The organism is Paenibacillus rhizoryzae (assembly GCF_059686995.1).
On the sequence record NZ_JCAALT010000001.1, the window covers coordinates 979,924 to 1,037,594 of the forward strand.

61 protein-coding genes and 1 pseudogene (1 of these 62 running past the window's edge) are annotated in these 57,671 nt (G+C 47.7%); 57 read left to right on the forward strand and 5 right to left on the reverse strand.

Annotation, left to right across the window (positions count from 1 at the left end; genetic code table 11):
* Positions 1–4 precede the first annotated feature (4 nt).
* From AC6ESO_RS04405 to AC6ESO_RS04415, 3 genes are all read left to right on the forward strand, one after another.
* Entirely contained in the window at positions 5–2,896 is a 2,892-nt protein-coding gene (locus tag AC6ESO_RS04405; RefSeq protein ID WP_497090308.1) for a discoidin domain-containing protein, read from the forward strand.
* 147 nt (positions 2,897–3,043) lie between these two features.
* Complete coding sequence (locus AC6ESO_RS04410) at positions 3,044–3,496, forward strand: MarR family winged helix-turn-helix transcriptional regulator (RefSeq protein WP_497090309.1); 453 nt, start codon at positions 3,044–3,046, stop codon at positions 3,494–3,496.
* A 51-nt stretch (positions 3,497–3,547) separates the two neighbouring features.
* Entirely contained in the window at positions 3,548–4,789 is a 1,242-nt protein-coding gene (locus tag AC6ESO_RS04415) for an MFS transporter (RefSeq protein ID WP_497090310.1), read from the forward strand.
* A gap of 43 nt (positions 4,790–4,832) precedes the next feature.
* On the opposite strand, the gene AC6ESO_RS04420 is transcribed toward AC6ESO_RS04415, so the two are convergent.
* Entirely contained in the window at positions 4,833–5,126 is a 294-nt protein-coding gene (locus AC6ESO_RS04420) for a Dabb family protein (RefSeq protein WP_497090311.1), read from the reverse strand.
* A gap of 483 nt (positions 5,127–5,609) precedes the next feature.
* On the opposite strand from AC6ESO_RS04420, the gene AC6ESO_RS04425 reads away from it, so the two are divergent.
* Positions 5,610–5,927 (forward strand): SRPBCC domain-containing protein, encoded by a 318-nt coding sequence (locus AC6ESO_RS04425; protein WP_497090312.1) that lies wholly within the window; start codon positions 5,610–5,612, stop codon positions 5,925–5,927.
* A gap of 402 nt (positions 5,928–6,329) precedes the next feature.
* On the opposite strand, the gene AC6ESO_RS04430 is transcribed toward AC6ESO_RS04425, so the two are convergent.
* Together AC6ESO_RS04430 and AC6ESO_RS04435 are read right to left on the reverse strand one after the other, a co-directional pair.
* On the reverse strand, positions 6,330–6,797 hold the full coding sequence (locus AC6ESO_RS04430) for a GerAB/ArcD/ProY family transporter (RefSeq protein WP_497090494.1): 468 nt from the start codon (positions 6,795–6,797) through the stop codon (positions 6,330–6,332).
* Positions 6,798–7,149: 352 nt separating this feature from the next.
* Complete coding sequence (locus tag AC6ESO_RS04435; protein ID WP_497090313.1) at positions 7,150–7,725, reverse strand: TetR/AcrR family transcriptional regulator; 576 nt, start codon at positions 7,723–7,725, stop codon at positions 7,150–7,152.
* A gap of 173 nt (positions 7,726–7,898) precedes the next feature.
* Between AC6ESO_RS04435 and AC6ESO_RS04440 the strand changes: the two genes are divergently transcribed.
* The 38 genes and pseudogenes from AC6ESO_RS04440 (at position 7,899) to AC6ESO_RS04625 (ending at position 37,736) form a co-directional block, all read left to right on the forward strand.
* Positions 7,899–8,636, forward strand: coding sequence for an SDR family oxidoreductase (locus AC6ESO_RS04440; RefSeq protein ID WP_497090314.1), 738 nt, complete (start codon positions 7,899–7,901; stop codon positions 8,634–8,636).
* A gap of 180 nt (positions 8,637–8,816) precedes the next feature.
* Positions 8,817–9,845: an ROK family transcriptional regulator gene (locus AC6ESO_RS04445; protein WP_497090315.1), complete on the forward strand. Its 1,029-nt coding sequence runs from the start codon at positions 8,817–8,819 to the stop codon at positions 9,843–9,845.
* Positions 9,846–9,858: 13 nt separating this feature from the next.
* Positions 9,859–11,076 (forward strand): MFS transporter, encoded by a 1,218-nt coding sequence (locus AC6ESO_RS04450; protein ID WP_497090316.1) that lies wholly within the window; start codon positions 9,859–9,861, stop codon positions 11,074–11,076.
* A gap of 45 nt (positions 11,077–11,121) precedes the next feature.
* Entirely contained in the window at positions 11,122–11,307 is a 186-nt protein-coding gene (locus tag AC6ESO_RS04455; RefSeq protein WP_497090317.1) for a hypothetical protein, read from the forward strand.
* Between the two features lie 142 nt (positions 11,308–11,449).
* A complete protein-coding gene (locus AC6ESO_RS04460) occupies positions 11,450–12,529 on the forward strand; it encodes a mandelate racemase/muconate lactonizing enzyme family protein (RefSeq protein WP_497090318.1) in 1,080 nt (359 codons plus the stop codon).
* Between the two features lie 62 nt (positions 12,530–12,591).
* Positions 12,592–12,990: a hypothetical protein gene (locus AC6ESO_RS04465; protein ID WP_497090319.1), complete on the forward strand. Its 399-nt coding sequence runs from the start codon at positions 12,592–12,594 to the stop codon at positions 12,988–12,990.
* A 13-nt stretch (positions 12,991–13,003) separates the two neighbouring features.
* Positions 13,004–13,951 carry a hypothetical protein gene (locus tag AC6ESO_RS04470; protein WP_497090320.1) on the forward strand — a complete coding sequence of 316 codons (948 nt, stop codon included), beginning with the start codon at positions 13,004–13,006 and terminating at the stop codon, positions 13,949–13,951.
* 164 nt (positions 13,952–14,115) lie between these two features.
* Positions 14,116–15,273 carry an enolase C-terminal domain-like protein gene (locus tag AC6ESO_RS04475; RefSeq protein WP_497090321.1) on the forward strand — a complete coding sequence of 386 codons (1,158 nt, stop codon included), beginning with the start codon at positions 14,116–14,118 and terminating at the stop codon, positions 15,271–15,273.
* A 2-nt stretch (positions 15,274–15,275) separates the two neighbouring features.
* Entirely contained in the window at positions 15,276–15,827 is a 552-nt protein-coding gene (locus AC6ESO_RS04480) for a dihydrofolate reductase family protein (protein WP_497090322.1), read from the forward strand.
* A 500-nt stretch (positions 15,828–16,327) separates the two neighbouring features.
* Positions 16,328–16,753: a DMT family transporter gene (locus tag AC6ESO_RS04485; RefSeq protein WP_497090323.1), complete on the forward strand. Its 426-nt coding sequence runs from the start codon at positions 16,328–16,330 to the stop codon at positions 16,751–16,753.
* Between the two features lie 35 nt (positions 16,754–16,788).
* Positions 16,789–17,487, forward strand: a complete 699-nt coding sequence (locus AC6ESO_RS04490; protein WP_497090324.1) for a Crp/Fnr family transcriptional regulator — start codon at positions 16,789–16,791, stop codon at positions 17,485–17,487.
* A gap of 1 nt (position 17,488) precedes the next feature.
* Positions 17,489–17,974 (forward strand): DMT family transporter, encoded by a 486-nt coding sequence (locus AC6ESO_RS04495; RefSeq protein ID WP_497090325.1) that lies wholly within the window; start codon positions 17,489–17,491, stop codon positions 17,972–17,974.
* Between the two features lie 22 nt (positions 17,975–17,996).
* Positions 17,997–19,115, forward strand: coding sequence for a hypothetical protein (locus tag AC6ESO_RS04500; protein ID WP_497090326.1), 1,119 nt, complete (start codon positions 17,997–17,999; stop codon positions 19,113–19,115).
* Positions 19,112–20,065 (forward strand): VanW family protein, encoded by a 954-nt coding sequence (locus tag AC6ESO_RS04505; RefSeq protein WP_497090327.1) that lies wholly within the window; start codon positions 19,112–19,114, stop codon positions 20,063–20,065. Before AC6ESO_RS04500 ends, AC6ESO_RS04505 begins: the two co-directional genes overlap by 4 nt.
* Before the next feature lie 210 nt (positions 20,066–20,275).
* Positions 20,276–21,109 (forward strand): copper amine oxidase N-terminal domain-containing protein, encoded by an 834-nt coding sequence (locus AC6ESO_RS04510; RefSeq protein ID WP_497090328.1) that lies wholly within the window; start codon positions 20,276–20,278, stop codon positions 21,107–21,109.
* Between the two features lie 77 nt (positions 21,110–21,186).
* A complete protein-coding gene (locus AC6ESO_RS04515) occupies positions 21,187–21,987 on the forward strand; it encodes a class I SAM-dependent methyltransferase (protein ID WP_497090329.1) in 801 nt (266 codons plus the stop codon).
* A gap of 117 nt (positions 21,988–22,104) precedes the next feature.
* A complete protein-coding gene (locus AC6ESO_RS04520; RefSeq protein WP_497090495.1) occupies positions 22,105–22,863 on the forward strand; it encodes an SDR family NAD(P)-dependent oxidoreductase in 759 nt (252 codons plus the stop codon).
* A 127-nt stretch (positions 22,864–22,990) separates the two neighbouring features.
* On the forward strand, positions 22,991–23,896 hold the full coding sequence (locus AC6ESO_RS04525; protein WP_497090330.1) for a phosphotransferase family protein: 906 nt from the start codon (positions 22,991–22,993) through the stop codon (positions 23,894–23,896).
* A 38-nt stretch (positions 23,897–23,934) separates the two neighbouring features.
* Positions 23,935–24,583: pseudogene (locus AC6ESO_RS04530) on the forward strand (P-loop NTPase family protein).
* A 248-nt stretch (positions 24,584–24,831) separates the two neighbouring features.
* Positions 24,832–25,758, forward strand: coding sequence for a LysR family transcriptional regulator (locus AC6ESO_RS04535; protein WP_497090331.1), 927 nt, complete (start codon positions 24,832–24,834; stop codon positions 25,756–25,758).
* Between the two features lie 113 nt (positions 25,759–25,871).
* Positions 25,872–26,855: an SLAC1 anion channel family protein gene (locus AC6ESO_RS04540; protein WP_497090332.1), complete on the forward strand. Its 984-nt coding sequence runs from the start codon at positions 25,872–25,874 to the stop codon at positions 26,853–26,855.
* 27 nt (positions 26,856–26,882) lie between these two features.
* A complete protein-coding gene (locus tag AC6ESO_RS04545; protein WP_497090333.1) occupies positions 26,883–27,101 on the forward strand; it encodes a hypothetical protein in 219 nt (72 codons plus the stop codon).
* 52 nt (positions 27,102–27,153) lie between these two features.
* Positions 27,154–28,053 carry a hypothetical protein gene (locus AC6ESO_RS04550; protein WP_497090334.1) on the forward strand — a complete coding sequence of 300 codons (900 nt, stop codon included), beginning with the start codon at positions 27,154–27,156 and terminating at the stop codon, positions 28,051–28,053.
* A gap of 12 nt (positions 28,054–28,065) precedes the next feature.
* Complete coding sequence (locus AC6ESO_RS04555; RefSeq protein WP_497090335.1) at positions 28,066–28,752, forward strand: DUF7002 family protein; 687 nt, start codon at positions 28,066–28,068, stop codon at positions 28,750–28,752.
* Between the two features lie 87 nt (positions 28,753–28,839).
* Entirely contained in the window at positions 28,840–29,496 is a 657-nt protein-coding gene (locus AC6ESO_RS04560; protein WP_497090336.1) for a GNAT family N-acetyltransferase, read from the forward strand.
* A 218-nt stretch (positions 29,497–29,714) separates the two neighbouring features.
* Complete coding sequence (locus AC6ESO_RS04565) at positions 29,715–30,125, forward strand: hypothetical protein (protein WP_497090337.1); 411 nt, start codon at positions 29,715–29,717, stop codon at positions 30,123–30,125.
* On the forward strand, positions 30,122–30,313 hold the full coding sequence (locus tag AC6ESO_RS04570; RefSeq protein ID WP_494817569.1) for a hypothetical protein: 192 nt from the start codon (positions 30,122–30,124) through the stop codon (positions 30,311–30,313). Before AC6ESO_RS04565 ends, AC6ESO_RS04570 begins: the two co-directional genes overlap by 4 nt.
* Before the next feature lie 32 nt (positions 30,314–30,345).
* Complete coding sequence (locus tag AC6ESO_RS04575) at positions 30,346–31,074, forward strand: glycosyltransferase family 2 protein (RefSeq protein WP_497090338.1); 729 nt, start codon at positions 30,346–30,348, stop codon at positions 31,072–31,074.
* Positions 31,064–32,194, forward strand: coding sequence for a glycosyltransferase (locus AC6ESO_RS04580; protein ID WP_497090339.1), 1,131 nt, complete (start codon positions 31,064–31,066; stop codon positions 32,192–32,194). The genes AC6ESO_RS04575 and AC6ESO_RS04580 overlap by 11 nt, the downstream gene beginning before the upstream one ends.
* A 23-nt stretch (positions 32,195–32,217) precedes the next feature.
* A complete protein-coding gene (locus AC6ESO_RS04585; protein ID WP_497090340.1) occupies positions 32,218–33,291 on the forward strand; it encodes a polysaccharide pyruvyl transferase family protein in 1,074 nt (357 codons plus the stop codon).
* Between the two features lie 137 nt (positions 33,292–33,428).
* Positions 33,429–34,016 (forward strand): TetR/AcrR family transcriptional regulator, encoded by a 588-nt coding sequence (locus AC6ESO_RS04590; RefSeq protein WP_497090341.1) that lies wholly within the window; start codon positions 33,429–33,431, stop codon positions 34,014–34,016.
* 140 nt (positions 34,017–34,156) lie between these two features.
* Complete coding sequence (locus AC6ESO_RS04595; RefSeq protein ID WP_497090342.1) at positions 34,157–34,585, forward strand: organic hydroperoxide resistance protein; 429 nt, start codon at positions 34,157–34,159, stop codon at positions 34,583–34,585.
* A 48-nt stretch (positions 34,586–34,633) separates the two neighbouring features.
* Positions 34,634–35,062 (forward strand): Ohr family peroxiredoxin, encoded by a 429-nt coding sequence (locus tag AC6ESO_RS04600; RefSeq protein ID WP_494817575.1) that lies wholly within the window; start codon positions 34,634–34,636, stop codon positions 35,060–35,062.
* Positions 35,063–35,140: 78 nt separating this feature from the next.
* Positions 35,141–35,476, forward strand: coding sequence for a thioredoxin family protein (locus tag AC6ESO_RS04605; RefSeq protein ID WP_497090343.1), 336 nt, complete (start codon positions 35,141–35,143; stop codon positions 35,474–35,476).
* Between the two features lie 186 nt (positions 35,477–35,662).
* Positions 35,663–35,821 (forward strand): hypothetical protein, encoded by a 159-nt coding sequence (locus tag AC6ESO_RS04610; RefSeq protein WP_497090344.1) that lies wholly within the window; start codon positions 35,663–35,665, stop codon positions 35,819–35,821.
* A gap of 143 nt (positions 35,822–35,964) precedes the next feature.
* Entirely contained in the window at positions 35,965–36,450 is a 486-nt protein-coding gene (locus AC6ESO_RS04615; RefSeq protein ID WP_497090345.1) for a GNAT family N-acetyltransferase, read from the forward strand.
* An 11-nt stretch (positions 36,451–36,461) separates the two neighbouring features.
* Entirely contained in the window at positions 36,462–37,124 is a 663-nt protein-coding gene (gene rpiA, locus AC6ESO_RS04620; RefSeq protein WP_497090346.1) for a ribose-5-phosphate isomerase RpiA, read from the forward strand.
* A gap of 36 nt (positions 37,125–37,160) precedes the next feature.
* On the forward strand, positions 37,161–37,736 hold the full coding sequence (locus AC6ESO_RS04625) for a VanZ family protein (RefSeq protein WP_497090347.1): 576 nt from the start codon (positions 37,161–37,163) through the stop codon (positions 37,734–37,736).
* A gap of 118 nt (positions 37,737–37,854) precedes the next feature.
* On the opposite strand, the gene AC6ESO_RS04630 is transcribed toward AC6ESO_RS04625, so the two are convergent.
* The gene (locus AC6ESO_RS04630; RefSeq protein ID WP_497090348.1) at positions 37,855–38,925 is read right to left on the reverse strand and encodes a lactonase family protein; all 1,071 of its coding nucleotides are present in this window, start codon (positions 38,923–38,925) and stop codon (positions 37,855–37,857) included.
* Between the two features lie 192 nt (positions 38,926–39,117).
* Between AC6ESO_RS04630 and AC6ESO_RS04635 the strand changes: the two genes are divergently transcribed.
* The 9 genes from AC6ESO_RS04635 to AC6ESO_RS04675 all read left to right on the forward strand — a co-directional run bounded on the left by AC6ESO_RS04635 (position 39,118) and on the right by AC6ESO_RS04675 (position 48,037).
* Complete coding sequence (locus AC6ESO_RS04635; protein WP_497090349.1) at positions 39,118–39,795, forward strand: response regulator transcription factor; 678 nt, start codon at positions 39,118–39,120, stop codon at positions 39,793–39,795.
* Complete coding sequence (locus AC6ESO_RS04640) at positions 39,792–41,171, forward strand: sensor histidine kinase (RefSeq protein WP_497090350.1); 1,380 nt, start codon at positions 39,792–39,794, stop codon at positions 41,169–41,171. Before AC6ESO_RS04635 ends, AC6ESO_RS04640 begins: the two co-directional genes overlap by 4 nt.
* A 65-nt stretch (positions 41,172–41,236) precedes the next feature.
* Positions 41,237–42,364 carry an ABC transporter permease gene (locus AC6ESO_RS04645; RefSeq protein WP_497090351.1) on the forward strand — a complete coding sequence of 376 codons (1,128 nt, stop codon included), beginning with the start codon at positions 41,237–41,239 and terminating at the stop codon, positions 42,362–42,364.
* Positions 42,361–43,038, forward strand: coding sequence for an ABC transporter ATP-binding protein (locus tag AC6ESO_RS04650; protein ID WP_497090352.1), 678 nt, complete (start codon positions 42,361–42,363; stop codon positions 43,036–43,038). Before AC6ESO_RS04645 ends, AC6ESO_RS04650 begins: the two co-directional genes overlap by 4 nt.
* Before the next feature lie 231 nt (positions 43,039–43,269).
* A complete protein-coding gene (gene ppsA / locus AC6ESO_RS04655) occupies positions 43,270–45,870 on the forward strand; it encodes a phosphoenolpyruvate synthase (protein ID WP_497090496.1) in 2,601 nt (866 codons plus the stop codon).
* An 88-nt stretch (positions 45,871–45,958) separates the two neighbouring features.
* The gene (locus AC6ESO_RS04660) at positions 45,959–46,447 is read left to right on the forward strand and encodes a DUF6376 family protein (RefSeq protein ID WP_497090353.1); all 489 of its coding nucleotides are present in this window, start codon (positions 45,959–45,961) and stop codon (positions 46,445–46,447) included.
* A gap of 566 nt (positions 46,448–47,013) precedes the next feature.
* Positions 47,014–47,292 carry an ArsR/SmtB family transcription factor gene (locus AC6ESO_RS04665; protein ID WP_497090354.1) on the forward strand — a complete coding sequence of 93 codons (279 nt, stop codon included), beginning with the start codon at positions 47,014–47,016 and terminating at the stop codon, positions 47,290–47,292.
* Positions 47,293–47,346: 54 nt separating this feature from the next.
* A complete protein-coding gene (locus tag AC6ESO_RS04670; RefSeq protein WP_497090355.1) occupies positions 47,347–47,730 on the forward strand; it encodes a VOC family protein in 384 nt (127 codons plus the stop codon).
* 145 nt (positions 47,731–47,875) lie between these two features.
* Positions 47,876–48,037: a hypothetical protein gene (locus AC6ESO_RS04675; protein ID WP_497090356.1), complete on the forward strand. Its 162-nt coding sequence runs from the start codon at positions 47,876–47,878 to the stop codon at positions 48,035–48,037.
* 21 nt (positions 48,038–48,058) lie between these two features.
* On the opposite strand, the gene AC6ESO_RS04680 is transcribed toward AC6ESO_RS04675, so the two are convergent.
* The gene (locus AC6ESO_RS04680; protein WP_497090357.1) at positions 48,059–48,874 is read right to left on the reverse strand and encodes a helix-turn-helix domain-containing protein; all 816 of its coding nucleotides are present in this window, start codon (positions 48,872–48,874) and stop codon (positions 48,059–48,061) included.
* A 132-nt stretch (positions 48,875–49,006) separates the two neighbouring features.
* Here AC6ESO_RS04680 and AC6ESO_RS04685 point away from each other — a divergent pair, with 132 nt between their 5' ends.
* The 6 genes from AC6ESO_RS04685 to AC6ESO_RS04710 all read left to right on the forward strand — a co-directional run.
* Positions 49,007–51,256: an FAD-dependent oxidoreductase gene (locus AC6ESO_RS04685; RefSeq protein WP_497090358.1), complete on the forward strand. Its 2,250-nt coding sequence runs from the start codon at positions 49,007–49,009 to the stop codon at positions 51,254–51,256.
* Positions 51,257–51,354: 98 nt separating this feature from the next.
* Positions 51,355–52,914, forward strand: coding sequence for a response regulator transcription factor (locus AC6ESO_RS04690; RefSeq protein ID WP_497090359.1), 1,560 nt, complete (start codon positions 51,355–51,357; stop codon positions 52,912–52,914).
* 6 nt (positions 52,915–52,920) lie between these two features.
* A complete protein-coding gene (locus AC6ESO_RS04695) occupies positions 52,921–54,669 on the forward strand; it encodes a cache domain-containing sensor histidine kinase (protein WP_497090360.1) in 1,749 nt (582 codons plus the stop codon).
* 170 nt (positions 54,670–54,839) lie between these two features.
* Positions 54,840–55,751 (forward strand): ABC transporter permease, encoded by a 912-nt coding sequence (locus tag AC6ESO_RS04700; protein WP_497090497.1) that lies wholly within the window; start codon positions 54,840–54,842, stop codon positions 55,749–55,751.
* Positions 55,745–56,605, forward strand: coding sequence for a carbohydrate ABC transporter permease (locus tag AC6ESO_RS04705; protein WP_497090361.1), 861 nt, complete (start codon positions 55,745–55,747; stop codon positions 56,603–56,605). Before AC6ESO_RS04700 ends, AC6ESO_RS04705 begins: the two co-directional genes overlap by 7 nt.
* Before the next feature lie 82 nt (positions 56,606–56,687).
* On the forward strand, positions 56,688–57,671 hold the 5' portion of the coding sequence (locus AC6ESO_RS04710; protein WP_497090362.1) for an extracellular solute-binding protein. Its footprint extends 576 nt past the window's final position; only the first 984 of its 1,560 coding nucleotides appear in the window; the start codon lies at positions 56,688–56,690; the stop codon falls past the right edge of the window.

Sequence of the window (57,671 nt, forward strand, 5' to 3'; positions counted from 1 at the left end):
GAGGATGAAAAAGGCTGATCGTGTCAGATTGATATGGCTTATCATTGTCGCCATGGCGGTTACGTTAACGGTGACCGTCGTTCCGGCGCAGAGAAGTTACGCCGCCACGCAAGCCACGTATTATGTAAATCCGAACGGTGGCAGCGACAGCAATAACGGGTTGACGACAGGAACGGCGTTTGCAACCATCACGAAGGCAAGAGATGTTATTCGAACCATTAACAGCAGCATGACAGGGGACATTTACGTTTACCTCATGAATGGCACTTATTCTTTGAGTACAACGTTAACGCTCGGTACTTCCGATTCAGGGACCAACGGTTACAAGATTATCTATAAGAACTATACAGGTGCGTCGCCGGTCGTCAGCGGCGGTGTCGATTTGACGACCGGATGGACGCTCCATGATGCAGGTCAGAACATTTACAAGAAAACAGGGGTCAATTGGAATTTCAGGCAGCTTTATGTGAATGACACGCGAGGCATTAAGGCGCGTAAGCCGAATTTGACAGACGAAGCTACGGTCGGACCTTATTTCAACGCTACGAACAGCTCTTATCCCTATACGGTTAACACAGCAGATATCGGTTCATGGGCCAACGGGGGTACAGCCGAAATGGTTATCGTAGGTCATTGGAGCCAGCATCGCGGAAGAATCGCCGGTTATTCGGGGAACACGGTCACGTTCAAATCTCCGGAGAGCGGCTTTGCGTATAACCACCATAACCAAGGATCGTCGCCGTATTACTTCGAAAACGCCTATGAATTACTGGATGCGGCCGGTGAATGGTTCTTGGATACGGCCGCTTCGACACTCTACTATAAGCCTCGCAGCGGCGAGACTATGAATACAACGACGATCATAGCGCCGAAAGTGGAGACGCTGGTTCAATTTCAGGGCAGCGGCGGAACTGGCAAAGTCCACGATATTCAATTCGTCGGCGTTACGTTCAAATACAGCAATTGGTTGGCGCCAAGTTCCTACGGATACGTAGATTCGCAAGCAGGCTTCCGATATCAAACAACCGGAGGCGGCAATAATTCGGAGATTCGGAATACCGCTAGATACGCCTCAGCTTTGGGAATGGTTCAGCTCAAATATGCCAGCACTATCACTTTGGAATCTAACACCTTCCAATTTGCCGGCGGATGGGGCATCATGGGCAACGAGGGAACCGACCATACTTTGATTAAGAGCAATTCATTCTATAAGAATGCCGGGGGAGGTGTGGCGCTTGGCGTCGCCGGCGACCAGTGGGATGAACAATCGGCGATGGATGGACAGAGCGCCTACGATTCTATCCTGGATAATACGGTTGATTCCGTAGGGCTAGATTACGCGGATATGGTAGGCATCGGCGCGATGATTCCGAATAACATGACGATCGGCCGGAACGAAGTCAAGAATCTACCTTATACGGGAATTACGATCGGGTGGAATTGGCAGGATTACGAGCATGGTATGACTGACAATGTAGTGTTTGGTAATAACATCCATCACGTGGTCAGGCTTCTCGATGACGGCGGCGGGATTTATACATTGGGTAAAATGGTCGGGTTCACAAGGTTCGATGCCAACTACATTCACGATCTGTCCGGCTCGGCTTATACCGGCGGCTATCCAATCTCGGCGATCTATTTCGATAACGGGAGTGCGTACAAAACAGCAGAGAAGAACGTCATCAATAACGCGCCTCAAACGATATTTGCCAGCAATCCGCCTAATCACGACAATGTGATTCAGAACAATTTCAGCAACTCGCCCTGGGGAAATTGGAGCGGCGGCAACGTATTTCAGAACAATACAACGGTTAGTAACCAAAGCTGGCCGCAAGGTGCAATCGACATCATGAATGCGGTTGGACCAGGCGGCTCCGCTCAAAAGCCGACACCTCCCACAGCACCGCCGCCAGGTCCGGTCGTATTCAGCGATAACTTCAACGATAATTCAATCGGCTCCTCTTGGACCACATTTGGCGGTACTTGGAGTGAAACCTCACAAACGCTGAAGCAAACGTCCACAGCAAATGGCGATCCGCGTAAAGCGACTATAAGTAACGCCGGTCTCGGTACATCGACCGATTACACGATTACCGCTAAAGTTCGCGTCGATAACTGGACGGACGGCGATTTTGCCCGCGCCGGTGTGGGACTATTCACAGGAACTTCCGATGGCAAAGGCTATAATCTAGTCTTCCATCAGAACCATAACACGATCCAATGGCTGAACGACGAAATCGCATGGGGCACCAGCTATCCATTCACTTGGAGCAACAACACCTGGTATTGGTTCAAAATGAGCGCCTCGAATGGGACCTTGTACGGAAAAGTGTGGCAGGACGGCACGAGTGAGCCGGCATCCTGGATGTATTCGCAATCTTGGAGTGGGCGAACGGGATATCCTTCTCTTAATGGAGGAAGTACGAGCACCGGAGGTTCTACTGCTTCCTTCGATGATGTTACTGTGGAAGGACCAGCGGGCTCGAACAAAGCGTTGAACAAAACGGTGAATGCGTATTACATCGACGGCAGTACAGCAGCACTTCAACCCGGCGATTCTGTCGTTTATGCGACAGACGGCAATACAGCTACGAAAACGCAAGCAACCAATCAATGGCGGTGGATGCTGCGTGTTGATCTAGGCGCGTCCACGAGTATTACTCGCATCAAAGTCACCATGCCGACTACTGCTTACGCGACCGCGTTCGATATTCAAACTTCAACAGATGGTACTTCGTATACGACCGTCAAGTCCGTAACGGGATTCGGAGGCGGAACGAGCGATAACACGATAACAGCCACAACCGCAAGGTATGTACGCATCGTGGCGATTACCCCGGATGGACCAGGTCAGACAGGCGGGCAAATGGCGATATCCGAGGTTGAAGTGTATTAGTAGCAGGAGTGGCGCCGCGAAAGTCCTATGAGACTTTCGCGGTTTTTTGCGGTAGCGAGTGAATTTAGGGTTGGCCAAGACATTGACAGAATATGTTGTCTAACATATAGTTGTCTAAACAACTATAATGGAGAGAGGGAATTCTTCATGTCTACCGAATCTCGCAAGCTGCCTATCGGATTCATGCTGGGTGTTACGTATCGGAAGCTCGCGGCTTTGTTTCAGCAAAGACTGAGCGCATATGGCATTACGCCGGAGCAATGGTCGGCATTAAACCAAATTGATTGTGCTCAAGGTCTCATCCAACGCGAAATAGCTGAAAGGATAGGCAAGGACAAACCTTCGACGACGCGGATTTTGGATCACTTGGAGAAGAAGGGGTTTATCTATAAGAAGGCAGGCGAGCAGGATCGTCGATCGTTTCTCGTCTACAGTACAGAACTTGGGCAAGAGATTATTCGCGTAACGACGCCAATTGAAGATAGTATTACGGCAGAAGTGAAAGCATGCATTTCGGAAGAGGAGCATGGTATCATGATTGAACTGCTCCAACGCATTCAATTGCATATTGAAGGTAAGGTCGGACAGACGGACTGGTAAAATCGAATAAATTGGACGATCGGCTATGAATTTGATTGGAGATGAAGCTAAGTGCAGCAAGAGCCAGAACAACTACAAAAAACGCCATTATGGACCAGACCATTCATCGCGTTGACCTTATGTTTTTTTCTATTATTCCTAAGTTTACAGATGCTGCTGTCGTCCTTTCCCGCTTACGTAAAAGGTGAATTCCATGCCGGTAACATCCAGACCAGCCTTGTGACATCCGTCTTCGCGCTGGCGGCTATCGTATCGCGTTTCGCCACTGCTGCGCTCATGCAGCGTATCTCTCGGATGAAGCTGCTGCTCGCAGGACTCATCGTCGCTGCAGCAACGACGGCACTCTATTCGGTTGCCGGATCTTTCGGTACTTTACTGACGCTGCGCATCGGCTACGGTATCGGTTTCGGGATGGCCAGCACAATTCTGCCGACTCTTGTTTCCCGTATTATTCCGCTTCGCCGAATGGGCGAGGGTATCGGTTATTTCGGTTTGTCGACGAGTCTCGCGATGTCGATCGGTCCTTCGATCGGATTGAATGTGATGAAACATTCCGGTTTTACACAATTGACCATGATTGGATTGATTACCTCTTTAGTTATTTTCCCGGTGCTATGGCTGTCGCGTTCAAAGAAGGATCAACAAACCGCAGCTCAGCATACAGCTCCGACTCGGAATGCAGGTGTTCACAAAGCGGAGGGCAAACCTAAATTTAATCGGAAACTGCTGTTTCCCGCGATGCTGAATGTTTTTCTCGCCATCACGTACAGCGGTCTGCTTAGTTTTCTCGCCTTGTTCGGTGATTATGTACATATCGAACAAGTAGGATTGTTCTTCATGTTCAATGCCATCACGATCATTCTCGTTCGTCCTTTCTCAGGTCGAATCTTCGACCGATTCGGACATACGTCAGTGCTCATTCCTGCCGGATTGTTCGTAACGGCAAGCATGGCGGTATTGGCGAATACCCATTCAATGCCGATGCTGATCTTGTCCGCGCTGCTCTATGGCGTAGGATTCGGTGCTATACAACCCACCATACAAGCTTGGATGCTGCGTTCCTCGAAGCCGGAGCAATACGGCATGGCAAACAGCATGTTTTATAATTCAACGGATTTCGGCGTTGCGTTCGGATCGATTCTGCTGGGCGCAATCTCATCGGTGTCCAATTACTCCGTGATGTACGGATACTCGGCAGGTGTCATGGCCGTGTTCGTCCTGCTGGGGGCGCTTCAGTATTTCATGGCCAGCAGACGTGTCAATAGGAGCCGCGGCGTCGTAGTTGATTCTTGATTAGTACTAGGAAAAAAAGAGGGAGGCCACTTGGGCCTCCCTTTTAAATTTCGATATCCACGCCAATACTGTCAAGTCTGCCTGACTCGCGAATAAATGCCACAACTGCCTGGTGATCTTCATTGATCGAGTAAGCATCGAGGGCTTGTTGATTCTCGAAACGAATCTGAAGAACCACCTGATACTCTTTGCTTTTCTCTGCAATATTGAGGCCAGCCTGGATATCGACGACTCCGCTCAGCTTAGTCTTCAATGCCTTAAATCGATTGGCAACTTCCTGCAACTGTTCTTGCGTTGTCGTATGATCAAATTTGAGAAGGACGGTACGTTGAATCATCAATTTGTCTCCCTTTGACGTTTTTTTTAACCATTTTACATTAGCAGTCTTTCCCAAGCCGCGCAAGACAAAGAATGCTCAATATCGTCGCCAAATCATCCATAAACGCTGGAGAGAACTGTCTTGGATCCAGAATCCCTTGGGCCTGGATTCTAACGAACCGTACAGGCCTTATTTCGCCCAAATAACAGGTTTAGAATTTCTAACGAACCGTACAGGCCTTATTTCGTGTCGAAGTGCCAATTTCCGCTTCATATCCACTAAATAAGGCCCACATGGTTCGTTAGAATAATAGTTCAGCCAATTTCGAGTAAATAAGTCCTGCAGGGTTCGTTAGAGTTAGTTATAGCCACGCTGACAACCGATAGAGAATCAATAGGCAAAAAAGAAACGCGACCGAGAGATAAACAACCTCAATATAGCTGTCACTGCCACGATTTTGATTGAACAAAAATTGCCAAATTCAGGTTTGGAGGAATGGACGTGTCCGAAAACAATAGAACAGTCAAAATACCAACGGGCGTTGGCGACCGCGAGATTGTGGTTACCTGCATATTGAATGCTTCGCGTGAGACGGTCTTTGAAGCTTGGACGATTGAGGATCAGCTGTCGAAGTGGTGGGGAGCTCAAGGTTTTACGACGACGACGCAGGGGTTTGAGCTGCAAACAGGCGGTACATGGGAGTTTATCATGCACGGGCCGGATGGCGTTGATTATTCCAACACCAATATTTTTGTCGAGGTCGTAAAACCGGAGCGGATTGTCATCAAGCACGCGGTATTTCCGAAGAAAGTACGGTGATCTTCAATAAGGTGAAAGAATATAACGTACCCGGCGCGGAACAGACAATGGATCGCCTTGAAGAGCTTCTATCAAGCAGAGCGTAATGTTACGAATAAATAAAACCAGCGGCTTGCTTCTGCCGCTGGTTTATTTTGGATTCCTGCCATTCATGGCGCAAACGGAAAAGTGCGAATACTTAACCACACAACAAATAACGCCGCAATGAGGAGAAAGAACACAATGCTTACGATAATCACAATAATTTTCAAGCACGTTCGCTCCTTTCGACTCCATCGTAAGCAATTGGCTTTGGAACGAATAGTACTAAATTCCTCTAGTACCTGGAGTTTGCGCACCACCGTTAATTGAGCCATTCCCACAAAAAAACCAGTCCAAGATCCTCATCCAGGGCTGGTTTTCTTATTGCTCGGGTTGTATGGAGTTCATTGGCTTCCTCTGCGAGAAGAGGCTGCGAATGAAATACAGGATAAATAGCAGCGGAATATAGGCATAGATGAAATAAAACCCGATCTCAACCGCATAGTCGCCAAACCATTCAATTTTAATGCGATCGTTAAATAGAAGAGAGGCCGAGAAGATCGTGATCAGGATCACATATAAGGACCAGCTGGGTTTTAGATTCGTCACTCTCTTGATAATGCGGGTACAACTCCAAACACAGAGGCAAAGCACGAGGATAATCAACGTGAGCCAGATACAGATAAACACAAATTCAACCCGTGCAATAAGTGAAGACTCAATTACTTTGATCATAACCAAGGTTGGCCAGTAGGTATGTTTAAGCAGCCCTTGGCTGAAATACATGAGGGTTACAAACATTAGAATGACATATTTAATGGTAAAGAAGAACAAACCACATTGGCAGATACCTTGATATTCTCAAGCGGAATCCGATCTTGAAGCGAATGAAGATCGTCGATTACATCTTCTGCGATTTGAATGCGATGGAATATTTCATGCTGTATGAGTTCTTGGTCTACGATAGCCTGTAAATAGGAAAAATGAATCTGTTTATCGTGGACTCTATGTACAGACAGCACAAAGTCATTCGATTTGGATGGTGGATTTTCAGAAACGCATGTACGCACTCTGGAATATAGGATCGCACCTTTCTGCCCAATGCTCCCCTTATTATGAGCCTCGGTCCGGATTGCTATTCCCATGGAATGACGAGGCTGCGAGGAAGAATAAAAGCCCAAGGCTTAGCAGCCTTGGGCTTTTATTCGGTGTAAACGTGATTCTTTTCAAATAACTGTTTGACCTGATCGGCCATGAATTGGGAGGAATGCGGCATTTGCTGACGAATCCACCACTCGACTATTCCTATAAAAGCCGAGGCTAAGAATTGAGCTTTTAGCTCGCGTTCGATCGCATCCATGTTATCCGGATGATCCATCTTATCCATCAGTTTCATGGCGATAAAATTAAGCAGCCGGTCACGGAATAGGAAGACACGCTGATTGGCAAACATAGCGGCGAAGAATGGGAAATGGTCTCGTAAATAATCAAAAACCGGTTTGGGCTCATGTACCATTCCTTGCGTAGACAAACTTGACTCCTGATTCTTACACAGTGAGATCAATTCGTTGATATGATCTTCAATGCATTTGTCCAGAAGGTCATATTTGTCCGTGTAATGCAAATAAACGGTGCCGCGGTTGACATTGGCACGCTCCGCGATCTCGTTAATGGTGATGTGATCAAAATCTTTCTCCGCAAAAAGCTCCAGAAATGCCCTGGTTATCATTTGCTTCGTTCGGAGAATCCGGCGGTCTGTTTTCACAACGTTGTCCACAAAATCCGGTACCTCCTCGAGTTAATCAACAATTCTATTGGCGATGTTGAATATGAGACAAATACGCAGCAATCAACCATTGAGTAAACCGGGCTACTGTCTATAATAGTAATCAACGGACGTTAAATATTCAACACGCGTTCAATAACAATATTCTAAAGGAGCAAATACCAATGGAAAATATACAAGATAAAGTGGTTATCATTACAGGCGCTTCCAGCGGAATAGGCGAAGCTACAGCGAGGTTGTTAGCGCAAAATGGTGCAAAGGTTGTATTGGCTGCAAGAAGAGAGGATCGTCTTCATTCTATAGTTAATGACATTAAACAAAGTGGCGGCGAAGCTGTCTCTGTACGCGCAGACGTTGTTTCTTCAGAAGATATGCAGCGATTGGCGGAGTTCGCCTTACGTGAATATGGACGAGTTGATGTATTGGTGAACAATGCAGGGGTCATGCCGAGTTCCAGGCTTAATGAGTTAAGAGTTGCCGAGTGGGATCAAATGATCGATGTGAACATCAAGGGCGTGTTGTACGGAATCGCTGCGGTATTACCAACCATGCGTGAACAGCAGTCCGGTCATATCATTAACTTATCTTCAACTTCCGGTTATCAGGTATCCCCAACATCCGCTGTATATGCGGCTACAAAATTCGCAGTCAGAGCCATTTCGGAAGGACTCCGTCTGGAAGAGTCCGCGGTTTCGGGAATTCGAACGACCGTGATTGCACCGGGTCTGACGAAGACCGAGCTTTTTGACACCATTACCAGCCCTGAAGTGCAGATGATTGCCAATCAAATCAGCGACAAAGGGATTTCTCCGACCAGTATTGCCAGAGCGATCGCGTTTGCCATTAATGAACCTGATGACACCTTAATCAGTGAAATTATGGTGAGGCCGACTGCATTGTAAGATGATGAAGAGTTGGACGAGATCTTGGGATCAAGTGCTGTCACTTAACGGTGACGGAAGCTTGATCCTTTTTTGCTTTACCATATTGCCATGACATCTGACTTCTGCTAAGATGACCTATACATATTAAAACAGTTTAATAAGTAGGTTCAATTATGTAGATGAGAGGCTTGATCGAACATGTCGAATATATTCAAGACGCCAAACGAAATGAATGAACCGTTGATTTATCGCATACGAGCGGGACTCATTATGATGGGCAGCGCGACGAAAGCAGAGCTAAGTCAGCGTTTAGGAATCAGCTTCCCGACGATCAGCAAGTTTCTGGCCCAAATGGAGGAGGATGGAGAAATTCTCTTTACAGGCAATGATGACTCCGGCGGGGGCAGACCGGCGAAGCGATACGCCTATGATCCGGAATACATGCTGGGACTTGCGATCTTTATCGAGAAGAATGAGACTAATTATTCGATCTTCAACTGTATCGGGGAGATCAAGGAGCAGGGAATCAAGCCAAGTGTATTGCAACAAAATGCCTTGCAATTAGGGGACATGATTGAGTCGCTGATTGAGAAATATCCCAAGCTTCGCTCCATCGCAATCGGGGTTCCCGGAGCCGTTGATAACTTGGGGAAAATCATCTTTATCCCGCCTTATCAGCAGCTCCTTGACTATGATCTGAAGGAGGAATTCGAATCCCGTTTCCAAATTCCGGTCATCGTGGAGAACGATATGAATGCATCGGTGCTTGGGTATGCGTCGAATTTCGAGATCGAGAACGAATCGCTGGTTTATTTGTATTTCGGTCAGTACGGGCCGGGATCTGGGATTATGATCAATGGTGACGTGGTAAGAGGCAGCACGTTCTTCTCAGGCGAAATCTCGTTTGTACCTCAGTATGATCTTCAGTCCTTTGGGAAGGCGCTGAAGCTTGAGGAGAGTCATGGCGGGATTGTCTTAGCTGAAGACAAGCAAATTGATGCCATTGCCCGTTTAATCGCAACGTTCGCAGCCATTCTGAACCCCCGGGCAGTCGTTTTTTGCAATGATGAGGTAGATGAACTGTTTCTATCTAAGGTCGCTGTCAGAAGCTCAACCTATATTCCGCAAAAACATTTGCCAACGCTTGTGATAAGTGATCGAAATCAGGATTATTTAGCCGGTTTGCAGCAATTAGCACTTCATGTGATGATCACGGATTGTTGCTAGAAAGAGGTATGTTATGGCGTCCATTTTTATATTGATCATTTATTTGGCCTTTATTAGCCTCGGAATTCCGGATTCGCTGCTTGGATCGGCATGGCCGGTAATCGGACCTGGTGTGGGGGCATCCTTCGGCTTCGCAGGGATCTTATCCATGGTTGTAGCCGGAGGAACCATCGTATCGAGTCTCCTAAGCGGGAGCTTGGTTGAGCGAGTTGGGACGGGGAAAATCACGCTGATCAGCTGCAGCCTCACGGCAGGGGCGCTGCTTGGTTTTGCCATGGCGCCTTCGTTGATCTGGCTTGTTCTGCTGGCTGTACCGCTTGGTCTTGGCGGCGGTGCCATTGATGCGGCTCTCAATCATTATGTAGCTGAAAATTATAAGGCTCATCATATGAATTGGCTTCACTGTTTCTGGGGCGTAGGAGCAACTGTCGGACCTATTATTATGTCCTATTATATTGCTGAACACGACTCCTGGAGAGATGGATATACGGCGGTATCGGTCATTCAATTCTCGCTCGCGGTCGTATTGTTCGCCACGCTCCCCTTATGGAAACGAGTCGCCTCGATTAGAGATGGCGAGCAACGAACTAATACGATTCAGGAGGAACAGGACGGAGCTGACGTTATAGTTGAAGCAGCGACTCCCAATGTTAAGGTGTTGCAGATCAAAGGCGTTAAACAGACACTTGTCGCTTTCTTGTTCTACTGCGGGGTTGAATCTACCGTCGGATTATGGGGAGCCAGCTATCTGGTAGGGGCGAGAGATATGACAGCCGAGACTGCTGCCGGTTGGATCTCTCTATACTATGGCGGCATAACCTTGGGAAGGCTGCTTACCGGGTTTATTACGTTGAAGGTCAGCAATAAGGTGTTAATCCGGAGCGGTCAGATCATGGCCGTTGCCGGCGGAATTATGCTTTTACTTCCTATTACTCTACTTTACTTAGTCGGACTTATTCTTATTGGACTTGGTCTTGCTCCGATTTACCCCGGATTGCTTCATGAAACACCTGCAAGATTTGGACGAGAACATTCGGCGAAGCTGATCGGCTATCAGATGGCAGTCGCGTACACGGGGACCACGCTTCTCCCGCCGTTATTTGGCGTTATTGCTACTCAGACGAGCATCGTATTACTACCGTTTATCGTGCTGGCTTTTCTTGTTATCATGATGATTAGTGCAGAACGAGTAAACAAGCTATTGAATTACAGATCAAAACAGACGAATTAGTGTTTAGTGTGCAATACGCGTTGCGTAGAGGAGGAGACGCTTGACATGATTGAGGATATGAACATCGGCACTTTAGCCATTCCTTATGCTTCAAGTGTATCTTACCCCGTCCGCCCTGAAATCTGCTTCGACCGCTTATCGACGGAGAACCTGCATTCCGCCGTGCGACTTTTTGATAGCGGTGACAGCAACTGGCAAGGTCTTATCCTTAATCAATTCCAAAGCAACTAAACTAACGGTATGATAGTTTCATAAGGACAACAAGCGCAGACAGCGGATTCGTAGAGATCAGCTGTCTTTTTTCTGTTAATGGGCAGCATGGATCCCAGCTTCTTTTTAGCCCAGCTCGTGAATAATGGGAGGACCAAAGACTATGAAAATCACAGCCGTAAAAACGAAGCTTGTATCCGTACCCTTCAAGACCCCCATTTTAGTATCAACCTTCTTCATTACGAAACGAACCGCGATCATTGTTGAAATTGAAACCGATCTAGGGGTTTCCGGTATGGGGTATTTGCCTATCTTGGGTCAAGGAAGCGAAACGATTAAAACAAGTATGGATCGGGATATTGCCGATTTGCTAATCGGTGAGAATCCGTTGTATCGAAATAAGATATGGGAGAAGCTCTGGTGGGCACTTAACATGATTGGACGCAAAGGCGTAGTCCTGTATGGGATTTCCGCGGTGGATATCGCCCTCTGGGATTTGGCCGGTAAATTACAGCATACATCGATCCATAGGATGCTCGGGCCTTATACAGATCAAGTGAAAGCCTATGCTAGCGCGGGATTCATGTCGCTATCGGAAGAAGAGCTCGTCAAGGAAGCAGAAGATTATGCTTCTCGCGGGTTTAAAGCATTCAAGATGAAAGCCGGCTTCCCGGATTTAAGAATCGACTTAAGGCGAGTGGAAGCGGTAAGGAAAACATTGGGTGCGGATATCGATATTATGGTCGATGTGAACCAGGGGCTCGATGTGGCAACGGCCATTCGGTTTGGTAGAGAGCTGGAAAAGCTCGGCGTATACTGGTTCGAAGAACCTGTCCCTGCAGATGATATTATTGGACATGCGGAGGTTGCCAAAGCGCTGGACATCCGAATTACGACGGGCGAGACCGAGTATTCACGATACGGATTTCGTGAGCTGATCGATCGGAAAGCCGCAGATATTCTGATGATCAACCTCAGAGCAGGCGGGATTACGGAAGCCCAACGCATTGCGAATTTGGCAAGCGCCAATCGTCTCCCGGTTACGCCTCATCTGGCGTGGGAGCTTCAAATCCAGATGTTTGCCGCGATTCCAAACGGCGTGTACATCGAATATATGAATTGGTATGACGACTTGTTCGAAGATGTCCCGCTTATCAAGGACGGTATGGTTAACGTATGGGATCGGCCAGGCCATGGGCTGAAGTTTCGCGAAGAAATTATAAAGCAATATGAAGTTTTGTAGGTTGTAACGCTAACTAGCTCATTGCATTCGTGCGAACTTCCAAAATTGTATCGGAGGCTCTTATGTATATAGAAGCGACGGGAATCGTATTTGCAATCTTAATTGGGGCGGTCATTTTATTTCAACTTGCCCTTGCTGCAGGTAAGCCCTGGGGAAGTATGGCGATGGGCGGGAAGTTCCCTGGGAAATTGCCTCCTGCTATGCGTATAGCTGCTTTATTTCAAATCCTCCTTCTGGCCTTTCTAGCCTCGATCGTTCTGAGTAAATCAGGGTCAGGGTTTATTTTTAGTAATTGGGATTCATTTGTAAATACGGCTATATGGATTGTTGTGCTATTTTCAATGGTAGCATCGCTATTAAACCTCATTACTAAGAGCAAATGGGAAAGAAGAATTTGGGCTCCGGTATCTTTATTGATGCTTGCAACGAGCACAATGGTCGCCATTGCAGAACCTGGATGAGAGCAGGTGAACGATGACCGTCAACCTGGAAATTGCGACAATGGTTTCAGCCATCATGTGGCCGATCGTGACATTGGTTATTCTGTTGATTTTTCGTAAGCATTTGCCGGACCTGATCAAGGGGATGTTCAAGAATGTCAAAAAAATCGATTTTGCCGGAATCTCGATCGAACGCTTCGAAGCCGAATCCTTTACACCAAAGTGGTCTGTAAATCAATTAGATTTGAGTGATCACTTGGCCGAGGATATGGGCATATATACGAGCTCCGTGAATAGCATGACCGATCAGTTGTTCTCGACCGGCTGTTCGGATTATACGATCATCAACCTTGCGAATGGAAGAAAGTGGCTCACATCGCGTCTATACATCATGTCCATCATATTTGCGCGTCAAAAAGGGATTCGTTCAATTGTGTTCGTGGAATCGAATCAAGCAAATCAACAACGATTTGCTGGCTGGACAACGCCTGGCGCCATACGCTGGTCGCTTGCTAAGAAATATCCTTGGCTTGAAGAAGCATACGCCAATGCGTATGCAGCAGTTGTAAGAGAAGCAGATGAATCCGTGTCTTCGAATCTAGGAGAACTGGGAAGCGGAGAGCCGTTCGTCTTGCTTCTTCGGAAGTTTCTACGTCTCATCCAAGAATCCGAACTAACGCCGGAACTCGGCTCGAATTCAGAGTGGGTACATATCAAGTCTTTGCAGAACACCTTCGAACACGCGCACTGGCTTGACGGCGTAATGCTAGAGGAGCTCTTGGGAGATGATCTGCAAGTGAGCCTGCTCCAATCCAATAATGTAAAGAAAATGAAGCTCGACAACGCTAGTTTTCAGACCGTACTGGAATCGCCGGGGGAGTTCATTGCCATAACCTCCAATAATGGGCGATTTCAAGGTTTACTGAACCGAACAAAATTGCTTGAGCAAGCGGTCCAGCAGTTTATTCAGCATACAAATTAATTCATATAACGAAATTGAGACCTGAATACGACACGATTACAGCCGGTTTTAGCTAATCGGCTGTTTTTTGTTGCGTTATAAGTTGCAGGATTGTGTGCTAGATTCGATGAATACTTAAAGTATGGTCGTAACAAGAAGCCGCCGAGTCGGCACTGGAGGATCCTATGAACATTTCAGGTATTCAAACGGATTGGAAAGTGGAAAGAATTGAATTCGCCAAGTTAACGGGAGAACGAGCGCGAAGCGCGGGAGCGAACGGCAGAATCGGTATTCATGGCAAATCTTGCTCGGTGGATATCGCCAGAATTACGATTGATGGACAAACAGCCTATGGAAGCTCTATTCATATCACGCCGGAATGGGCCGAAACTATAGTAGGTCGCCGATTAGTTGATTTATTCGACGATCGAGGCAGAATTCGTGAAGCATATCGGTTGCAGCTGGAATATCCCATTCTTGATTGGTTGGGGCGAAGACTTGGTAAACCTGTGTATGACTTGGTGGCAGGTGCCCATTTCGAAAGAGGCGTACCACTGATTGTGCCTTGCTATGATACTTCTTTATATTTCGATGACCTGCACTTGCCCGATGAGAAATCAGCCGTTGCATTAATGAACGAACAAGCACAACAAGGTTTTGCAAAGGGGCACCGTCATTTCAAAATTAAAGTCGGCCGAGGCGGACGTCACATGCCGCTCTGGGAAGGAACGAAACGAGATATCGCGATTGTGCAAGGAATCTCTGAAGTAGCCGGCCCTGCAGGTAAAATCATGATCGATGCGAATAATGCGTATAACCTGAACTTGACCAAGGAAGTTTTGGCGGCGCTAACGGATGTGAACCTGTATTGGCTGGAAGAAGCATTCCATGAAGATGATGCTTTGTACGAGGATCTGAAGGGCTGGCTTCGGGAACGTGGGCAGAACGTGCTTATCGCAGACGGGGAAGGGCTGGCCTCCCCGCATCTTGTGGATTGGGCCATTCGTGGCCGCGTCGATGTGCTGCAGTACGATATCATCTGGCCGGGCTTCACGCATTGGCTTGAATTAGGCGAGAAATTAGATGCGCATGGTTTGCGGTCAGCGCCACATTGTTATGGCAATGCCTATGGTATTTACGTATCCGGACATTTATCAGCTGCGGTGCGAAACTTCGAATTTGTGGAATACGACGATATTGCAATCGAAGGAATGGACGTATCCGGGTATCGCGTTGAGAACGGAGAATTTCACATTCCTGCTACGCCCGGTTTTGGAATTGTTTTCGACGATGAGCTTGTAACCAACAAGATTAAGCGATCCGGTTGGATAAGGAGTAACTAAACATGAATCGAAGAATCATCTTAGACTTGGCAGTCACGTTAGATGGATTTATTGAAGGGAAGAATGGGGAAATTGATTGGTGCATCATGGACCCGGAGATGGGGTTTCTTGATTTCTTAAATCAAATCGATACGATCTTTTATGGGAGAAAAAGCTACGATAAATGGGGACAATATCTCCCTGCAATCGAAGAAAGTGCATCAGACAAAGAGATGTGGGAGCTTATTCACAGCAAAGAGAAATACGTCTTCTCCCGAACACAAACAGGGACGGATTCTAAAGCTACGTACATTAGCAGCCGTATTCTTGAAGAGGTCAACCAATTAAAGAATAAGCCCGGTAAAGACATCTGGCTTTACGGCGGAGCTAGTCTAATTACAACTTTTATCCAACTAGGTCTTATCGATGAATTTAGATTATCGGTTCACCCCGTTGCGTTGGGAGAAGGAACGCCGATGTTTAATGATATTAAACAAAGGTTGAATCTAAAATTGACACATACAAGAACGTTCTCATCAGGGGTTGTGCAACTTGTCTATCAATTGGAGGAGTGACAATTATACCCGAACCATTTGATCCCCTCCAAACACCCAATCCTTTACAGCTCCGGGGACATATCATATTTTGTACGTTAAACCCCAGGAGGTGCAATACATTGTCCGGTCATGTTGGTGGTGCTTTTACTAGCGCGGGAGTTATTCTGGTGCTCTTCATCCTGTTAGTTATCGTTATTTGTGGATGCATGGGAAGTGGCTTAGGTGGATATGGCGGCGGTCCTGCATACCCAGTTGTTGGAGGAGTAAACACAGGGTATTAATAAATTATTATAGCACGTTGAGAAAGGCATCCGAGTCATTAACATGACTGAAGGATGCCTTTTGGCTGTCTGGGCGTCTGTATTTGAAATCAGCGGAGCGATACATACAAGAAGACCCGTGTCGGCGGGTCTTTTTTTGGAGCATGCGATCTTATTATTTAGGACATATGTCCTTTTCAGAATGGACCTCCCGTCGTTAAATAAAGAGAGCACGTTGGTTGAGGAGGAAATCAAGGCATGAAAGGCATTCTATTGGCTATATTAGGCGGCGTATTTATAACTTTGCAAAGTACGGCTAATGCCGTGATCGGGGATCAGATCGGAACCTGGCAGGCGGCAGCTCTAACGCAAGGAACAGGGTTCGCTGCGGCCATGCTCATTGTATGGATTGCAGGAGATCGGTCATGGAGAAGACTGGCGAAAGTGAAGCTGTATTATCGTTTCGGCGGAGCGCTTGCAGCCTTTATCATTTTCAGTAATATTACGGCATTTCATCACAATGGCGCGGCTGTCACCGTGTCGGCGATGTTGATATCCCAGATCCTAGCGACGCTCGGGATGGAGAAAGCCGGCTGGTTCGGAAATCGAGAGCTGCGGCTCCGTACACCGCAATGGATTGGCATTATGCTCATGATAACGGGCATCTTATGTTTATCTTTCTAATCGGCTGCACTAGCTAATAGGAGGGGGAGGCTGGTATGAAGGAAATCGGAGATTCCAATCGGTTCGAACCTTACCTCGCACAATTTGCGTTAGATGAGGTTTTCCCTAATGCACTGAGACAGCATTTAGTGCTGTATCGGTTCGAACCGGAAGAAGAACTTTGCAAGCAAGGCGAGGTACCGGAAAATATCTTCTTTCTCGTGCACGGAAAAGTAAAGGTCTATACGACATCGACGGAAGGGAATACACTGCTGCTTGGTTTTACTTCTCCGCTTGATGTTCTTGGAGAGATTGAATGTTTAAGCGGGTTGAACCTTCTCAATACGGTAACGGCTGTAACACCCGTGGAGGCGATAGCTTTTCACAAACGCTGGCTTCCGCTTTATCGCGAGGAAGTGGCGTTCCTGCAGTTTATGCTAAAGATGATATCGGAGAAATTTTATAAGAAGTCGGAAGCATTAAGCTTTAATCTGCTGTACCCGGTCGAAATCCGTCTTGCCAGCTACTTGCTCTCTGTGACGACGCCGGTCGATACCCGGGTCAGCATAGCGAGTTTGAAAGATATGGCGAATCTGATCGGCACCAGTTACCGGCATTTGAATCGGGTTATTCTGCATTTCTGCCGCTTGAGGCTGCTGGAACGTAATCGCGGCAAACTCGTCATCATTGACCGGTTAGGTCTTGAGGCTGCCGCTGGACGAAACATCTACGAGAATAGCGAAAGAAGGGAATAGCGTGCTTATAGGCATTTTATTAGCATTAATGGCGGGCATGCTTGTCAGCGTGCAGACTTTGTACAATAACAAAGTGAGCGTATCTGTTCACTCGAATACGACTACTGCGCTGGTGCTTGGAATGGGATTTATCGCATCGTTTGCCATGGGCTTTTTAATGGAAGGTACCGCGTTTCTGCACTGGCAAGGGATGCCGGTCTGGTTCTGGTTCAGCGGATTAATCGGTATCGGCGTTGTTACCTGCGTGGTAAAAGGCGTTCGACTTATTGGGCCTAGTGCGGCGACTGCCATCGTGATGACATCTCAGATGGTATGCGCGTTATGGTGGGACTCAGAAGGATGGTTTGGATTGAAACAGGTTCCGTTCAGCTGGCAAAAAGCAATCGGCGTCACTGCACTGATCGCCGGACTTCTGTTATTCAAAATCCAGCCAAAAGTAAAACAGGCGAATTTTTCCATGCATCTTTTCCCTCCCTTAAAGAAATAGTGTTAATTAGGAGGGAGAAGACATGCTGAAAGGGAAAGACATTCATCGATTGCTCCTGATTGGAGTCGCCTTAATTGGGCTGTTTTGCGATCCGGTTCATGCTTTGGCGTTAGCTAGACAACAACCTTCGGTCTCGCTGACCGTCAAAACCTCGCCGAATTCGGCGCTGGTAACCAGAATGGTAATCGATTCCGACAAGTGGGTGGATGCTGTTGCAGAAGGTACCACCCATCAAACTACCTATGTCCCTATTTCCGATACATATTTAATGATCGATGATAAAACCTATAGCATTGACCTGTCCTATCAGTTGTATGATATGGCGAACAATAGAGCGATTCAGCTTCGGGGCGAGATGAAACAACAGCTTAAAGCCCTTATATCGGAGCTGAAATCAAAGCACTATGGCAAATTGTTATCGTGGCCTGAAGCTAAGCAAGTCATCACAATGAAATCGATGTTCACCGTTGTCGATCTGGAGACCGGGATGCGATTTGAGGTGCAGCGAAGAGCAGGAAGCACGCATGCTGATGTACAGCCGTTAACGAAGCATGACACGGACATCATGAGGCAGATCTATCAGGGAAAATGGAGCTGGAGAAGAAGGGCCATTCTTGTTTTGAAAGATGACCAAGCGATTGCGGCTTCCATGCACGGAATGCCTCATGGGGGAGACGGTATTCCGGACAATGACTTTAACGGACATTTTTGCATTCATTTTCTGGGGAGCAGCACCCACAAGACCGGGAGCGTCGATCCGGATCATCAGACGATGGTGCATAAGGCGGCAGGCAAGCTCCAACAATACGTGCAGCAAACGTCGCCAAACGACGTTGTGGAGCTGTTTTTTATCGCGATCAATCAGCGGGATCCTGAAATTATGACGGTGCTATTCCCGCATCGGAATCATGAGCAACTGGAACGCTTGAAGCAGGAGGCGACCGGCATTATTGCCATCAAGAGAGCGTCCGACTACTCGGAGTCCGCAGTTTACGATCATTTGCTCGCCATCGATTTGCCGGTTAGAGCAGTGATATACCGAGACGGATTTAGGAAAGTCGAGAAGTCGCTCGTCTTTCAATTGCGCAGAGACTCCGCCCTGCAGGCATGGAAAATCGATTATGTGGAGAATGCCTTATGAAGTGGTTATGGATGATCAGCAGCTTATTCGGGATGCTCCAGCAGGGCGGAAGTCCCGAGCATTTATCCGTGTCGCTTCAGGGGAAGGCTCCGGTCGTAATCTATCGGGATGATTATGCGTCACCCGGCTTCACGATGGTGAATTTGGACAAGCTGGATCAGTTAATTAAAACTTTGGATCGGCAAAGCTACGAAGCTCCTCACAATGCGGTTATTAATGATCGTGGGGGAATCACTCCCGAACAGAACGGCCATCGACTCGATCAGAGAAGGTTTACCGAGAAGTTTTACGCGTTCTTTTACGGTGAAGGGACTTTCGCATTCGATGCACCGCTTGCCGATGTCTATCCGAAGGTGGACCGCGAGCTGCTGGCGGAAATTAAGGAAAAACCGATCGGCCAGTATGCAACCTATTACAACAGCCGCAATAAGAATCGTTCGCATAACATTTTACTGGCTGCCAAAGCGATTAATAATACGGTCATTTTCCCAGGGGAGACATTCTCCTTCAATAAAGTCGTTGGCAGGCGCACTCGGGAAAAGGGCTATCTGGAAGCACCGATCATTGTCAGAGGCGAATTATCCGAAGGGATCGGTGGCGGGATATGCCAGGTATCATCTACGCTGTTCAATGCGACGGACCGTGCCGGGCTGCATATCGTGCAGCGTTACTCGCATAGCCGAAACGTACCGTACGTAAGACCGGGCCGCGATGCGACGGTCAGTTGGGACGGTCCGGATTTTGCTTTCCAGAACCGTTACAACCAACCGATCTTAATCCGAGCACATGCTGTCCCAGGTAAAATGTTCGTGGCTATCTATTCCTCCGACGTCATCGAATACAATCCGCGTAGTGTGCCCGGCATGGCATTCGGACATCTGCCGGAAGAAATCTCCGCATCCGCAGTTGAAAGGGAAAGAATCGGCCCATTTATTGATTGGGGCCGCTAAGCGTTGAAGGAAACCGGACCGCTCTTTGTAGAGCGCAGTCCGGTTTTTTGTTGGAACAGCTGGAATATGCCGCTTGGCTCTTGCGCAACTTTTCTTATTCATTTCCGTCAGATAGATGTAAGAAAATAGAAATGCCAGAGGAGAGTGGTTGCGCTGAAGAAATGGTTCGTACATACGCTTGGCTTCGTCATACTGGGGAGTTTTCTGTTCGTGAATACGCACGTAAATGCTTCTTCTGTCGTGGCTGCATTTGCTGCTTCGGTTTATGTAAACGGGCAGCATGAATACGATACGATCACGGTAAACGGACGAACGCTGGTTAAGTTGAGAGCGTTGACCGACCCAGCATGGCTGGTTTTTGCCTATGATTCGAAGACGCATACCGTCATGTTCCACACCAAAGATAACAGCAAGATTGTCTATCTCCGCGAAGGGGACAAGACCGTTACAGTGAACGGGAAACAAGTCCAAATTGACGCTCCTGTGGTAAATAAGAAAGGACTGACCTATGTACCGCTTAGATTCATAAGTGAAACGCTTGGTGCATATGTCAAATATAATGCCCAAGACAAGAATGTCATTGTCCGGACCCCAACAGGTCAAGCCGATTTCGAGAAGCTAATGCGCGGGGATCTGACGGAGGCCCGGCAAATTGCGCTTCGCGCCTACAGAATTATGGGTGAAGCGCCGCCAAGTATGGCGGGTGAAATGTACAATTATAATAGCTACTCGTTTCCTGAAGGAGAAGCGCTTCGATTTTCTATGAGTCAGTCCGGGTACTGCGATCAGTATTTTGAAATCAATGCAGATGGATTAGCCATTGTTAAATGGCAAAATGATACCGTGTCGAATCGGGAATGGGGTGAGAAACCCACCTATAAGAGCTTTGTTTATTTCATAAATGAATTTATGGCGGGTTTGTTCACCTATGGGAAAGTGGATTCCCAAGGCAATGATACCATGCTGGAGAGATCTTATCGCGATGCTATGGATGATGTCGTGTATCCGATCGAAAATGAGAAACGAGCGGATGCGAGATCATAATGGTTAGCCTGCCGCTTGTAGAATAAGCGGTAGGCTATTTTCTTGTAAGACAGTTGTCAGAAAGGGGGGATTTCATCATGACTGATTATACGGAACGGAACCGCGCGTATTGGAATGCACGCACCGCTGTTAATGCCGTGAGATATGATATCGAGGGCTTCAAAGCAGGCCAAACCTCTCTAGGTCCAATTGAGCTGGAGGAATTAGACCCTGTGGCGGGAAAGTCGTTGCTGCATCTTCAGTGTCATTTCGGTTTGGATACGCTCTCCTGGGCACGGCTTGGTGCGCAGGTAACCGGAGTGGATTTTTCTGAGGATGCGATAGCGCTCGCAGAGCGTTTAAGTCAAGAAACGGGGATAGATGCAAGGTTTCTCTGTACAGACATCTACGAGCTGCCTCAAATACTTGACGAGCAGTTCGATATCGTATTTACGTCTGGCGGTGTGTTATTTTGGCTCTCTGATCTTGATCGCTGGGCGAAAATTATTGCTCATTTCCTCAAACCTGGCGGCGTCTTCTACCTACAGGAGGAGCATCCGTTTCTCAATGTTTATGATGACACTCCCGGCGTGACGGAATTGCGCACCATTTATCCTTACTTTCACACAGAGCAGCCCCTTCAGATAGAAGGGCTCATGCCTTATTCTGACCCAGCGGCCAATCAGCAGAGCATCGAATTTGCCTGGAACTTCAGTTTCAGTGATATTCTGAACGCATTAATCGCAGCCGGACTGCGTTTGGATTATCTTCATGAGTTCTCCCACGGTTCCAATAAACGATTCCCTTTCATGGCGCAGAGCCAGGATGGACGATGGCGATGGAACGACTCCGACAACCATATTCCACTCACGTTCTCGCTGAAGGCTACTAAGAGTTAATGAAGAGCCGCGTGAGAGTACTAGTGAATAAATTAGGAAGCTGTTCCCAATATTATAGGATGCAAGAAAGAAGGACTTCAGGAGGGGAATGGAATAAATAACAAACTATCGATGGGAATGCTGGACTCGAAGGTTGTGCTGATTACTGGCACCGGGGGAGGCATGGGGCGCGTCGCTGCATTGGTTTTTGCGCGAGAAGGCGCAAAAGTGGTTGGATGCGATATTCAGACGGAAGCCAATAACGAGACCGTTGAACTGGTACGTCAGGCCGGCGGCGAGATGACGGGTATCGCACCGATTAATCTTACGGACCCCGAACAAGTGCAACAGCTCGTCGAGGGCACTGTTGCCGCCTATGGCGGGCTTGACGTGGTCTATAACAACGCGGCCATGCAGCGATTCGGTCCGATGCCCGATTTCTCAATCGAAGACTGGCGGACGACCATAACCGGCGAGCTTGACATCCCTTTCTTCGTATCCAAGTTTGCCTGGCCGCACTTGGTCAAGCGAGGTGGCGGCGTCATTATCAATGTCGGGTCCGTGGCCGGCATGATTGCGGGCGAGACTCCTCCGATGGTGGCGCATTGCGCAGCGAAAGCCGGCGTCATCGGTTTGACGCGACAGCTCGCGCTTGAAGGCGCGAAGCACGGAATCCGTGCGGTAACCATTAGTTCCGGGCCCGTCTTGACCCCGGCAAGTGACCGCGACCTTGGCGACAACCAAGCAGCTCGCGACGCGATAACCAGCAAAACGCTCCTGAAGCGGTTCGGTCAACCGGAGGAGATCGTGGAACTCGCGGCTTTCCTCGCGTCTGACCGGGCGTCCTACATAACAGGTGCAAATTACGCGGTCGACGGCGGTGCGTCAGCTTGGTGATCTAATTAACCGAGCTCCATATTCAAATCCATGAGGGCTACCAGTCGGGTAGCCCTTGTTTGTCTCATCTTGAATATCTCAGATGTAGTATTATAAAGGAAAATGGGCATGGAGAAGGAGCGGTAAGATGAAGCCTCAATTGACGCCCGAGACAATCATGGCGGCAGTAAAGCGAGAGGTAGGGAATCTTTCGGGTTGGGTGCCAATAACCGAAGGAGAAGAGTCACAAGCATTTGCAATCCGCTTCGGAGGCGATGAATGCATTCTTCGCGTCAATCGTTCTGCTGCAGGCTTTCACAAAGATGAGTTCTGTTATCATCATTTTGCTTCAGCGGAACTGCCAATCCCGGAAATCCTCTCTATCGGCACAATTGCTGACGAATATGCATACTGCATCTCCCGGCGCGCGCCAGGCGTAACTTTACAGGACATGAAAATCTCCGATATACGGTCTGTGACGGAGCCTGTCATGCATGTCATCGAAGCATTGGCGAGCACGAATATTACGGGCACCGCAGGATACGGTCCCTTCAACGGAAACGGCTTCGGCCGGTACGAGAAATGGCGTGACTTCATTATGAGCATCGCGGATTCGAGCAGCTATGATTGGGAGGCATTGAAGCCATTCCTTAGCGATCAACAGATCGATCCCTATTTGCGAATTTTAAGAGCTTTTGCACCGCTTTTCCCCGAGGTCCGACAGCTCGTCCATGGAGATTTCGGCTCAAACAATGTCCTTGCGATTGGCGGCCGAATTACCGGGGTCATTGATTGGAGCGAAGCGATGTTTGGCGATCCGCTCTATGATATTGCTACCATTTTCTTCTGGCGTACTTGGCTCGATTGCATGGAAGCACAAGCGAAGTATATCGAGGAGCAGCATCATGAAATGATGGAGCAAGCCGAAGTTCTGCGCTGCTATCAGCTCCGTATTGGACTTGATGTCATTTTCTCCAGTGCCAGGGACCGAGACGTTAAGCTGCACGCATGGGCGTTGGCGCGCTGTGACGAGATTAGCGGTTTACAAAGATAGATTGGATACTTAATCAATATTATTTCAGTGAACAGAGGATGTTTATAGTGAAAAGAAAATTAATATTAATTGAAGGTTTGCCGGGATCGGTAAGTCAACCACTGCTCGTTTAGTTCAAGAGATCTAAAATGAAATGAACTTGAAATCGCAGCTGTATTTGGAAGGCAATCTGGAGCATCCTGCTGACTATGAAGGTACTGCATGGTTCGAGCAAGTGGAATATGAGCATTTATTAGCTGGAGATCATTCGCACAACACGCTAAAGAAGGCGATGAGGTCTTTATATCCGAGTGTTGTTTTATCCAAAATCCTGTCACGATCGGCATGATTAAGTATGATGTTAATAAAGAAGCCGTTAAAAGCTACGTCTCCGAATTAGCTGAGCGTATCGCTCCTTTTTGTAGATCAGCACGATATTGATCGTTCCTCCAGAAAAGCAATGCTGGAGAGGCCGAAGGAATGGGCCGATGGTTTTACGGAGTATTACACCCAGCAAGGGTTTGGAAAGAAGCGCGGATATGAAGGCGTAGAAGGAACGATTCATATTCTAGAAGCTAGGAGACAATTGGAATTAGAAATTTACGAATCCATCGGTATAGCAAGGTAAAAGTGAATCACTCTTCATTTGATTTGGACGACTATAAGCAGAAATTAAGGGTGATCTTGCAGAATCATTTTGCCAAGTGAAGAACTAAACGTATGAATCGTTCGTGCTCCCTCAATAGTAAACAGGAGAAAGACTAAAATCCTGTTGCTATGCAGGGGGCTTCTTCATGTTCTGATCAAGTCGATCATAGACACAAACTATCAAAACAATAGATAGGACTACATTGATCAATGATGAAGTGTTCCATTATAGTGAGTTCAAAGTGATTCATAACCGATGCGAGCATGCGGAATAATAAATAAGATTATAGTGAAAGAAGGCAGATCCTATGGAGTTAAGACAATTGGACTACTTTATTACAACATGCGAAGAATTACATTTCACCAAAGCTTCCGTCAAGCTGGGAATCACCCAGCCTTCCTTAAGCCATCAAATCAAGGCACTTGAGGATGAAATAGGCGTCCCGCTATTCGACCGGATCGGCAAGAAAATTGCCATAACCGATGCCGGAATGATTTTGTACAAGCAGAGTAAGCTGGCATTCGGCAACTTAACGAACGCGAAGGAGCAAATTCAAGAACTTCAACAAATTGAGCGAGGTACATTATCGATTGGTGCACTCCCGGGCGAGCTAAATCAATTGGTTTCGAACTTATTGCTCGATTTCCATCGCGAGTATCCCAAAGTCCGACTTAAAATCTTCGGTGTCGAAGATGTCGTAAACCGCGTGCTGCAAAACGAACTCGATTTAGCCATTACGATTCTGCCCGTCGAGGATGAGAGGGTACGTTCGATTCCTCTGTATAATGAGAAATTTTATTTTGTTGCAACGGGGGAGCATCCCTATGCTAGCCGTACAGCCATAAATTTTGACGAAATCCTGAATGTGCCGATTGTAATGTTTCCGGAAACCCATCGCTGCAGGCAGTTGGTGGATATGACATGTTCGATTGCCGGTTTACAACTAACGCCCTTGATCGAAACGACTACGATTGAATCGTTGTTCGGGCTCGTTCGTTCAGGTGCAGGCGGCACGGTTTTATCGAAAACCTTGCTTGAAATGTACAACTACGAAGATTTGATCCCGATTCCAATTCAAAAACCGACCTTGTGCAGAGAGGTCGGGATTGTGTATCTCCGTGATAAATTCATGGGGAAGGCTGCGCGCGGGTTTATTGAAATATTGACGGAGCATATAACGAATCTCAAGCAGGACAAGCTGCAGGTGACCTGTGACAGCGAAGATGAATCATAGATAATAACTATGATTATCATAGAAACAACGATATTGATCTATCATTATGATTCTCATACAATGAGGCAACAGGATAGTTAGTCAACATTAAACAAAGGAAGTGATGATCACTCATGCAAACCATGACTGACGTGCAACAACAGAAAGGCATTGGTTCTGTTCAATTTTTACCTGTAAGTTTATTTGCGTCAGTTATGGGCATCTCAGGTCTATCATTGGCTTGGAGACAATCAAGTAAGTTATTCGGTAGTTCTCCGGTCATTGCCGATAGCATTGGAATTCTCGCGGTTCTTCTATTTATTGCGTTAAGCGCGAGTTATATTTCGAAATGGATCCTGTACCCGCAGAAGGTCATGGCCGAATTTATGAATCCTATTACCGGGAATTTCTTCGGAACAATCACGATTTCATTATTGCTGCTCTCTTCCGTTCTCGGAACGTTTAATCAAGTAACGGGTCAAGTGATTTGGATTATCGGCACCATCATGACAATCGTGTTTAGCTTTATCATCGTTGCCCGCCTGTTGAACGGGAATCTCGAGCAAGGTCACGTAGTTCCGCCATGGCTGATACCGGGAGTAGGGTCCATCGATATAGCGGTTGCCGGAGGGACGATGCCTTTTCCGTGGGCACGTGAGATCAATCTGTTGGCCCTCGCGATCGGCGGTATTGTCGCTTTGATCTTCCTGACATTGATCTTATCCAGATTGATTCATCATGCACCGCTGCCTGCTGGTTTAGTGCCTTCAATGATAATTATGATTGCGCCGTTTGAGGTTGGTTTTCTGGGCTATACGAACATCCAACAGAAGATCGATTCGTTCGCTTCTATATTGTTTTACTTTGGCCTTTTCTTATTCATCGTTTTGCTCTTCAAAGTATTTAGAAAGTCCGTACCGTTTAGCGCTTCTTGGTGGGCGGTAAGCTTTCCAATTGCTGCCCTATGCAACGCGGCTTTGGAATATGCGATATTCGTGCATTCCTGGCTGTTGATTGGCATTTCTGCGATTATTTTGGCATTTCTAAGCATTGTGTTGGCTGTTCTCTTTATCCGTACGCTGAACCTGTTGCTTAAAGGGAATTTGCTAAAGGGATAATATCAATGTGAGAAAGGACGGATATCGATGCTGTGGACAACACTTCAATATGACGTCGATTTTGATAATGCGATGCTCTTCGGTCAATATGTGATGGTCGTAACCGATAAGAAAACCTCAGGTGGGGGATTATTAGAAGGCTATGACGATCATAACGTCTGGATCAATGGCAAGCAGCATTCTCGTACAGGAGCAACGTTCATCCAGATGCCGCCTCCTGAAATGCAATTCGATCAAGCAAAATAGTCCTGAATAAAGCAGATCTTATGAGCTGGTTTCGGAGAGGAGAAGAACGGAGATGTCTTGGCATTTACTGAAATCCAGAGGATTTGCATCAGCTTACGGTTTAGTTATTCTCATGCTGATTGGGGCTGTATGGCTGGACGAAAGGGATATTCTCTTCCCGGAAATTGCAGGAATGGCTATGGGGGTCATGGTTTTTCCGGTGCCGCACTGGATTAAGAAACCTCTCCACTTATGGCTTTCCCCAACATTAGGTGCCTTTATCGGTACGACGATGAACCATTTGGCGCTATCGCCGCTGGTGAAAATATGGTTAGGTCTTATCCTTATAGTGATTCTCATGCATGTATTTCGCGTCAATTTTGGACCAACTATTCCTGCTGCTTTACTACCGATTTTTCTAGGCCTTACTGATTATACATTTGCCGTTTCGACTGCTGTATTCACATTTGTTGTGATGCTGGCTGCTTATGGAATGAGAAAACCGGATAAACCGGCTAGTAGCCCGATCCCTTTTCGCAAGAAGACGGATACGGTTCTCATAACCCTTGTGTTAGCCCTTTGGATTGGTCTTGCATTTGCGACTAAGCTTGAAGTTTTGGTGGTTCCACCCGTGTTTGCTCTCATATTCGAGGTATTTCATGCGAAGGATTTTGCTTGGAAAATGATTCCTCAACGTATAGCGGTATTAACGATTACGGCTGCTCTTGCAGTCGGCGTGTATCACTTGCTGGATGGCTCAATCATTTGGGTTGGCGTCATTAATGTTCTCATTACCTTCGTACTTTGTAAGTTGTTTAAAGTTCCTGTTCCTGTTGCATTCGGTGTCTCGTTGATGCCGCTTATCGTGCCTGCGTGGGGGACATGGGGGTTCCCGGTTGGCGTCTTCGTTACAACAGGCGTTCTGATGTGTATTTCTGCAGCGTATCGTCAGTTCAGAAGAAGATCGGACTAGAGGTACCCAGCGATGAACGATTCCATTGTACGCAAAATAACGAACAGTTCCAAACGGAAATCGTTATATCATTTCACAAGGGTTCAAAACCTGCCGTCGATTTCACATTTGGATGCATTGTATGCACCTTTCGAAGTGGATCACAGCTTATCGGATGGACGACGGAGAGAGAGAAGAGAATTGCAATTTCACGGGCATCGGTTTGTAGCCAATGCACATTTGCGAATAGCTGAACTTGTAATGGATCCAAATACAACGCTTCATCAATTTTATCATTATTTGGATCAGCATGTATTCCTCTGGCCGACGCGGCGGGATTGTCTGAAGATGCTGGAGATGTATTCGAGGAGAGAGCCCAATGAAGCTTTTGCCGTGCTTCAATTGGATGCCTATTCGCTCATTCGTGATTGCTATGATGCTGTAAAGCTGTCGAAATACGACTCGGGGAGCTCACCTCGGTATCCAAACCGTTGTTCCTATAGGAAAAGTTTACGCATGTTTCTGCCGTTGGATCAATTCGAGACTGTGCGGGAAAATGATGTGCCTACAAAACCTTCTGAGATCCGCGAGGTCCTTGTAGAAGGGAAAGTAACGGACTTGTCCAGCTATGTACAGGCTATCTATTGTAAAGATGTTTCCGAGATTCCGGGGAGTTGGGGGAAGTTTGCACAGTCTTTCAAGGATTTTCAGGATGAATAGGATCCAATAATCGTTATAGCGCAACAATAAATGCAGTTCTGCGTCTTCATATTGGGAGTGACTATGTGAAGGTGGTGGCTGTTGACGATGAAAAATTCTGAAAGTCAGATGCCTATGGAAACCGTCCAATCGAGGTCGACTACGATTGATGGATTATCCATGCTGCCGGCAAACGAGGCATCATGGGAAGACTTGGAGGTTATACTTGGCCCGGTCAAGTGTCACTCCGTACGCTGCTACTGCCAACGGTTCAAGATTCCTTCATCCCAGTGGAACAATATCGATGACGATGAACGTGCTTATTTGCTGCGGATCCAGACCGACTGCGATAATCCGGAAGCCGGTACCACGAGCGGCCTTGTCGCTTACCTCGACCAGCAGCCGGTAGGGTGGTGTGCAATTGAACCGCGGATTTCCTACCCAAACCTGTTAAAGAGTCGGATGCCCTGGACGGGAAGAAACGAAGATAAGAACGACGATGGGGTTTGGGCAATCACCTGCTTCATTGTTCGCACCGGCTATCGAAGGCGCGGGATTACGTACGAGCTCACTCGTGCTGCCGTTGACTTCGCTAAGCGGCGGGGCGCTCGAGCTGTAGAGGGTTATGCGATGATCACCACACCGGAGAAAGAAATCACCTGGGGCGAGCTCCATGTCGGGAGCCGCAACGTCTTTGAGGGAGCAGGTTTCCGAGAGCTGACTCAACCAAGCAAACGTCGGGTCGTAATGCGACTTGATTTCTAAATGAACGAAGACGATAACCCTACACTGTTCATTCAGTATGGCCCATAGGTTTTTACAAGGACACCTTCCATTTGGACGGGTGTCCTTTTTGTCTTGGAATGGCAATCGAACATTTCAGGGTGGACTGGTGATATGCCTCAGTCGCTCCTCCTCTTAACTGTATACCCTAGTAAAGATGGAAATTAGAAGTTTCCATGGAATAGGAGGATGGAGGAGCGATGAAAATTATCGTAAACGTTAGAGAGATAAAGGAATATTTTGATGGTCTTGCACGGCTGCTGATGCCAAACGCAAATGTAACACAGCCGTCTGCACCGGAATCCGGCGCGCTCGATGGATCAACGCTCATAGCAGAAATGCGTCAGGCGATTCGAGAGGAGTTAGCTGCGCATGGACTTGAGGGTCAGCGCGATGTCGGCACGTCCAGTTTGAATAAACTCGGTCGCGTTTTCGAGCCATACACAGGCAAGTCGGCCGAGCTTTTAACTTCAGCCGGGACAGTCGAAGGCACAATTACGAAGGTTAGCGACGATTTTCTGGTCGTGCGTGAACACGGAGGGACAAGCGTAATGGTGCCGCTTGATCAGCTGGTCGCCTTTCAACTATCAGGAAAGCAGGTGGAACGATGATTGAAGAGCTGCAATCGCTCGTGAACAAGGAAGTACAGATCGCAAGCGCGCTCGAAACGATCAGCGGTACGCTTGTGTCGGTAGACGGCGTATCGGTAACGCTCCGCACATCGGAGCTTTTCGGTTATGAGAGCGGCAGCTATGCGATCATACAGCTGCGCTTTATTTCTTATATTCGGCTTCTGTAACACGATCATGGAGAATAAGGGAGGAGAGGCAAGTGTCTTTTCAACGTGTGCCGGGACTCGTCAGCATTGTCACCACCGTCTACAATAAGGTACCTTATCTGACGGATTGCTTAACGAGCCTGCTCAATCAGACTTATACAAGCTGGGAGCTCATTCTAATCGATGATGCATCCACCGACGGGTCTTATGAATTCGTAATGAATTGGCTGAACAACAACGAGCCGTTATTAAGGGATGGGAAGGGGATCTGTACATTGCGGCTTCCGCGCAATATTGGCTACTCAGGCGCGATAACAGTTGGGATGTACTTGGCCAAAGGGGAGTATATCGCCATCCAGGACGCAGATGATCTGTCTCATCCGGAGCGGCTGGCTAAGCAAGTTCGTTATCTGAAAAATAACCCGCAAATCGATCTGCTCGGTACGAACTACGAAGTGTTCGAAGATGGTCAGCCTGAGCGCCGGATGCCGGTGTACTGGCTTAAATACGGCGAACAAATTGGAAAGGTTTATGCGAAGGGCGGACATTGCATTTGCCACGGAACCGCGATGTTGCGAGGAACGGTGTTCGATGAAATCGGCGGGCATACAAGGCGTATTGAAGGCGCGGAGGATTACGAATTTATCGCGAAAGTCATCAAGCCCGGAGCGAGAAACGTGGACAATATGCGGGAGGTGCTGTATTACTACCGCAAGCATCCCTTGCAGCGTTCACGCAATTATTTCGGCAAATCGCAGACGGAGCATGACTATGACTCGTAAACGATTGCGGCTGCTAATGGTCATGGACAGCCTTGCGGTTGGGGGAACGGAAACCTATGTGCTGAGCCTGGTGAAGGCCTTCCCATCGCTTGGCGTCATGCCTGTATATGCAGGCGGAACCGGCGTGATGTACGAGTCCTTTGCTCGTGCAGCCTGCCCGATTCATCGCGTGGAACTGAGGGCGGAGCAACTGCTAGACCCGGTGCGCCAGGAGCAGGCGGAAGCCGCACTCTCGCAAATTATGAGAAGCCGCAAAATTGATTTGGTGCACATTCACCAAACACCTTCCGGTTTGTATGCCGCCGAAGCGGCAAGAAAATTAGGCATCCCCGTAGTGTTCACTGTGCATGGCGCTTACTATCCGCCGGATCAACTTCAAATGATGAAAGCTGCCGGCTGTACTTTCGTGTGCGTCAGTCTTCCGGTTCAGGTTTATCTGGAGCGCCAGGGGATCCCGTCACACTTGATTGCCAATGGAATTGATTTTGACCAGTATCGTTCCGAGTCGTCTGCTGCGCTGCGCGCCAGCCTCCGCATACCGGATGGAGAGAAGGTCGTGGTTTATGCATCTCGTCTGGCATGGGACAAGGCGGCTGTATGCGCGATGCTCGTCAGAGCAGCACGCACGCTGCGCTTAAACGGGGCAATGCCCTTGCATGTCATAATCGCGGGATCAGGCAATCAAGCAGCTGCAATTGCCGAACTCGCAGAGATGGTAAACCTTGAATGCAATACGTCTTTCGTCCAACTTGTGGGTAGTCAGATGCAAATGCGCGATTACTACAATCTAGGCGATCTTGTCGTCGGAACCGGACGCGTTGCACTGGAAGCTATGGCTTGCGGCAAGCCTGTTCTGGCTATAGGGAATCACGGATATTTCGGCTTTGTGGCCCAGCCCGTTTATGACGAGGCTTGGCAGTATTACTTTGGCGACCATGACTCCAAGGAGCGTCCATCCGAGCAGCGAATCGGCGAAGCGATCAGCGAGGCGCTCGCTTCCGCTGATAAGCTGGAGGAGATGGGCCGGAAAGGGCAAGCTTGGGCGCGGTCGAATTTTCATATCCGCGATAAAGCGATTCAGATGAAGCAGCTGTATAATTCCTTGCTTTCAATGACTTGATAGGGACGGAGTGGTCGTAACGAATGAGAAAAGTGTTGTATTTAGGGTGGATTGGCTTCAACAACCTTGGAGATGAATGGATGTGGGAGATGTTCCGCGATATGGCGCAGGCTCATCTGAAGGAAGAGGAGCACCTTGTTATCCCTTCACTTCCGCATGTGGAGTGGAAGAAGGTTGAGCAGTACGATACGATCGTTCTCGGCGGCGGATCGCTGGTCATACCGGGTTATGTCGATCTGGTATACGAAGCACTGGAGCTAGGAAAGAAGATCCTCATCTGGGGCAGCGGTCATGACCGCCTTCATAAATGGGCACCGCAGCCAAATGGACTGCTAGGACCGGAGCCAGCCGATGAAAGCAAGCAGTATCGCCAAAGGCTGAAGGCCGTGATGGCACACAGTGTATATTGCGGGATCCGCGGACCGTGGACTAAAGATTATATTGAATCACTAGGCGCATTATCATCTACTATCACCATAAGCGGAGATTCCGCCATGTTGATGAATGCATTGCATCCAGTAAAGCCACTGCAACAAGCCGGAAGCGTCCAAGGACAGCATCGGACGATCGGCATCAACTGGGGCACCTCCTATAATCGGATTTATGGCGGCAACGAGGAACAAGTGGAGAACGCGCTCGCACAAACGGGCCGCTCGCTGCTAGCGCTAGGTTATAGGCTCCATTTGTATTCGGTCTGGGGGCCGGACAAAGAGGCACTGGCAAGGTTGCATGCTAAACTTGGCCATGATGAGCGAGTGACTTTCGATCCCAAGGTGTATGCTGCAGCAGATTATGTGCAGCTGCTATCGGGATTCGAAGCGACGATTAACTTAAAGCTGCACGCTAATTTATTATCGGCTGCGGCGAACGTTCCATTTGTCTGCATCGGCTACCGATTCAAAAGCTTCGATTTGATGCTTGGCTTAGACTTAGCCGATTGGATCGTTGCCACGGACGATGCTTTGTTGGCCGAGACGTTGATGGAGAAAGTCCAAGCAGCAGCGGCTTGGCGGGATGGGTATATCAACAAGCTTGAAGAGGGGCGCCAGAAGGCGTATCAGTCGCTCGTCACGCCGTTTCGAGAGCGTTTGTTTTAGAGGGAAGAGATTGTCCGTCAAAATGAACGGGACAGTCTCTTTTTTTGACGGGTGATACTTGAACGATCGTTCAAAAATAATTCTTGACCGACCGTTCTTGATATCGTATATTTACTTCGAAAGGAGGGAGCAACGAGATGGCCAGGACGAAAGAGTTTGATGAAGATGCGGTTCTAATGAAGGCCATGCTGTTATTTTGGGAACAAGGCTATGAGAAGACCTCCATGCAGGAACTCGTAACCCATATGGGGATTCACAAAGGAAGCCTGTATGATACATTTGGCGATAAGCAGTCGTTGTATAACAGAGCATTGAAACGGTATATTGAATTGTTTGAGCAATCGGTGAAACTTCCGGTTAAGAGCCGCATGGCAGAGACCCATTCTGCCAGAGAAGGAATTCGAATGATTCTTGAAATGGCAATCCAGAAGCAAGAAGAACTTCCAGACGGCTGCTTTATGGTGAATACCGCAGTGGAATTGGCCAAACAGGATCCGGTTTCCCGAGATTTGGTTCAAATGGGCTGGGACACAATCGAACAGTTCTTACACGATATTATTGTGGAAGGGCAGCAATCAGGAGAAATCTCACGGGATCTCCATGCTAAATGGTTGTCCCATTTCTATAATAATGCACTAACTGGACTTCGCGTTATGGTCAAGACCAGCACAGACGCGGATAAATTAAACCATATTATTGACATCAACATGTCGGTTTTGAAATAAAAGACGCATAAGCAGCCGCTGGGCTGCTGCATATAAGATCACGTTACTTGGTTTAGGTGATCATTTTTTACATCTATTCTTGAACGATCAGTCAAGAATAGGGATAGCCAAATTCGTCTATAAAAAGGAGAATGAATCGAATGATTAAAATGGAGAAAAAACTATATACTGCGACTGTAAATGTGCAAGGTGGAAGAGACGGTAAAGCTGTTTCGGGCGATGGCAATCTTAGCTTGGATTTGAGATATCCCAAGGAACTGGGTGGCCCCGGAAATGGAGCAAATCCGGAACAATTGTTCGCTGCAGGATTCGCCGCATGCTTCGAAGGCGCGATGGGAACTATTCTAAGAAAGAGAAGCATCAAAACAGAAGGGATCTCCATTCTATCCAGTGTTTCGCTTGGGAAGGATGCGAGCGAAGGCTATGTACTAGCCGTTCAGTTCGATATCACCATCAAAGGGATCGATACGAATTTAGCACATGAAATCGTCGAGGAAGCTCACCAGGTTTGCCCTTATGCCAAAGCAACACGCGGCAATATCGAAGTCATTACAAATATCGTTGGATAAGCTGCACGCAAAGCGTAAAAAATAATCCAGTCAAAAGGAGATGTTACGATGATAACAATGGAAAAGAAATTGTACACGGCTACTGTAAATGTTGAGGGCGGAAGAGAAGGAAAAGCGGTATCGAGCGATGGCAATCTTAACTTGGACTTGAGATATCCCAAGGAATTAGGCGGCCCCGGTAACGGCGTCAATCCAGAGCAGCTATTCGCTGCAGGATTCGCTGCCTGCTTCGAAGGCGCGATGGGAACCATAACAAGAAAAAAAGGCATTAAAACCGAAGGTGTCTCCATTAGTTCGAATGTTACACTCGGTAAGGATGCGAACGACGGCTATGTCTTGGCCGTTCAATTCGATATCACAGTAAAAGGCGTAGATATTAGTGTGGCTAGGGAAATCGTCGACGAAGCTCATAAGGTTTGCCCTTATGCCAGAGCAACGCAAGGCAATATCGAAGTCATTTCGAATGTGATCGGCTAACGTTTCAGATTCTCAGCAACCCCGCTTGACGAAAGCGGGGTTTTCAACTTTTTTCAATGAATAGGAGGAGGCAGCAAAGTGGAGATCCATTCCTTATTTAAAGAAACGTTCAGGGGACAAATCGATCATGGGATCACGCTCGTAGACTTTTACGATCCCGAAAGCCTCTCTTGTCAAGAACAGCTTTCCATTGACCAGATGCTGGCTCAAGAAGTGAGGTATCAAGCTGCGGTCGCCAAAGTAGATGTCGATCAGGAGAAAGAACTCGCAACCGAGTACGGAGTGAGGAGTGTTCCGACATTATTGCTTTTTAAAGACGGCTACAAGGTGGAAACTTTAGTAGGGCCTCAAAGTAAAGACATTTTGCAGCAGCACATCATTAGTTATGCGACTATGGGCGATTCATGCGTTTAACGGGAAGAAGCAAAGGTCCCCTGAATCATCGAAATGGCCATAATCATAAAAAGTGAAAGCTTGATTGTAAAATCAGGCTTTTTATTTTGCCTGTTAAGCCGCGTTTTAATCCCGGAATTCCCGGAACAGGCGCAGTCACTGAACAATCCGGCTAAGTATCATTCGACAACCTTGGAGGTCGCGGAATTGGCCAAACAGGCTGGCGTGCCCCATCTCGTGCTAACCCACCATATTCCGGCACCTTATCCGACCGCAGAATCGGAAGCGGAATACACACAGGGAATGCGGGATATTTTCCAAGGCAAAATCACGATGGGCCGCGACTTGATGGAATTCGAGCTGTAAGCGCATATACCAAACGATAGAACAATGAAAATGGCGGACCACTATGGTCCGCCTCTTTTTATTATAGGCGATGAAAGAGGAGCTTTTCCTTCTAAGGGTATAAGTGGTATGATCTCTGTTAAACCATTATCCGAGGTGATATCATGGATATTTCCATCCGAAATGCTACGCTGGCTGATTACGAGTCGTTGTTACCTTTGTTTCAGCAGGTTCATGATCTGCACGTTGTCGAGCGACCGGACTTGTACAAGGAGAATTCGACCCCGGTAGAGGAAGCGTACTTTCGAAATCAACTGCTGGATGACAAGCAACCTATTTTTGTAGCCGTGTGGGGGAATGAAATCGTCGGTGTAGTTGTTATGAAGGAAGAAGCGATTCCTGAGAATTCATTTGTTCATGCGAGGAAAGTCTTACTTGTAAACAGTTTATGTGTCGCTGAGACAGCAAGGAACAAGGGGATCGGGAAGAAACTCATGCAATCCGTATTCGACCTCGGAAGAAGCTTGGAAGTTGATCGTATTGAATTAGGGGTTTCGGAGAAAAATCAAAATGCGATCACGTTTTATCAATCCATAGGCATGACAACAAAAAGCAGGAAAATGGAGTTTCAGTTGATCAACTTACCATAAAGGAGGCCCATATGGAGTCCAAACGAATAGCAGCGGAAAAAGCGGTGGAGTACATACGAGAAGGCATGATCGTGGGGTTAGGAACGGGGTCTACAGCCTATTGGGCAATTCAGAAATTAGGAAAGAATGTGAAGGATGGATTAGACGTACAAGCAGTAGCGACATCCGTTCAATCTGAGCAATTAGCGAAGGAATTAGGCATTCCGATTCTATCCGTTTCCGAAGTCGATGCAATTGATCTGACTATCGATGGGGCTGACGAGGTCGATGATCGATGGAACCTCATTAAAGGCGGCGGCGGCGCGCTGCTGCGCGAGAAGATCGTAGCTTCGGCAAGCAAGGAATTAATCATAATTGTTGATGAAAGTAAAAAAGTGAATGTACTTGGCAAATTCCCATTGCCTGTAGAGATTGTGAAATTCGGCTATGAGCTAACGCAAAAAAGGCTGGGTAAGCTTGGTTGCATTCCACGGCTGCGGATGAATGAGAAAGTACCATTCATCACAGATAACGGGAATTATATCGTGGATTGTCACTTTGAGCATATCGACCAACCCAATGAGCTGCACACCACAATCAATTTGGTACCTGGCGTCGTTGATAATGGCCTGTTTATTAAATTGGCAACAAAAGTGATCGTTGGTTATAACGATGGATCGGTTATTGAGTTGTAATATGAGCCGAGCATATAGGATTGAATGAGGTGTGGTATGGCAGCCGGTAAAAAGGGAAACGATCGGGTTTCTAAACTAGTGAGAGTTGAAACCGTCTTTATCTATGGCGTTTTCATTTGTTATATCCTTTTTTTAGTTAAAATATTTTTCTTATCAAGAGTTTCGCTTATGGATTTGTTTAATAGTCACAGGACTTTTGAGAGGTCAATCAATCTCATTCCATTCTTTAGTATCAGAGAATATCTATTTAGCAACGATGCGGCTGTAACGAGTTTCGCTTTTGCTAATGTGATTGGCAATATCGTAATCTTTAGTCCTCTTGGCACCTATATTTCCTTATTCAAAAGGGACAATAGAGTCATATCCAATCTGCTAATTATGTTGGTAGTAAGCGTATTAATTGAAATCACTCAAGGGCTTCTAGGCATTGGAGCAGCAGACATAGATGACATCATTTTAAATGGTTTGGGTGGATTGATTGGAATCATAGGGTATAAGATACTCGTGTTTATAGTACGAGAGAAAAAAGCACGTCATGCAGTTACCATACTTTCAGCATTAGGATTAGTTGTTTTATTCTATTTTTCATTTATGCTGAAATTGCGCCTCTGACTATCACTTAAGCATGTCACTGAAGTTAAAAACACGCTGCCGGATTTGGCAGCGTGTTTGTGTTCATGAAATGAAGAAGACGACGATGTTACGTCATATCCTCGAGGCTGCCAACAGTTTAGTTCATTTCCGCAAAACGAATGCATACCGGCTTGGACACATGAAGCTCACTGCCGGCAGGCTGCAGCTTGCCCGACTCAGCATCGCGGCTGAACGTCACGATATGGTTGCCATCGCGATTCGCGACAAGCGCAAAGCGACCGTCCGGTGACAGCGCGAAATTACGAGGGTGTCCGCCGAGAGTAGGCGCATATTCAATCGGCTCAACATGTCCGTCAATTGGGTCGACGCTGTAGACAGCCAGGCTGTCATGGCCACGGTTCGAGCCGTACAGGAACTTTCCATCCGGCGATAGATGGATATCTGCACATGCATTGTCTCCCTCGAACGTTTCAGGCAGGGTGGATATCGTCTGCACAACGCTGAGTTGCCCTTCAGCGGAATCGTAAGCATATACCGTGATCGTGCTGTTCAATTCATTAATTCCGTATCCATAAGGCAGCTCCGGATGGAAGACGAAATGGCGCGGACCTGAACCCGCAGCGATGGTTGTCTTACTGCGAAGCAGCATGCGTTGGTTTGGCAAATCCAGTTCGTAGACAAATAGTGTATCCATGCCGAGATCAGACACAACGGCAAAGCGACCGGCGTTGTCGACGATAACCGAATGGGCTCTTGCTTGTGTTTGTGCCGGATGAACGCTGGAACCTTCATGCCGGTGCACGTCCGTCGTTTGGCCAATTCGGCCATCCTCGAGAATAGGCGAGAGGCTAACCATTCCTCCGTGGTAGCTTGCAGTCATGGCAAACCGACCCGTCGCGTCGATTGAAATGTGGCATGTCGTAGCAGGAAGCGTAATCTCTTCATTCAAGCGAAGCAGGCTGCCATTCGCAGGATCAAAGGTGTATGCGGCTGCCGCGCCGCATTTCCGTCCTTCCGAATCCTTGCCTTCCATGATCGTATAAAGCATGCGATTCGTCTCGTTAGGCACGAGGAAAGTAGGATTTTGCAGGCTGTCCGCTTGACCGATCAGCGTCAATGCGCCGGTTTCTTTGTCATAGGTGCAAGCGTAGATGCCGGGTTCGTCCGCGTTTGCATAGGAGCCGATAAAAGCAAATGTCGAAGCCATAGTCAAGCACACCTCCATGTCTTGGAAAATAAATGTTCTAAGCTGACATTTTACCATTTTTCGCGGAAAAAGGCACTTGATGTGTTCACCAATACAATGCAGCCTTTTACGCACGTTAAGCGTTCATGCAGGTGCTTAAACTAATTTTTGTGCTATGCTAACTACGAAACATGCATATGGGGGTAGTATACTATGAACCAACTGTTACTGGCAGACGATGATTCCAATATTAGAGCGCTGGTCCGATATGTGATGACCCGAGAAGGATTTCGTGTACATGAGGCACAAGACGGGGCAGAGGCAGTAAAAGTAATGGAACAATCCCCAATCGACTTGGCTATTATTGATGTCATGATGCCGCATATGGACGGATTTGAACTGTGTAAGCATATAAGGCAGCATTACGACATCCCGATTATTATGCTTACAGCCAAAGATCAGCTGTCCGATAAGAAGGAAGGTTATCTGAAGGGGACGGATGACTATGTGACCAAGCCCTTTGAACCGGAAGAGCTGCTGTTCCGCGTAAAGGCTTTATTTCGCCGCTATAACAAGGTATCGAATGATATGATTCGGATGCATCGCATTACCATTGACCGCCAGAACGTTGAAGTTTCCGACGGCCAATCGATTTTTTTGCTGCCGATGAAAGAATTCGAGTTATTGACTCAATTGGCACAGTACCCAGGTCGTCTATACTCTCGCGATGAGCTGATCCGTCTCGTATGGGGGCCGGATTATGAAGGGGACGACAGGACGGTAGATGTGCATATCAAACGGCTCAGACAGCGTTTTGCCGAGTATACGGATGACTTTAACATTCAAACGATACGCGGAATCGGCTACAAGATTGTGGTGAGCGAACAATGAAGTCACTCTACTACCGCGTGTTTTTTATAACGGCCGCAGTCATTTTCGCCAGCAGTGTACTGGGTTTTCTCGCTTCCAACATGTACTATCATGTCAAGCTAAAGCCTTTCAATGATGCGAAGCTTGTTTCCATTGCCCAACAAATGAAGCAGTACATAGAGTCGGAGCCCATTGAAATGGAGCGTTATCTTCAACATACAGCCGCTCTAGGGTATGAAATCTATGTGACTGACGGGCAAGGAGAGTCGCATTTCTTCGGAAGGAGCTTCCGTCAAGAGGATCTGGATAAGCAGAACATTGCGTTAGTCTTGGGTGGCGGTGTCTATCACGGTGTTAAGCAGTTTCCAAACAAACCGTTCATCTCCGGTTTCTTCGAGAACCGTTTAAGCAATACGGTTGGCTTGGCCGTCCAATCATCGGGCAAGAAGTACGCCTTGTTCATGCGGCCGGACGTACTGCTTCAGTTCGGCGAGCTTCGTACTTTCTTTGCTTTGGTTGGACTGCTGACCATCATCATAAGCATGCTATTCTTCTTAATCAGTACCCGCTATATCGTCAATCCGATTACGAGGCTAACCGATGCAACGAAACGTCTCGCGCAAGGGAATTACAATCTTCGCCTGCATACCGGCCGACGTGATGAAATCGGGCAGCTGGCCGAACATTTTACGACGATGAGCCGGGAACTTGAGCGGGTTGATGTAGCGCGTCAGCAATTTGTTTCGAATGTATCCCATGAAATCCAATCGCCGCTCACGTCGATCCAAGGATTTGCCAAAGTACTTGCGCAAGACGATATCTCGAAAGAAGAACGTGAGCAATATGCATCCATTGTCGAAGCCGAAAGCCGCCATCTTTCCTTACTGGGCAAGCAGCTTCTGCTGCTCTCCACACTGGAGCATGGGGAAGAAGCGCTGAACAAAACTCATTTCTCCTTACACGGCCAAATCCGTCAGGCCGTTGAGGTGCTGCAATGGCAGCTGGAAGACAAGGAGTTGTTTTTGAAGCTGTCTGTTCCTTCTTCCATTTCGATTTATGGCGATGAGGTGTTGCTCATGCAGGTGTGGGCAAATCTGCTCAGCAATGCAGTGAACCACATTCCATCCGGTCGAAGAATAGAAGTCCGCGCGGAGCAAATGCAGACGCACACCCGCATTGTTATTTCAGACACCGGAGAAGGGATAGCTCCTGAGCATCTGCCGTATCTGTTCGACCGGTTCTACCGTGTCGACCGCGCGAGGGAACGCGCTTCGGGACGAACGGGTCTTGGACTTGCCATTGTGAGAAAGATTGTGCAGCTGCATCAGGGGGATATCGAAGTAAACAGCACAGTAGGAGCCGGTACCCGGATTACAGTAATGCTGCCTGTATTGTAATTTGTTATTCATGCGCCGTTCATTTTCGCTTCCTAAACTGGAGTTATCAAGGGGAGGGAAGCACCATGTATCTGGCCATTCGTGAGTTGAGATTCGCTAAAGTCCGTTATTCGTTAATTGCATGTATTCTGCTGTTGGTCGCCTTTCTAGTCCTGTTCGTTACCGGGCTTGCGCAAGGGCTCGCCTTTGACAATGCAGCTTCCATTCAGAAGATGGACGCTTCGCACTTTATTATGGAGAAGGATGCGAACCATCGCTTCACTCGTTCTCAAGTGAATGAACAAGTACTGAAACAAGCGAGTTCAATTGCAGGAGAAGAGAATGTTGAGCCGCTAGCGATCAGAATGACAACCGTGACAGCTGACGGGACTTCCCGCAAGTTGGATGTGACGCTTCTAGGAATGAGACCGAATGGTTGGCTGATGCCTAAGGTAACCGAAGGGAAAACACTTTCATCGACAGGGACTGGGCAAGTACTTGTTGATCACAAGCTGAAGGCTGCGGGAATTGACATCGGTACAGTTATTGTCGATCAAGCTTCAGGAATGAAATGGACGGTCAGTGGGTATGTCAGCCATGAATCCTTCAGCCATACGCCGGCTGTCATCCTAAGCGACTATGATTGGCAGCAGTATCAGTTGAAATCGGCATCGCGCCCCGTAGTGGAAGCAGCAGAGAAGGGGATATTCTACAATGCGATTGCGGTGAAAGTGAATAATAATCAGGCGGCGCAGCTTGCTGCGGTCCTGCCGGCCACCGAAATCGTCACGAAATCAGCTGCTGTTTCGTCCATACCGGGATACAAGGAGGAGCAGGGATCGCTGCTTATGATGATTATCTTCTTATTCATCATCTCATCTTTTGTCTTGGCCGTGTTTTTCTACGTCATCACAATCCAGAAGAGCAGTCAATTTGGGATTCTAAAAGCAATTGGCACTCGGACCTCGTACCTGATCCGAAGTATCGCGATGCAGATCCTGCTTTTGTCTATTGGCAGTCTAGTTGTTAGTGTACTGCTTGTCCAAGTGGTTGAAGCTGTATTGCCTAGCGGAATGCCATTCCAGCTTCATGTCTCCACACTTGCGGTAACAAGTGGAGCTTTCATTGCGATGTCACTTGCCGGATCATTGCTTTCGGTTTGGAAAGTGACGCGAATAGAAGCTTTAGAGGCGATTGGGAGGACTGCAGCATGAGACACAGATTAATACTCACCAATATTACGCATACTTTTGAAGACGGCGGTAAACAGCGAATGATACTTGACACTTTAAATCTACAAGTGCGGGAGGGAGAGCTGGTTGCCGTAATGGGACCTTCGGGATCCGGCAAAAGCACATTCCTTTCCATAGCAGGCGCTCTACTGAAGCCATCGAGCGGTGATGTTCTGGTGGACGGGGAATCCATAAACCGTTTAGACAAGCAAGCGTTGTCCGACATGCGTCTTCGCAAGCTGGGATTTATATTCCAAAGTGCAAATTTGATTCCTTACTTAAAGGTGAAAGAGCAGCTGATCCTTGTTGCAAAGCTTGGCGGAATGGACAAGAGAATGGGAGCTAGGCGAACATCCGAAATGCTGCAAAAGCTGGGCTTGGATCACCGCAATGATGCATATCCCGAGAAGTTGTCGGGTGGTGAACGTCAGCGTGTCGCCATTGCAAGAGCCCTCATGAATGACCCGGCTGTGTTGCTGGCGGACGAGCCGACTGCGAGTCTGGATGCGACTAGGGGATTGGACGTAGTACGCATGCTTGCCGATGAAGCGAGAGAGCGAGGGAAGAGCGCAGTCATGGTGACGCACGATGACCGCATTCTGCCGCTTTGCGACCGAGTTCTTTATTTAGAGAACGGATCTCTAATTGAACAATAAGAAAAGCCAGTGAATGCTGACTATGTTATATCTCCAATAGAGCAAAAAAGAACCTGAGTAGATTACTCAGGTTCTTAACATTGCTTATATGCAGACCCGATGATACAATCGAAGTACGACTGTCATAGGAAAAAAAGACATAGTTGTTTTATTTTACAATTCAATCGTATCATGCTAATGGAATCCTGTCAAATGGTTTTTCTCAAATTGTTGGTGGAGGAGAGATTTGGAATGAACGCTATGGTTCTCGGTTTTCAGGAAATGGATCGAACGCAGCTATCCCTCGTTGGTGGTAAGGCGTTGAATTTAGGGGAACTGGCAAAGATTAAAGGGATTCATGTACCCGAAGGATTTTGCGTCACGACGGTAGGATATCGGCAAGCTACCGAACATAACGAAACGTATCACAATCTGGTGGCTACATTATCCGAACTGAAAGCAGAAGACCGGGACCTAATCGGTGAAATCAGCAGCAAGATTAGACAAAGCATTATGGAAGTAGACCTGCCTTCCGATGTTGTGAACGCTACAACTCACTATCTTACCGGGCTTGGTGATGAACGTGCCTATGCCGTGCGTTCCAGTGCGACTGCAGAAGATTTACCCCATGCCTCATTTGCAGGGCAACAAGATACTTATTTAAATATCATCGGGAAGGAAGCGATCTTGGAGCATATCCGCAAATGCTGGGCTTCTTTATATTCGGATCGCGCAGTCATTTATCGCATTCAACATGGATTTGACCATAGCCAAGTCCATGTAGCCGTTATCGTTCAAAAGATGGTTTTCCCAGACGCGTCAGGGATTCTATTCACCGCTGATCCGATTACTTCGAACCGCAAGCTGCTATCCATCGATGCCGGCTTTGGGCTCGGCGAGGCATTAGTCTCCGGCTTAGTCTCTGCCGATAACTATCAGGTGCGGGAAGGCGAAATCGTCCATACAAGGATCGCAGCCAAGAAACTGGCGATCTATGGACTTCCATCAGGCGGAACGGAAACCATACAGCTCGATCCCGATCTGCAAACAGCGCAAACCCTTACCGAGCAGCAGATTTTACGATTGGCAAGCATCGGCAGACAGATTGAAGCTTATTTTGGCAGCCCGCAAGATATCGAGTGGTGTATGGCGCAGGATACTTTCTCTATCGTCCAGAGTCGTCCGATCACGACCTTATACCCCATCCCCGAAGCGATTGATCAAGAAAATCACGTCTATATTTCAGTTGGTCACCAACAGATGATGACCGATGCCATTAAACCGCTGGGTTTATCATTTTACCTATTAACGACTCCTGCGCCGATGCGTAGAGCTGGCGGAAGGTTGTTTGTAGATGTTACTCCAATGTTGGCTTCACCAGCCAGCAGAGAAATGATTTTAAACACATGGGGGAAATCCGATCCGCTCATCAGAAACGCACTCAAATCCATTTTAGATCGCGGAGATTTCATTAAAATGTTGCCGAATGGGGCATCAGCACCAAGTCCCGGCAGAAGTATACCGGAAGCACCGGCACAAACCGAAATCGATCCGAGTATCGTTACAGAATTAATCAAGCTAAGTCAAACATCGATAGACGAGTTAAAACAACATATTGAAACGAAAACAGGACCGGATCTAATGGATTTTATTTTAGAAGATTTTCAAGAATTAAAGAAGATTTTGTTTAACCCGCAAAGTACGCGTGTGTTTATGTCAGCAATGAATGCTTCAACATGGATCAATGAGAAAATGAACGAGTGGTTAGGCGAAAAGAACGCGGTAGACACCCTAACTCAATCTGTTCCCCATAATGTTACTTCGGAAATGGGGCTGGCGCTGATGGATGTCGCAGATGTGATTCGTCCTTATCCGGAAGTCATTGCATATTTGCAGCAAATTAAAGAAGATCATCAATTGGAAGAACTCTTAAACATTGAAGGCGGTCAGAAAACGCTGGACGCGCTCCACGCTTACCTCGATAAATACGGGATGCGATGTGCCGGGGAAATCGATGTGACTACGGCTCGTTGGCGTGAAAAACCGCTTACGCTTGTCCCGATGATTCTGGGCAATATCAAACATTTTGAGCCTAATGCCGGTATTCGGAAATTTGAGCAAGGACGCCAAGAAGCGTTAGAGAAAGAACAAGAGTTATTGGGGCGACTGATGCAATTGCCGGATGGTGAACAGAAAGCGGAAGAGACGAAGCATATGATCAGCTTAGTTCGGAATTACATCGGCTATCGGGAATATCCCAAATACGGCATGGTTAGTCGCTATTTCATATATAAGCAGGCATTATTGAAAGAAGCGGAACAGCTCGTTGAAAAAGGCGTCATTCCTGACAAAGAAGATATTTTCTATCTGACTTTTGAAGAGCTTTGCGATGTCGTACGCACGAATTCACTCGATTACCGGATCATCAGCAGACGAAAAGATGACTACAAATATTACGACCAATTAACGCCTCCACGTATTATTACGTCTGATGGCGAGATCATCGCCGGTGTATATGATCGTGAGAATATCCCAGCCGAAGCTCTTGTAGGTCTGCCCGTTTCATCCGGCGTGATTGAGGGACGCGCGCGTGTTATTTTTCGCATGGAAGAGGCGAACCTGGAAGAAGGAGATATTTTGGTGACCCCCTTTACCGACCCGGGCTGGACGCCATTGTTTGTATCCATCAAAGGACTCGTCACCGAAGTTGGCGGACCGATGACCCACGGAGCCGTGATCGCACGCGAATATGGCTTGCCGGCAGTCGTCGGGGTAGAAAATGCAACCAAGCTGATAAAAGACGGGCAGCGAATTCGCGTTCATGGAACAGAAGGATATATCGAGATCTTGTAAGGGAAAGACTCACTGCCCCCGACTGGATGCAACTAATTCGTTGTCCGCTGCGTCTAACTACACAAGAACTATCTTTGGAGGTAAGCGAATGTTTCGAAAAATACTTATCGTATTAGGTGTTCTTGTTGTTGTATTAGGCGGAACATTCTTATATTTTAAAGACACGATTATGGGAACCGTAGAATTCGCCAAACAAACCAAAGAGACCGTATCGACAGTCAGTGCGGTGAATGAGAAGATGCCTGCGCTCATTCAGAAGGCAAAAGAAAATCAAAAGAACGGCACTGATTCCACTGTCACAACTGATAAGTCAGCGGAAAAGGAAATTAAAAAAGAACTAGTGACTGTAAAACAAGAGTTGACGAAACTTACGGAGACGGAGCCGCCGGCGAAGTTGAAGAACATTCACGAACAGCTCGCAGCACATTCTGCTGAGGCCAACCAAAAGATCGATGCGTACATTAAGCAGATCGATAACGGCACCTTTAACCCGGAAGAGTTCCAAGCCTTGTATGAAGAAATGAAAGATTCTCCTGAATTTAAGGAAGCTGAAAAATACTTAAAGCTGTTACAATAAGCTTTTCCGCGAAGCAAGTAAGAAACGGCAGCATATCGCTGCCGTTTCAGGAAGTTGATAAAGCCCCTATTTAGGGGCTTTATCTGTTGGAAGGCTCTTTATTTGGAAGCGAGGAATGTTCTACCGAACAGTACGGCGCTTATTTGCCCATTTATGTGCGCAAGTATGGCGGCTTTGGTTATGCTAATTAAACGATAGGCTATTTGTAAAACTCTAACGAATCACAGAAGCCTTATTGGGGCCAAATGTCTCGATATGAACCGCTAACGAATCCTACAGGTCTTATTGGGTGTCAACATGTCCTTTTGCACGCCAATTCCTATTAATAAGACTTCTACGATTCGTTAGGATTAATTTGGAGCTGTTTTTGCATGAATAAGGCCCTCACGATTCGTTAAAGTGTTTTTTAGATAAAATGGCCTTCGAGACTGGTTCGACAGCCTGAAACGGCAGCTAAATGGCTGCGTTTCTCATTTTGTGGACGGAATAACACCGCTAAGGATTTCATGTAACCCCAGGGTTGCTTATTGTTGACATGCAACCCTAGGGTTGCTTATAATCGGAGTATGACATCGGACAATGACGCTATTTTCAAAGCACTTGTCGATTCGACTCGGCGGCTTATATTAGACGAACTATCTGAACGCAATGAGATGACGTTGTACGAACTTACGGTACGACTCATCATGAAGCACCAGCTGTCCATTTCTCGGCAGGCGATTGCTAAACATCTTTCTACTTTGGAAGAAGCAGGGCTCGTTAAATCAGAAAAAAAAGGGAAATATCGCATCATCATATTCAACAAAGAACCCCTTAAAGATTTGCTGAAAGGATGGATAGAGTAAGTTTAGTAATAAAATTCTGACGACGAATCGAACATTTCAAGGAGGACAAAATAAATGAAAATCATAGTTGCCAGTATATTTGTTCAAGATCAAGACAAGGCGATGGCGTTTTATACCGAAACGTTGGGCTTTGTAAAGAAGCATGATGTTCCCGTCGGAGAATTTAGATGGATAACGCTAGTTTCGGCCGAAGATGAAGGTGGTACAGAGTTATTGCTTGAACCGAATAACCATCCGGCAGCCAAAGAATATCAAAAGAAGATATTTGCTGACGGGATCCCGGCCACTATGTTTGGCGTCGCTGATATTTACAGTGAGCACAAACGTTTACTTGAAAAAGGCGTGAGTTTTACGATTGAACCGACAACAATGGGAACTGTCACGATAGCTGTCTTTGACGATACATGTGGCAACCTTATTCAAATTGCGCAGAAATAACTTTCGTTTTTTATGATGAGGGCTGCCGGCCAGGCAGCCCTTTTTTGTGCTGAGGTACATAGTCGTGCAACTTATTATTGCCTGCGCCGTTTTAATAAATGGAATCCATTTAACAAAAATTGGATTAAGAGGAGGGGACGTTCGCATGGAAACGTTCGGTAGAGGGTGTCTCTGGCTTATTCTTGGCGCAGTAGGAATGTTGGCGATCGCTTTTATCACCCAGAGTACCATTCATATTCCTTGGTTCATATTTATCCCCATTGCGATCTTCGTTTTCTGGATGGCTTCTAAGAAAAGCAAAAAATGAGGGTATTAGGAGAGAAGAGTGCTACACCCGATGTGTTTTCCGGTAAAAGGAAGGGGTCATGCCGCGCTTTTGTCGGAAAACGCGGCTTAAATAAAAGCCGTTCTCGTATCCGCAACGGGATGCGATTCTGTCGATGCTGAGATCGGTTTCCTCAAGCAGCCGGCATGCTCGGGAGAGCCGTAGTTCCGTTACGAACTCGGAAGGTGTAACTCCGTATGCGGTGCGGAATCGACGGGTCAGCTGAACCGGTGAAAGCTTCAGTGAATGCGCTAAGTTTCGCATGTTTATAGGTGCGTAGGCGTGGGCCGTCATGAACTGACGCGCCTGTTGAAGCTCCGGAGGGATGTCGGGATGGTCTGGTTTCATATCATTTCCGCGCTCGAGTGTCGCAAGTCGCAGCAGGTCGTTTAATAAATGCTGCTTATTCGCTTGTGCGAACTTGTCGCGTTCCGGAGCTAGTTTGTTCAAATAACGTAAATCGGACGACAAACGCACCTCATCTGCTATGCTGATTTTCCCTATTAACTGAAATCCTATTTCGAATTCGGAATCCGTTTCCGTTACTGTATCCTCCCCAGGTCCCGCTTCCAAATTGAAATGGAGAAAGTGAAAGTTGAGTGTATGGATCGTTCGTCGATGAAACCAGGTATTCGGCGGGCAGATCACCAAGTCGCCGAAGCCCGCTTCTCCTTCATGTTCATTGATGGCGAAATTAAATCTGCCGTCTTGAGCGGCGAACATCGTCCAGTAAGGATAAATATCACGGTCGAGTGCAAAACGTTCTTTGTATTCCCAGTGCACATGCGAAACCAGCTTTGCATAGTAATCGTATTTCATCCGCGCTTCCACCTCAGTTGATCTCATGAAATAAAGTATATCAATTCTCGTAATACAATGCATGTTATTTAAAATGAGGATCTTATAAGATGAAATTAAAGATATTCATTTCAAATAAGGAGTGCATGGGCTATGAGAAATGAGGTCGTGTCGACGGATATTACGGTTATCGGCGGCGGACTTGCAGGAGTATGTGCAGCTATTGCCGCAGCCCGGCAGGGCAGAACGGTTTCGCTGGTTCAAAACCGTCCTGTGCTCGGCGGCAATTCCAGCAGTGAAGTGAGGGTATGGGTTTGTGGCGCTACGGCGCACGGAACTCACCGCTATGCCAGGGAAACCGGCATTATGGGGGAATTGTTCATTGAGAACCAGTTCCGCAATAAGGATGGAAATCCTTATTTTTGGGATATGGTCATAATGGAGAAGGTTCGAGCGGAGTCCAATATCCGTTTATTTCTCAACACGGATGTACATGAAGTTGAGGCCAGCGGCGACGAGGATAACCGGACGATTCGTTCCGTTACAGGCTGGATGATGGGCTCGGAAAGGAAGATCCGTTTCGAAAGCGACGTGTTTCTCGATTGTTCGGGCGATGGGCTGGTTGGGTTTCTCGCGGGAGCCAAGTACCGGGTCGGCCGCGAATCGAAGGACGAATACAATGAGGATTGGGCACCAGACGTAGCTGATGATATTACGCTTGGCAGCACGCTTCTGTTCTATACGAAGGATGCTGGCTATCCTGTACAGTATATCCCGCCTGCTTTCGCCAAAGATATCACCCAAACGACGATTCCGATGAAACGAGTCATTCGCAGCGGCGATAACGGCTGTGCCTATTGGTGGATCGAATGGGGCGGCGAGTACGATACCGTTCATGATAATGAGCTGATTCGCGATGAGCTATGGGCAGCCATTTATGGCATTTGGGATTATATCAAGAACTCCGGCAAGTTTGACGCCGATCATATGACACTGGAGTGGGTAGGCTCTATCCCGGGAAAAAGAGAGTACCGCCGGTTTATCGGCGATTATGTGCTTAATCAGAACGATATTGTAGCGCAGCGCGAATTCGATGACCGCGTCGCATTCGGAGGATGGTCCATCGATCTGCACCCTCCGCAAGGCATGTATTCGACGGAAAGCGGTTCGAAGCATCTTCATATGGACGGCATCTATCATATCCCGTTTCGCTCGCTATATTCCGTAAACGTTAACAATCTGCTTATGGCCGGCCGCGATATAAGTGCTTCTCATGTCGCGTTCGGAACTACGCGGGTAATGGCAACCTGTGCCGTCATCGGGGAAGCTGCCGGCACCGGAGCCGCTTTATGCGCAGAGAAGGGCATTACACCTCGCGAGCTGCATAACAGCCATCTGCGTGAACTGCAGCAAATCATGCTCAAGCAGGACGCATCGATCATCGGCTTGCGCAACGAGGATCCGGCGGATCTCGCTCTGAAAGCGATCGTTAAGGCATCGAGCACATTGACAAGACTAGCGGTAGAAACGCCGGTGGAGGTGTATCCCGTAAAGTCCGACATCGGCTTGCTGATTCCGGCGGACCCGGACATCGACGGCATCGAGCTGTTGGTGGATGCTGCTGAAGCGGCGACGCTAACAGTCGAGCTGTGGGATACCGGCCGCGGCGAGAATTACGTCCCGCATACCCTGCAGACGGTTGCATCGGCGCAAGTGGGCATAGGAGATAGGCAGTGGGTAAAGCTGGATTTGCAATGGAAACCGGCTGCACCGCAAAATGCCTTTCTCATCATTAAAGCCGCCGATTCGATTTCGCTGCATTTGTCCGATCAACCGCAAACAGGAGTGCTTACCTTTGTGAAAGGAGCGAAACCAATCGTATCCGCGGACCTCGAGAACCATCAGCCGTCACAGCCGGTTATTCAATGGAGCATGAAACCGTTTGTCCGCAAACCGATCTGTTTCCGTTTGCTTTCACGAACAAATGCGTTCTCGCCTGAGAGGGCCATTGACGGTTTCGCCCGTCCGTTTGCCGGCCCGCATCTGTGGTCGTCCGCCGCAATGGGGGAAGACGCGTCAGAGTGGTTGGAGTTGAACTGGGCGAAACAGCTGAATATGCGTTCGGTCCACATTACGTTTAATGACGACGTGAACGAGGACTTGATCAACCTGCACCATCACCGCACGCCTTTTGCAAGCATGCCGGAGCTCATTCAAAATTATGCCGTTGAGGTCTACGCGCACGGTGAATGGACCGCTGTAGCAGAAGAACAAAACAATCATAAACGCAAGCGCATCCATACGCTGGATTCGGCGGTAACCTGTGACAGAATCCGAATCGTAGCGTATTCAACAAACGGCAGCCGGTGCGCCGAGATTATCGAAGTCAGGGTGTACGAATAGTTTATAGCTACGAAAAATAAAGATGGTTATGCAGCTTTTTGTGCAAGCCATCTTTTTGTTGTCCACATCCAAATCGTTTCTTTCGGGGGTGGTGCCGAATGAATCATGATAAATTAACGGTGTTCATTGTCGATGATGAACTCCCGATACGTCAGGAGCTTCGCTTGTTCGCCTGGGAGAAGTATCATGCCGAATGGATCGGTGAAGCGGAGAACGGCGAGGAGGCGCTAAAGCTATGCCGTTGCCTTTCACCGGATATCGTCATCACGGACATTACGATGCCGGTCATGAACGGACTAGAGCTGTTCCGTTGTTTGAAGTCGGAGTTTCCTCATATCCAGGTCATCCTGCTTACCTGCCATTCCGAATTCGCTTATGCGAAGGAAGCGGTTAAGCTCGGAGCGATCGAGTATCTAGTGAAAGTCACCATGGATGACAGCGATCTAGCGCAGGCGTTAGATCGGGCGAAGGATAGCGTTTATCGTGAGAAATCGCTACAGCGTACCGAGGCGGACGAGCAGCGCAGGAAAGTGTCCGAACAATTGATGAAGCGGTCGCGTCAGACGGCCGATGATGGCGAGCTCGACGCCTGGCTGCAAGCTGCTTTTCAAACTCCGCTTCCAATACAGCTTGCTGCGCTTCATGTGGAGACTAGAAAGACAGGCCGTCTACTCGTCCATCATGCTTGCGAAGAATTGTTGACCTCACAAGAGCGTCTGAAGCCGTTCCATTGGATTCCGGCCGACAGCGACAGCGGCATCTATGTGCTGGTATTCCGCATAGAGAATGGCAATCCGCCGAATTTAGACTTCGAACTGGAGGAGTTAACGGAGAAGCTATACCAATTCCTTGATCAAAAGGTGCCTTTCCTTAGCGGTGCATACAGGCTTTATGGCATCATAAGCGAGCCTATTCGGAGTGGGTCGGATTTTGCGGTTAGGTACCAAGGTATTTGCGAGAAACCGTATGTGGTTTTCTATGATGGCGTAGGCCGAGTATTTGCGACTCCTCCCACCTTGCCAATCTCACTTGACCAACAATCGGTGAATGATGTGTCAGCCAAGCTGCATAAAGCACAATGGAACCGGGATCATTTGGCCGAATGCATCCGCGGGGATTTCATGCGCTGGGCATTGAACAGTCACATTGTGCCGGAAGAGCTGCGGACGTTTATTGCCGATTGGCTGCGCGGCTGGCATCGGGAACAAGCTGCTCCAAGTGGTAATGGGTGGAAATCGTCGTGCCAGATCCTCGGTGCCGCTACCTTAAATGAATTGGTAGAAGCATTTGTTCATGAAATCGAGTCCACCGGCAGGGGCAAGAAGTGCCGTATTGAAATCACGCAAGCTAAGGCGTTTATAGAAGCGAACCTTGAAAAGCCGATCACGCTTAACGCCGTTTCCCGTGAGGTGGGGCTGAGCCCGCATTATCTGAGCCGATTGTTTCGGGAAGAATCGGGTGTATCCTTCCATGATTTCGTGACAGGCAAAAGAATGGAGAAGGCGACGGATTTGCTGCAGCATACCTCGCTCAGGGTCTATGAAGTTGCTCAGCAGGTAGGCATTCCGAGCTACCGATATTTCTCCGCCCTATTTCGCGAATGGACCGGAGCAGCTCCAACAGAGCTGAGATCGGCTGAACATGATAACAAAGGATGATGGCAAATGAACCGAATCTATCGCTGGTACAGGAGATGGAGTCTCGCGACGAGGCAGTTTCTGTTCTTATTTTTGATAACGTTCACGTTCTTCGTTCTATTAGCTTGGAATAATTACTACCGGGCAGCCGACTTGTTCAAGAATCAAATGGTAGCGGACTCCGTGACCTTGATCGCGCGCACGAATCAGTTTCTTGATACGTATCTGGACAATAGCCGGAATGTACTGCTGCTAATCGCGACAGACGCCAAGCTGCTTCAGGAAGGAGACGGCAACAAAATATCCGAATCGCTTCGGTTCATAACCGAGAACAACAGCGCACTAGTAAAAACGCTGTATATCATCCGAAAGGATGGGAAGGTATACGCCAGCTCACAGGTAAATTACGATATTATCGGCAATCCGAAGCTAAGCGAAATCTATGCGAAGTCGCAGCAAACCTATGGAGCGGCGGTCGTTAGCCAGCCTTATGTATCGACGCTCTCCGGTGAAACGGTAGCTATCTCCAGACCGGTAAGCGCCGGCAACGGAGACATTATAGGCGTCGCGGTTATTGAGCTGAATCTGGATAATCTGAATCGTAAAATCAGCGAATTGACGTCCGATTCCTATCAAACGTTCGTCATTATGTCCGATAAGGACAAGGTGGTTACATTCGATCGGGATAATAGCATCCTGCCTCAAAAACCGGGCACTTATCACGATGATCTCCCCGAATCGTTCGTCGGGGAGCTCGCAGGGCTCCCCATAACAGCAAGTAATGTGAGCGGGCAAACCGGCAAGCTGGTTGTCGTGAAATCCGGTCAGAATCGGCTCGGCTGGACGCTGCTTGTGCTGATCAAAGATCGTTACTTTTATCATAACGTCATTCGCTTATTCGATAATTACAAGGCTGCTGCCAGCATTTGGTTCGTGATTCTACTGTTCATGGCGTTTGCAATGTCTCGCTATATGACCAAATCGGTACGGATGCTCGCAGTCAAGATGGATCGGGTACAAGATATGGGCGTAATCCCAAGCCTTGTTGTCAAGAGGGAAGACGAGATCGGGCGGCTTACGCTAAGCTTTAATGCCATGATGGAGCGGATTCGTAATTTGCTGCAGGAAACAAAGCAAATGGAAGAACGAAAGAAGCAGCTGGAGCTGAAGGTGCTGCAAAGCCAGATTGCCCCCCATTTTCTGTACAATACGCTGGCATGCATCGGAAGTTTGGCTAAACAGCATCGGACGCAAGAGGTTAAAGATACGATCAGAGCGCTAGTCGGCGTATTATCGCTCAGCTTCGATAAAACGTCGGAATTCCTAACGGTGAAGGAAGAGCTTGATGGATTGAACATGTATATGCAAATCCAGAAAATACGGTATGGTGACAAATTCAGGTTCGTTCAGGAAATCGATCCTGAAGCGTTCCCGTGCAGCATTTTGAAACTCACGCTTCAGCCGATATTGGAAAATGCCGTTTTCCACGGTATCGCCCCAAGCCACAGTAGGGATGGGCTCATTCACGTCCGGGGTTCCATACGTAAAGGGAAACTGCGGTTCTTTATCCGCGATAACGGCGCTGGGATAGACAAGGCGAAGCTCCGGAAGGTGCTTGACGAGCAGACGGCTGCTTCTGGCAGCGAGCGCTCCTCCGGCATCGGGATGGCGAATGTCCATCATCGCCTGCGGCTTCACTATGGCACGGCTTACGGGCTTAGGATCGGCAGTCTGCCCAATGTGGGGACGGTCGTCTGCATAACGATCCCTGTCTAAATAATTGTCGGTTTTGTTCATCATTTCGCAAGATCACTGCATAGTTGAAACCCTGTTCGTCTTGCTATACTTGGTTTGCGCTACTGAATGCGCTTACAAAGATGCGAGGTGAACCTATGAACCAGCGGATTGCAGCACAATCCATCCAAAATTCGGCGTTGAAACCAGGGATGATCTCCGTCTTCTTCCGTACGATTTGGCGCTTTAAAGCTTTTTATTTGATGCTCTTACCGGGACTTATTTATTACATTGTCTTCAAATATATCCCGATGTACGGCGTCATTATAGCTTTCAAAGACTTCAATATCATGGATGGGATCTGGTCAAGCCCATGGGCCAGCCCATGGAACAAACATTTTTTAACTTTTTTTCACTCGCCTTATTTCGCGCAGCTGCTTACGAATACCTTTCTGATCAGCGTTTACAAATTGCTTTTTGGGATGATACCTCCCATTGCGATGGCGCTTCTATTAAACGAATGCCGGATCAAATGGTTTCGATCATTGATCCAAACCTTAACGTATATGCCGCATTTTCTCTCATGGGTAATCATATACGGAATTCTGCTCGCGCTGCTTTCCCAAAGCTCCGGATTGTTGAATCAGTGGCTGCAGGATGCGGGCGGAACTTCGATACCCTTCCTAACCTCAACATCGTACTTTCGGTCCATTCTGGTGGGATCGGAAATATGGCAAAATCTCGGCTGGGGAGCCATCATTTATTTAGCGGCTATTGCCGGTATCGATCCAACGCTTTACGAGGCGGCGCGGGTGGATGGGGCAGGAAGACTGCGGATGATTTGGCATATTACACTTCCCGGCATCCGGACCGTTGTCATTATGCTGTTGATCCTGAACTTGGGCCATATCCTTGATGCGGGCTTCGAGCAAATTTACATCATGTACAACATTCAAGTCTATGCCGTCGCCGACATTCTCGATACGTGGGTGTTCCGGACCGGGCTGCAGCAGCTTAACTTTAGTTTGGCTTCGGCGGTTGGATTATTTAAGGCAGCAATCGGATTGGTTCTGGTGCTGGGGTCGAACAAACTAGCGAAGCGGTGGGGGGAGGGCATATGGTAAAAAGCACGAATGACCGCATCGCCGATACCGTTGTCTTTATGATTCTGCTCCTATGCGGACTTATTGCGGTATTTCCGCTGCTCTATGTCTTATCCGTTTCGCTAACTCCATTCAGCGAAGTGCTCAAAAACGGAGGCTTCATTCTCGTGCCGAGATCGATCACGTTTGATGCCTACCGTAAGCTAATCATGGAATCCAATATCCCCCGCGCCTTCGGGGTAACGGTTCTGGTAACCGTCATCGGCACGATTCTCAATATCGCGATTACGTCATTAATGGCATATCCGCTCAGCCGCAAACAGCTCCCGGGACGCAACTTTTTTCTGATGATGGTGGTTTTTACTCTACTGTTCAGCGGCGGGATCATCCCGACTTATCTGGTCGTGAAGTCGATGGGGCTTCTGGATTCGATTTGGGCCATGATTTTGCCGAACCTCGTGTGGAGCTTTAATGTGCTTATTATGAAAAGCTTCTACGAGTCGCTGCCTGAGGAACTGTTCGAATCGGCAAGGATCGATGGGGCTAAAGAATTCCGAATCTTGCTGCAGATCGTCGTCCCGCTGTCCATACCCGTAACGCTAACCATCGGATTGTTCTACATGGTGGGCCACTGGAACGAATTTTTTCAAGCGATTATGTATGTAACGGATCGGAATCTGTTCCCACTTCAGGTGGTCGTGCGGGAAATTTTGATTCAAACGCAGCAACCGCTCGAGAATGCCGACAATATGACACCGAGCGAAACCTTGCAAATGGCTTCGGTCATTCTGGCAAGTCTGCCCATCATTATGGTATATCCGTTTTTGCAGAAGCACTTTACGAAAGGCATGCTGCTAGGCTCTGTCAAAGGTTGAAACTCGGCCACTCATTACTGCAGGAATGGGGCAAGCCGATTTAACAATATAAGCGTTCCTACAAGAAAGGGGTTCCTCAATCATGAAGCGTATGAAAGCTTTTACCGTTCTGCTAAGTAGTATCCTGCTTATAAGCAGCGTGCTTGCAGGCTGTTCATCCGGCAATTCCTCGACTACTCCGAAGACATCGAACAACGAAGTTTCCGGTACAAATGATGGTGGAAAGTCCGCGGACTCAGGCGAATCGAAAAATGCGGTCAAACTCGATATTATTGAAACCGGTAACAATTTGCCGACCCCGGATAAGGACTTTATTAAACAGGCGATTGACAAAGCGATTCAGACGGATTTGAATCTAACCGTGTACGCATCCGGTGATGATTATAAAAACCAATTGAATGTGCGGCTGGCATCCGGTAATTTTCCCGATTTATTTCAAGTTTCAGATCGGGCAACGCTTAAACAATTCGTCGAGCAGGGGCTTGTGCTGGATTTGACCCCTTATACGGATAAGCTGCAGCCGGTTAAGGATTTTATCGGCGATGAGAGCTTCAAGAAGACGACGTTTGACGGGAAAGTGTACGCCGTTCCGAAAGCGCCTAGCATCCCTTACAACACCTATTGGATTCGCAAGGATTGGCTTGATAAGCTCGGCCTTCAGCCGCCTTCTACAATCGAAGAATTTCTGAATGTGGTTAAGGCGTTCGCCGAGCAGGATCCGGACGGCAATGGCAAGAAGGATTCACTTGGTCTTACCGGCAGCAAGCTTTCCACGTTCGCTCCGATCTTCGGCGCATTCGGCGTAGGGGATCCGAACACATTCTACGTCAAGGACGGAAAGCTGACCAATTCTCTATATGATCCGGCAATGAAAGATGCACTGGCATTCATCAAACAGCTTAACGACACCGGTGCAGTCGACCCGGAGATTATGGCCAATACCGGCCTTCAACATCAGGAGAAAGCGATTAAGGGGCAAGCAGGCATAGTCTGGATCGACTGGCCAAACTTGAGTAAGGATCAATTCACCGAACAAATCAAGAAAGTAAACCCCAACGCGAATTGG

Excerpts from the sequence above, each read along its gene's own strand:
- AC6ESO_RS04565 (WP_497090337.1), top strand. The coding sequence starts at position 29,715 with ATGAAAATTATCGTAAACGTTAGAGAGATAAAGGAATATTTTGATGGT.
- AC6ESO_RS04535 (WP_497090331.1), top strand. The coding sequence starts at position 24,832 with ATGGAGTTAAGACAATTGGACTACTTTATTACAACATGCGAAGAATTA.
- AC6ESO_RS04470 (WP_497090320.1), top strand. The coding sequence starts at position 13,004 with ATGACCGTCAACCTGGAAATTGCGACAATGGTTTCAGCCATCATGTGG.
- AC6ESO_RS04705 (WP_497090361.1), top strand. The coding sequence starts at position 55,745 with ATGGTAAAAAGCACGAATGACCGCATCGCCGATACCGTTGTCTTTATG.
- AC6ESO_RS04590 (WP_497090341.1), top strand. The coding sequence starts at position 33,429 with ATGGCCAGGACGAAAGAGTTTGATGAAGATGCGGTTCTAATGAAGGCC.
- AC6ESO_RS04560 (WP_497090336.1), top strand. The coding sequence starts at position 28,840 with ATGAAAAATTCTGAAAGTCAGATGCCTATGGAAACCGTCCAATCGAGG.
- AC6ESO_RS04640 (WP_497090350.1), top strand. The coding sequence starts at position 39,792 with ATGAAGTCACTCTACTACCGCGTGTTTTTTATAACGGCCGCAGTCATT.
- AC6ESO_RS04485 (WP_497090323.1), top strand. The coding sequence starts at position 16,328 with ATGAAAGGCATTCTATTGGCTATATTAGGCGGCGTATTTATAACTTTG.
- AC6ESO_RS04460 (WP_497090318.1), top strand. The coding sequence starts at position 11,450 with ATGAAAATCACAGCCGTAAAAACGAAGCTTGTATCCGTACCCTTCAAG.
- AC6ESO_RS04665 (WP_497090354.1), top strand. The coding sequence starts at position 47,014 with ATGACATCGGACAATGACGCTATTTTCAAAGCACTTGTCGATTCGACT.
- AC6ESO_RS04630 (WP_497090348.1), bottom strand. The coding sequence starts at position 38,925 with ATGGCTTCGACATTTGCTTTTATCGGCTCCTATGCAAACGCGGACGAA.
- ppsA (WP_497090496.1), top strand. The coding sequence starts at position 43,270 with ATGAACGCTATGGTTCTCGGTTTTCAGGAAATGGATCGAACGCAGCTA.
- AC6ESO_RS04545 (WP_497090333.1), top strand. The coding sequence starts at position 26,883 with ATGCTGTGGACAACACTTCAATATGACGTCGATTTTGATAATGCGATG.
- AC6ESO_RS04440 (WP_497090314.1), top strand. The coding sequence starts at position 7,899 with ATGGAAAATATACAAGATAAAGTGGTTATCATTACAGGCGCTTCCAGC.
- AC6ESO_RS04520 (WP_497090495.1), top strand. The coding sequence starts at position 22,105 with ATGCTGGACTCGAAGGTTGTGCTGATTACTGGCACCGGGGGAGGCATG.
- AC6ESO_RS04660 (WP_497090353.1), top strand. The coding sequence starts at position 45,959 with ATGTTTCGAAAAATACTTATCGTATTAGGTGTTCTTGTTGTTGTATTA.
- AC6ESO_RS04690 (WP_497090359.1), top strand. The coding sequence starts at position 51,355 with ATGAATCATGATAAATTAACGGTGTTCATTGTCGATGATGAACTCCCG.
- AC6ESO_RS04420 (WP_497090311.1), bottom strand. The coding sequence starts at position 5,126 with ATGATTCAACGTACCGTCCTTCTCAAATTTGATCATACGACAACGCAA.
- AC6ESO_RS04405 (WP_497090308.1), top strand. The coding sequence starts at position 5 with ATGAAAAAGGCTGATCGTGTCAGATTGATATGGCTTATCATTGTCGCC.
- AC6ESO_RS04480 (WP_497090322.1), top strand. The coding sequence starts at position 15,276 with ATGAATCGAAGAATCATCTTAGACTTGGCAGTCACGTTAGATGGATTT.
- AC6ESO_RS04695 (WP_497090360.1), top strand. The coding sequence starts at position 52,921 with ATGAACCGAATCTATCGCTGGTACAGGAGATGGAGTCTCGCGACGAGG.
- rpiA (WP_497090346.1), top strand. The coding sequence starts at position 36,462 with ATGGAGTCCAAACGAATAGCAGCGGAAAAAGCGGTGGAGTACATACGA.
- AC6ESO_RS04500 (WP_497090326.1), top strand. The coding sequence starts at position 17,997 with ATGCTGAAAGGGAAAGACATTCATCGATTGCTCCTGATTGGAGTCGCC.
- AC6ESO_RS04580 (WP_497090339.1), top strand. The coding sequence starts at position 31,064 with ATGACTCGTAAACGATTGCGGCTGCTAATGGTCATGGACAGCCTTGCG.
- AC6ESO_RS04650 (WP_497090352.1), top strand. The coding sequence starts at position 42,361 with ATGAGACACAGATTAATACTCACCAATATTACGCATACTTTTGAAGAC.
- AC6ESO_RS04450 (WP_497090316.1), top strand. The coding sequence starts at position 9,859 with ATGGCGTCCATTTTTATATTGATCATTTATTTGGCCTTTATTAGCCTC.
- AC6ESO_RS04585 (WP_497090340.1), top strand. The coding sequence starts at position 32,218 with ATGAGAAAAGTGTTGTATTTAGGGTGGATTGGCTTCAACAACCTTGGA.
- AC6ESO_RS04570 (WP_494817569.1), top strand. The coding sequence starts at position 30,122 with ATGATTGAAGAGCTGCAATCGCTCGTGAACAAGGAAGTACAGATCGCA.
- AC6ESO_RS04635 (WP_497090349.1), top strand. The coding sequence starts at position 39,118 with ATGAACCAACTGTTACTGGCAGACGATGATTCCAATATTAGAGCGCTG.
- AC6ESO_RS04645 (WP_497090351.1), top strand. The coding sequence starts at position 41,237 with ATGTATCTGGCCATTCGTGAGTTGAGATTCGCTAAAGTCCGTTATTCG.
- AC6ESO_RS04445 (WP_497090315.1), top strand. The coding sequence starts at position 8,817 with ATGTCGAATATATTCAAGACGCCAAACGAAATGAATGAACCGTTGATT.
- AC6ESO_RS04555 (WP_497090335.1), top strand. The coding sequence starts at position 28,066 with ATGAACGATTCCATTGTACGCAAAATAACGAACAGTTCCAAACGGAAA.
- AC6ESO_RS04680 (WP_497090357.1), bottom strand. The coding sequence starts at position 48,874 with ATGAAATACGATTACTATGCAAAGCTGGTTTCGCATGTGCACTGGGAA.
- AC6ESO_RS04615 (WP_497090345.1), top strand. The coding sequence starts at position 35,965 with ATGGATATTTCCATCCGAAATGCTACGCTGGCTGATTACGAGTCGTTG.
- AC6ESO_RS04515 (WP_497090329.1), top strand. The coding sequence starts at position 21,187 with ATGACTGATTATACGGAACGGAACCGCGCGTATTGGAATGCACGCACC.
- AC6ESO_RS04595 (WP_497090342.1), top strand. The coding sequence starts at position 34,157 with ATGATTAAAATGGAGAAAAAACTATATACTGCGACTGTAAATGTGCAA.
- AC6ESO_RS04540 (WP_497090332.1), top strand. The coding sequence starts at position 25,872 with ATGCAAACCATGACTGACGTGCAACAACAGAAAGGCATTGGTTCTGTT.
- AC6ESO_RS04475 (WP_497090321.1), top strand. The coding sequence starts at position 14,116 with ATGAACATTTCAGGTATTCAAACGGATTGGAAAGTGGAAAGAATTGAA.
- AC6ESO_RS04490 (WP_497090324.1), top strand. The coding sequence starts at position 16,789 with ATGAAGGAAATCGGAGATTCCAATCGGTTCGAACCTTACCTCGCACAA.
- AC6ESO_RS04410 (WP_497090309.1), top strand. The coding sequence starts at position 3,044 with ATGTCTACCGAATCTCGCAAGCTGCCTATCGGATTCATGCTGGGTGTT.
- AC6ESO_RS04625 (WP_497090347.1), top strand. The coding sequence starts at position 37,161 with ATGGCAGCCGGTAAAAAGGGAAACGATCGGGTTTCTAAACTAGTGAGA.
- AC6ESO_RS04685 (WP_497090358.1), top strand. The coding sequence starts at position 49,007 with ATGAGAAATGAGGTCGTGTCGACGGATATTACGGTTATCGGCGGCGGA.
- AC6ESO_RS04465 (WP_497090319.1), top strand. The coding sequence starts at position 12,592 with ATGTATATAGAAGCGACGGGAATCGTATTTGCAATCTTAATTGGGGCG.
- AC6ESO_RS04700 (WP_497090497.1), top strand. The coding sequence starts at position 54,840 with ATGATCTCCGTCTTCTTCCGTACGATTTGGCGCTTTAAAGCTTTTTAT.
- AC6ESO_RS04455 (WP_497090317.1), top strand. The coding sequence starts at position 11,122 with ATGATTGAGGATATGAACATCGGCACTTTAGCCATTCCTTATGCTTCA.
- AC6ESO_RS04505 (WP_497090327.1), top strand. The coding sequence starts at position 19,112 with ATGAAGTGGTTATGGATGATCAGCAGCTTATTCGGGATGCTCCAGCAG.
- AC6ESO_RS04525 (WP_497090330.1), top strand. The coding sequence starts at position 22,991 with ATGAAGCCTCAATTGACGCCCGAGACAATCATGGCGGCAGTAAAGCGA.
- AC6ESO_RS04670 (WP_497090355.1), top strand. The coding sequence starts at position 47,347 with ATGAAAATCATAGTTGCCAGTATATTTGTTCAAGATCAAGACAAGGCG.
- AC6ESO_RS04550 (WP_497090334.1), top strand. The coding sequence starts at position 27,154 with ATGTCTTGGCATTTACTGAAATCCAGAGGATTTGCATCAGCTTACGGT.
- AC6ESO_RS04600 (WP_494817575.1), top strand. The coding sequence starts at position 34,634 with ATGATAACAATGGAAAAGAAATTGTACACGGCTACTGTAAATGTTGAG.
- AC6ESO_RS04675 (WP_497090356.1), top strand. The coding sequence starts at position 47,876 with ATGGAAACGTTCGGTAGAGGGTGTCTCTGGCTTATTCTTGGCGCAGTA.